The sequence below is a fragment of the Laceyella putida genome, from assembly GCF_042665195.1.
GTDB classification, from domain to species: domain Bacteria; phylum Bacillota; class Bacilli; order Thermoactinomycetales; family Thermoactinomycetaceae; genus Laceyella; species Laceyella putida.
Genome location: NZ_JBHTBW010000009.1, coordinates 617 through 58,287 on the forward strand (window position 1 = coordinate 617; position 57,671 = coordinate 58,287).

52 protein-coding genes, 4 tRNA genes and 2 pseudogenes (1 of these 58 cut by a window edge) are annotated in these 57,671 nt (G+C 48.9%); 16 read left to right on the forward strand and 42 right to left on the reverse strand.

Features of this window, described 5'->3' with window-relative positions:
* Window positions 1–20: 20 nt before the first annotated feature.
* From tnpA to ACFQNG_RS04035, 3 genes and pseudogenes are all read right to left on the reverse strand, one after another.
* Window positions 21–308 (reverse strand): annotated as a pseudogene (gene tnpA, locus ACFQNG_RS04025) (IS200/IS605 family transposase); the annotation flags it as partial.
* Window positions 309–506: 198 nt separating this feature from the next.
* A complete protein-coding gene (locus tag ACFQNG_RS04030) occupies window positions 507–704 on the reverse strand; it encodes a hypothetical protein (RefSeq protein WP_379863573.1) in 198 nt (65 codons plus the stop codon).
* A 398-nt stretch (window positions 705–1,102) separates the two neighbouring features.
* Window positions 1,103–2,056: a carbon-nitrogen hydrolase family protein gene (locus tag ACFQNG_RS04035; RefSeq protein ID WP_379863575.1), complete on the reverse strand. Its 954-nt coding sequence runs from the start codon at window positions 2,054–2,056 to the stop codon at window positions 1,103–1,105.
* 156 nt (window positions 2,057–2,212) lie between these two features.
* Between ACFQNG_RS04035 and pdxR the strand changes: the two genes are divergently transcribed.
* Window positions 2,213–3,646, forward strand: a complete 1,434-nt coding sequence (gene pdxR / locus ACFQNG_RS04040; protein ID WP_379863577.1) for a MocR-like pyridoxine biosynthesis transcription factor PdxR — start codon at window positions 2,213–2,215, stop codon at window positions 3,644–3,646.
* Window positions 3,647–4,490: 844 nt separating this feature from the next.
* Entirely contained in the window at window positions 4,491–5,468 is a 978-nt protein-coding gene (locus tag ACFQNG_RS04045; protein WP_379863579.1) for a bile acid:sodium symporter family protein, read from the forward strand.
* 268 nt (window positions 5,469–5,736) lie between these two features.
* Here the strand turns inward: ACFQNG_RS04045 and ACFQNG_RS04050 are convergent, their stop codons facing one another.
* The 5 genes and pseudogenes from ACFQNG_RS04050 to ACFQNG_RS04070 all read right to left on the reverse strand — a co-directional run.
* Window positions 5,737–6,744 carry a FecCD family ABC transporter permease gene (locus ACFQNG_RS04050; RefSeq protein ID WP_379863631.1) on the reverse strand — a complete coding sequence of 336 codons (1,008 nt, stop codon included), beginning with the start codon at window positions 6,742–6,744 and terminating at the stop codon, window positions 5,737–5,739.
* 2 nt (window positions 6,745–6,746) lie between these two features.
* Window positions 6,747–7,778, reverse strand: a complete 1,032-nt coding sequence (locus tag ACFQNG_RS04055; protein WP_379863632.1) for a FecCD family ABC transporter permease — start codon at window positions 7,776–7,778, stop codon at window positions 6,747–6,749.
* Between the two features lie 35 nt (window positions 7,779–7,813).
* Entirely contained in the window at window positions 7,814–8,761 is a 948-nt protein-coding gene (locus ACFQNG_RS04060) for an iron-hydroxamate ABC transporter substrate-binding protein (RefSeq protein WP_379863580.1), read from the reverse strand.
* 85 nt (window positions 8,762–8,846) lie between these two features.
* Window positions 8,847–9,662 carry an ABC transporter ATP-binding protein gene (locus ACFQNG_RS04065; protein ID WP_379863581.1) on the reverse strand — a complete coding sequence of 272 codons (816 nt, stop codon included), beginning with the start codon at window positions 9,660–9,662 and terminating at the stop codon, window positions 8,847–8,849.
* A 285-nt stretch (window positions 9,663–9,947) separates the two neighbouring features.
* A pseudogene (locus ACFQNG_RS04070) lies at window positions 9,948–10,406 on the reverse strand (RNA-guided endonuclease TnpB family protein); the annotation flags it as partial.
* Between the two features lie 318 nt (window positions 10,407–10,724).
* Here ACFQNG_RS04070 and ACFQNG_RS04075 point away from each other — a divergent pair.
* Window positions 10,725–11,144 (forward strand): ferritin family protein, encoded by a 420-nt coding sequence (locus ACFQNG_RS04075; RefSeq protein WP_379863634.1) that lies wholly within the window; start codon window positions 10,725–10,727, stop codon window positions 11,142–11,144.
* Between the two features lie 739 nt (window positions 11,145–11,883).
* On the opposite strand, the gene ACFQNG_RS04080 is transcribed toward ACFQNG_RS04075, so the two are convergent.
* Complete coding sequence (locus ACFQNG_RS04080) at window positions 11,884–12,825, reverse strand: sporulation protein (RefSeq protein WP_379863583.1); 942 nt, start codon at window positions 12,823–12,825, stop codon at window positions 11,884–11,886.
* Window positions 12,825–13,529: a thermonuclease family protein gene (locus tag ACFQNG_RS04085; RefSeq protein WP_379863584.1), complete on the reverse strand. Its 705-nt coding sequence runs from the start codon at window positions 13,527–13,529 to the stop codon at window positions 12,825–12,827. Before ACFQNG_RS04085 ends, ACFQNG_RS04080 begins: the two co-directional genes overlap by 1 nt.
* Before the next feature lie 349 nt (window positions 13,530–13,878).
* Between ACFQNG_RS04085 and ACFQNG_RS04090 the strand changes: the two genes are divergently transcribed.
* Window positions 13,879–14,559: a serine/threonine protein kinase gene (locus tag ACFQNG_RS04090; protein ID WP_379863585.1), complete on the forward strand. Its 681-nt coding sequence runs from the start codon at window positions 13,879–13,881 to the stop codon at window positions 14,557–14,559.
* A 98-nt stretch (window positions 14,560–14,657) separates the two neighbouring features.
* On the opposite strand, the gene ACFQNG_RS04095 is transcribed toward ACFQNG_RS04090, so the two are convergent.
* Entirely contained in the window at window positions 14,658–15,647 is a 990-nt protein-coding gene (locus ACFQNG_RS04095) for a tyrosine-type recombinase/integrase (protein ID WP_379863586.1), read from the reverse strand.
* 2 nt (window positions 15,648–15,649) lie between these two features.
* Window positions 15,650–16,966 (reverse strand): hemolysin family protein, encoded by a 1,317-nt coding sequence (locus ACFQNG_RS04100; RefSeq protein ID WP_379863587.1) that lies wholly within the window; start codon window positions 16,964–16,966, stop codon window positions 15,650–15,652.
* A 715-nt stretch (window positions 16,967–17,681) separates the two neighbouring features.
* Between ACFQNG_RS04100 and ACFQNG_RS04105 the strand changes: the two genes are divergently transcribed.
* Window positions 17,682–18,593, forward strand: a complete 912-nt coding sequence (locus ACFQNG_RS04105) for a sporulation protein (protein WP_379863588.1) — start codon at window positions 17,682–17,684, stop codon at window positions 18,591–18,593.
* Window positions 18,594–18,838: 245 nt separating this feature from the next.
* Here ACFQNG_RS04105 and yhbH read toward each other — a convergent pair whose 3' ends face one another.
* The 6 genes from yhbH to ACFQNG_RS04135 form a co-directional block, all read right to left on the reverse strand.
* A complete protein-coding gene (gene yhbH, locus ACFQNG_RS04110) occupies window positions 18,839–19,984 on the reverse strand; it encodes a sporulation protein YhbH (RefSeq protein WP_379863590.1) in 1,146 nt (381 codons plus the stop codon).
* Between the two features lie 40 nt (window positions 19,985–20,024).
* Entirely contained in the window at window positions 20,025–21,923 is a 1,899-nt protein-coding gene (locus ACFQNG_RS04115) for a PrkA family serine protein kinase (protein WP_379863591.1), read from the reverse strand.
* Between the two features lie 251 nt (window positions 21,924–22,174).
* Window positions 22,175–22,915, reverse strand: coding sequence for an HAD family hydrolase (locus ACFQNG_RS04120; RefSeq protein WP_379863592.1), 741 nt, complete (start codon window positions 22,913–22,915; stop codon window positions 22,175–22,177).
* A 234-nt stretch (window positions 22,916–23,149) separates the two neighbouring features.
* Window positions 23,150–23,614, reverse strand: a complete 465-nt coding sequence (gene trmL, locus ACFQNG_RS04125) for a tRNA (uridine(34)/cytosine(34)/5-carboxymethylaminomethyluridine(34)-2'-O)-methyltransferase TrmL (protein WP_379863593.1) — start codon at window positions 23,612–23,614, stop codon at window positions 23,150–23,152.
* A gap of 55 nt (window positions 23,615–23,669) precedes the next feature.
* Window positions 23,670–24,146: an amidase domain-containing protein gene (locus tag ACFQNG_RS04130; protein WP_379863594.1), complete on the reverse strand. Its 477-nt coding sequence runs from the start codon at window positions 24,144–24,146 to the stop codon at window positions 23,670–23,672.
* Between the two features lie 88 nt (window positions 24,147–24,234).
* Window positions 24,235–24,777, reverse strand: a complete 543-nt coding sequence (locus ACFQNG_RS04135) for a methylated-DNA--[protein]-cysteine S-methyltransferase (protein WP_379863595.1) — start codon at window positions 24,775–24,777, stop codon at window positions 24,235–24,237.
* A gap of 571 nt (window positions 24,778–25,348) precedes the next feature.
* On the opposite strand from ACFQNG_RS04135, the gene coaA reads away from it, so the two are divergent.
* Window positions 25,349–26,260 carry a type I pantothenate kinase gene (gene coaA / locus ACFQNG_RS04140; protein WP_379863596.1) on the forward strand — a complete coding sequence of 304 codons (912 nt, stop codon included), beginning with the start codon at window positions 25,349–25,351 and terminating at the stop codon, window positions 26,258–26,260.
* A gap of 88 nt (window positions 26,261–26,348) precedes the next feature.
* Here coaA and queG read toward each other — a convergent pair whose 3' ends face one another.
* The 4 genes from queG to ACFQNG_RS04160 all read right to left on the reverse strand — a co-directional run bounded on the left by queG (window position 26,349) and on the right by ACFQNG_RS04160 (window position 30,665).
* Window positions 26,349–27,485, reverse strand: a complete 1,137-nt coding sequence (gene queG / locus ACFQNG_RS04145; protein ID WP_379863597.1) for a tRNA epoxyqueuosine(34) reductase QueG — start codon at window positions 27,483–27,485, stop codon at window positions 26,349–26,351.
* Between the two features lie 286 nt (window positions 27,486–27,771).
* A complete protein-coding gene (gene rnhA, locus ACFQNG_RS04150) occupies window positions 27,772–28,203 on the reverse strand; it encodes a ribonuclease HI (RefSeq protein WP_379863598.1) in 432 nt (143 codons plus the stop codon).
* Window positions 28,200–29,918 carry an ABC-ATPase domain-containing protein gene (locus tag ACFQNG_RS04155; RefSeq protein WP_379863599.1) on the reverse strand — a complete coding sequence of 573 codons (1,719 nt, stop codon included), beginning with the start codon at window positions 29,916–29,918 and terminating at the stop codon, window positions 28,200–28,202. The genes rnhA and ACFQNG_RS04155 overlap by 4 nt, the downstream gene beginning before the upstream one ends.
* 21 nt (window positions 29,919–29,939) lie before the next feature.
* Window positions 29,940–30,665 carry a uracil-DNA glycosylase gene (locus ACFQNG_RS04160; RefSeq protein ID WP_379863600.1) on the reverse strand — a complete coding sequence of 242 codons (726 nt, stop codon included), beginning with the start codon at window positions 30,663–30,665 and terminating at the stop codon, window positions 29,940–29,942.
* Between the two features lie 99 nt (window positions 30,666–30,764).
* Between ACFQNG_RS04160 and ACFQNG_RS04165 the strand changes: the two genes are divergently transcribed.
* Window positions 30,765–31,616 (forward strand): HAD family hydrolase, encoded by an 852-nt coding sequence (locus ACFQNG_RS04165; protein ID WP_379863601.1) that lies wholly within the window; start codon window positions 30,765–30,767, stop codon window positions 31,614–31,616.
* Between the two features lie 34 nt (window positions 31,617–31,650).
* Here ACFQNG_RS04165 and ACFQNG_RS04170 read toward each other — a convergent pair.
* The 17 genes from ACFQNG_RS04170 to ACFQNG_RS04250 all read right to left on the reverse strand — a co-directional run bounded on the left by ACFQNG_RS04170 (window position 31,651) and on the right by ACFQNG_RS04250 (window position 42,800).
* Window positions 31,651–31,727: transfer RNA gene (locus ACFQNG_RS04170), tRNA-Pro, on the reverse strand.
* Between the two features lie 39 nt (window positions 31,728–31,766).
* A tRNA-Pro gene (locus ACFQNG_RS04175) sits at window positions 31,767–31,843 on the reverse strand.
* Between the two features lie 41 nt (window positions 31,844–31,884).
* Window positions 31,885–31,961, reverse strand: a tRNA-Pro gene (locus ACFQNG_RS04180).
* Window positions 31,962–32,467: 506 nt separating this feature from the next.
* Entirely contained in the window at window positions 32,468–32,677 is a 210-nt protein-coding gene (locus ACFQNG_RS04185; protein WP_379863603.1) for a phage holin, read from the reverse strand.
* Window positions 32,678–32,837: 160 nt separating this feature from the next.
* Window positions 32,838–32,923: transfer RNA gene (locus ACFQNG_RS04190), tRNA-Leu, on the reverse strand.
* A 166-nt stretch (window positions 32,924–33,089) separates the two neighbouring features.
* Window positions 33,090–33,482 (reverse strand): thioesterase family protein, encoded by a 393-nt coding sequence (locus tag ACFQNG_RS04195; RefSeq protein WP_379863604.1) that lies wholly within the window; start codon window positions 33,480–33,482, stop codon window positions 33,090–33,092.
* Between the two features lie 10 nt (window positions 33,483–33,492).
* Window positions 33,493–34,992, reverse strand: coding sequence for an aldehyde dehydrogenase family protein (locus tag ACFQNG_RS04200; RefSeq protein WP_379863605.1), 1,500 nt, complete (start codon window positions 34,990–34,992; stop codon window positions 33,493–33,495).
* 40 nt (window positions 34,993–35,032) lie between these two features.
* Window positions 35,033–36,241 (reverse strand): thiolase family protein, encoded by a 1,209-nt coding sequence (locus ACFQNG_RS04205; protein WP_379863606.1) that lies wholly within the window; start codon window positions 36,239–36,241, stop codon window positions 35,033–35,035.
* Window positions 36,238–36,987 carry a 3-hydroxyacyl-CoA dehydrogenase family protein gene (locus tag ACFQNG_RS04210; RefSeq protein WP_379863607.1) on the reverse strand — a complete coding sequence of 250 codons (750 nt, stop codon included), beginning with the start codon at window positions 36,985–36,987 and terminating at the stop codon, window positions 36,238–36,240. The genes ACFQNG_RS04205 and ACFQNG_RS04210 overlap by 4 nt, the downstream gene beginning before the upstream one ends.
* Entirely contained in the window at window positions 36,977–37,840 is an 864-nt protein-coding gene (locus tag ACFQNG_RS04215) for a 3-hydroxyacyl-CoA dehydrogenase family protein (protein WP_379863608.1), read from the reverse strand. The genes ACFQNG_RS04210 and ACFQNG_RS04215 overlap by 11 nt, the downstream gene beginning before the upstream one ends.
* Entirely contained in the window at window positions 37,837–38,142 is a 306-nt protein-coding gene (locus ACFQNG_RS04220) for an EthD family reductase (RefSeq protein ID WP_379863609.1), read from the reverse strand. The genes ACFQNG_RS04215 and ACFQNG_RS04220 overlap by 4 nt, the downstream gene beginning before the upstream one ends.
* 196 nt (window positions 38,143–38,338) lie before the next feature.
* Window positions 38,339–39,625 (reverse strand): phenylacetate--CoA ligase family protein, encoded by a 1,287-nt coding sequence (locus ACFQNG_RS04225; RefSeq protein ID WP_379863635.1) that lies wholly within the window; start codon window positions 39,623–39,625, stop codon window positions 38,339–38,341.
* Between the two features lie 17 nt (window positions 39,626–39,642).
* Window positions 39,643–40,104: a 1,2-phenylacetyl-CoA epoxidase subunit PaaD gene (gene paaD / locus ACFQNG_RS04230; protein ID WP_379863610.1), complete on the reverse strand. Its 462-nt coding sequence runs from the start codon at window positions 40,102–40,104 to the stop codon at window positions 39,643–39,645.
* Between the two features lie 5 nt (window positions 40,105–40,109).
* Window positions 40,110–40,904 (reverse strand): 1,2-phenylacetyl-CoA epoxidase subunit PaaC, encoded by a 795-nt coding sequence (gene paaC / locus ACFQNG_RS04235; RefSeq protein ID WP_379863611.1) that lies wholly within the window; start codon window positions 40,902–40,904, stop codon window positions 40,110–40,112.
* Complete coding sequence (locus ACFQNG_RS04240; protein WP_379863612.1) at window positions 40,873–41,259, reverse strand: phenylacetic acid degradation protein; 387 nt, start codon at window positions 41,257–41,259, stop codon at window positions 40,873–40,875. The genes paaC and ACFQNG_RS04240 overlap by 32 nt, the downstream gene beginning before the upstream one ends.
* 11 nt (window positions 41,260–41,270) lie before the next feature.
* A complete protein-coding gene (gene paaA / locus ACFQNG_RS04245; protein ID WP_379863636.1) occupies window positions 41,271–42,182 on the reverse strand; it encodes a 1,2-phenylacetyl-CoA epoxidase subunit PaaA in 912 nt (303 codons plus the stop codon).
* A 45-nt stretch (window positions 42,183–42,227) separates the two neighbouring features.
* Window positions 42,228–42,800, reverse strand: a complete 573-nt coding sequence (locus tag ACFQNG_RS04250; protein WP_379863613.1) for a TetR/AcrR family transcriptional regulator — start codon at window positions 42,798–42,800, stop codon at window positions 42,228–42,230.
* Between the two features lie 694 nt (window positions 42,801–43,494).
* On the opposite strand from ACFQNG_RS04250, the gene ACFQNG_RS04255 reads away from it, so the two are divergent.
* Complete coding sequence (locus tag ACFQNG_RS04255) at window positions 43,495–44,205, forward strand: hypothetical protein (RefSeq protein ID WP_379863614.1); 711 nt, start codon at window positions 43,495–43,497, stop codon at window positions 44,203–44,205.
* A gap of 280 nt (window positions 44,206–44,485) precedes the next feature.
* On the opposite strand, the gene ACFQNG_RS04260 is transcribed toward ACFQNG_RS04255, so the two are convergent.
* Entirely contained in the window at window positions 44,486–45,478 is a 993-nt protein-coding gene (locus ACFQNG_RS04260; RefSeq protein WP_379863616.1) for a lipoate--protein ligase, read from the reverse strand.
* A gap of 192 nt (window positions 45,479–45,670) precedes the next feature.
* Here ACFQNG_RS04260 and recQ point away from each other — a divergent pair, with 192 nt between their 5' ends.
* Complete coding sequence (gene recQ, locus ACFQNG_RS04265; RefSeq protein WP_379863617.1) at window positions 45,671–47,821, forward strand: DNA helicase RecQ; 2,151 nt, start codon at window positions 45,671–45,673, stop codon at window positions 47,819–47,821.
* Window positions 47,822–47,951: 130 nt separating this feature from the next.
* On the opposite strand, the gene ACFQNG_RS04270 is transcribed toward recQ, so the two are convergent.
* Window positions 47,952–48,893 carry an MBL fold metallo-hydrolase gene (locus tag ACFQNG_RS04270; RefSeq protein WP_379863618.1) on the reverse strand — a complete coding sequence of 314 codons (942 nt, stop codon included), beginning with the start codon at window positions 48,891–48,893 and terminating at the stop codon, window positions 47,952–47,954.
* 183 nt (window positions 48,894–49,076) lie between these two features.
* Between ACFQNG_RS04270 and ACFQNG_RS04275 the strand changes: the two genes are divergently transcribed.
* The 3 genes from ACFQNG_RS04275 (at window position 49,077) to ACFQNG_RS04285 (ending at window position 52,950) form a co-directional block, all read left to right on the forward strand.
* Complete coding sequence (locus ACFQNG_RS04275) at window positions 49,077–49,880, forward strand: Cof-type HAD-IIB family hydrolase (RefSeq protein ID WP_379863619.1); 804 nt, start codon at window positions 49,077–49,079, stop codon at window positions 49,878–49,880.
* A 39-nt stretch (window positions 49,881–49,919) separates the two neighbouring features.
* A complete protein-coding gene (rnz, locus tag ACFQNG_RS04280) occupies window positions 49,920–50,834 on the forward strand; it encodes a ribonuclease Z (RefSeq protein WP_379863620.1) in 915 nt (304 codons plus the stop codon).
* 418 nt (window positions 50,835–51,252) lie between these two features.
* Window positions 51,253–52,950, forward strand: coding sequence for a serine hydrolase domain-containing protein (locus ACFQNG_RS04285; protein ID WP_379863621.1), 1,698 nt, complete (start codon window positions 51,253–51,255; stop codon window positions 52,948–52,950).
* A gap of 44 nt (window positions 52,951–52,994) precedes the next feature.
* Here ACFQNG_RS04285 and ACFQNG_RS04290 read toward each other — a convergent pair whose 3' ends face one another.
* Complete coding sequence (locus ACFQNG_RS04290) at window positions 52,995–54,194, reverse strand: MFS transporter (protein ID WP_379863622.1); 1,200 nt, start codon at window positions 54,192–54,194, stop codon at window positions 52,995–52,997.
* 102 nt (window positions 54,195–54,296) lie between these two features.
* Between ACFQNG_RS04290 and ACFQNG_RS04295 the strand changes: the two genes are divergently transcribed.
* From ACFQNG_RS04295 to ACFQNG_RS04310, 4 genes are all read left to right on the forward strand, one after another.
* Window positions 54,297–55,097: a mechanosensitive ion channel family protein gene (locus ACFQNG_RS04295; RefSeq protein ID WP_379863624.1), complete on the forward strand. Its 801-nt coding sequence runs from the start codon at window positions 54,297–54,299 to the stop codon at window positions 55,095–55,097.
* Window positions 55,098–55,254: 157 nt separating this feature from the next.
* The gene (locus ACFQNG_RS04300; RefSeq protein WP_379863637.1) at window positions 55,255–55,656 is read left to right on the forward strand and encodes a DUF2690 domain-containing protein; all 402 of its coding nucleotides are present in this window, start codon (window positions 55,255–55,257) and stop codon (window positions 55,654–55,656) included.
* Between the two features lie 304 nt (window positions 55,657–55,960).
* On the forward strand, window positions 55,961–56,176 hold the full coding sequence (locus ACFQNG_RS04305) for a YhzD family protein (protein ID WP_379863625.1): 216 nt from the start codon (window positions 55,961–55,963) through the stop codon (window positions 56,174–56,176).
* 711 nt (window positions 56,177–56,887) lie between these two features.
* Window positions 56,888–57,671, forward strand: the 5' portion of a protein-coding gene (locus ACFQNG_RS04310; protein WP_379863626.1) for a trypsin-like serine peptidase. It continues 161 nt past the right edge of the window; the window shows 784 of its 945 coding nt (coding positions 1–784); it begins with the start codon at window positions 56,888–56,890; its stop codon lies beyond the right edge, outside the window.

Sequence of the window (57,671 nt, forward strand, 5' to 3'; positions counted from 1 at the left end):
ACATAGCGTTTAATGATTTAGTGTTTAAATTCTTGTCTCAGTCTTCTTGAAGTCACTCCTTTCACTTTTGCCATGATATCCGATGGTGAATGAGCGGGAAGACCGTTCAATAACAAATGACAATGATCAGGCATGACTTCCATAGCGACAATCACCCGTTCATTCTCTTCACCAATTTCGGTCACCCGTTCCTTGAATCGCTCTTCTACTTGATTCACCCGTACTTTTCTTCGATAGCGCGGACAGAAAACAAAATGATAGTTGATTAAAGAGACCGTTGTTCTTGTTCTTCTGTCGTCTTGTTCCATATCCAGATCCTAACCGTTCGATCCGTAAACTGCAACATCAAAAGATAAAAAATAGTTGCTCTAAGCATCCCCTTTATGGGGATACCGAGCAACGCCGTCTTTCATCCCACGATTGAAACCGTGGGCTTTCAGCCGGCAAAAATCTCGTAAAACAAACATGTTTTTGTAATACACAAAAACATAATCCTAAGTGTTGCCCTATACTAGATAAACGTATAAGAGACCGATGACGGAGGCGATGATATAAATAATCGACAGCAGAATGATCGTTTTCTTTCTGCTCCGGTTGTAATGTTCATTCGTCGTCTGTGATTGGGTTGCTCCCAAGCGAAAAGTGGTGAAAAAGGCGAAAATGATCAAAAAAACACAAAGTAAGATAATACCCGTGATCAACATCGCAACAAACTCCTTGAAATAGATTTTGTGATATTCCTTTTAAACTCCATCAACTCTTGTGGGGTTCTGCAATAATGACAACTCTCGCAACTCCGCTTCATCTTTCACTCTTTCTTGTCTGATCCATTTTAAGAAAACCAGACCAATCGCTGTAATGTAGACAATCTCCTGCATAAATCTTCATGATTACGCCACCTAATTGCTGGTCGTGAATGGGACTCATGATTGGAAACATTGGCGACATGTCCATATAAGCTTTGAACAGGACTGAATAAAAAGACTTGAAAGAAATCCCGGCTAGACATGGAAAAAACCAACCTTCATCTCATCTGTTTTCAACGTCGATATTCCATCCATTTCCAATGGAGGCGAAAATGAACGTGCGGTTCCGACCACATTCATTTCCACTTCACATTCTCTTTTTTCTCTTCATTGACAAACAACTGAAATATATCTGGTCTTGAATAATGCCCAACCACATCAAAATCAAATCGGCTATAAGCTAACCTGCGCAAATCAAGATCAGCGATGAGAATTTCCTCGCAACCATAAACAGGTTCTTTCACATATTCACCCAAAGGCCCGATTATCGCACTCCCTCCACTGCACATCTCGTCGGGAAATGACTCCAGTTCATCATAGCAGGCCAAATCAGTGGGGTACATATCCTTTGTGACATATTGATTGCAAGATAAAACAAAGCATCTTCCTTCTACAGCAATATGGCGGATGGTGGATTGCCACACATCTCGCGCATCTGCCGTGGGGGCTATATAGATTTGTATCCCTTTCGCATACATAGCCGTTCTTGCCAAAGGCATATAGTTTTCCCAACAAATCAACGCGCCCATTTTTCCGAATCGCGTATCCAGGACTGGCAAAGTGCTTCCGTCTCCCTCCCCCCAGACAAGCCTCTCAGAAGCGGTTGGTTTTAATTTCCGATGCTTGCCAAGCAGGGTTCCATCCGGTCCAAAAAACAGCACCGTACAGTAGAGCGTTCCCCCGCTATACTCGTTGTCTCTTTCTATCACACCGATGACGAGATAAACACCCGCCTTTCGCGCAGTTTCTCCTAGCATATCGGTTGTTTCACTTGGCACGGCAACGGCATTTTCCCAATAGCGAAGCCAGTCTTTTCTTCCTTCGGGAGAACGGCTTCCGATCCGCGTTCCAAAGGTGAGACCCCGTGGGTAAGCCGGAATGAACGCTTCAGGAAAAACAACAATGTTCGCCCCTTTTTCCGCTGCTTGCCATGTTAACGAAATCGCCTTTTCCGTACTTGCCGCCCGATCCATGATAACGGAAGCAGCTTGGACAACAGCCACTCTTACGGTATGATGTTGATTGACCATTTTCCCCCTCCTTATTTAGGGATAATGAATGAATGCAGGTGTGTAATGATCATGATAAGGCAAAGAACACAACCTGTAATCATCCAATTGGATGATTCTTCAATCATCCATTTATCATCATACCAACAAACGAAATAGTCTGAGGTGAATGTTGGAATGGAATGGAAAGTGAATCGTAGTGGCGACAAGCCTCTTTATCAACAAATAGCCGAATTCATTGAACAAAAGATTGCGTACGGTGAGTTTCCTCCAGGAAGCTTGCTTCCTTCGGAACGTAAATTGGCTGAACTATTAAACGTCAATCGCATGACGATTGTTCATGTTTACGAGGAACTCCAAGCATCGGGTTTAATAGAAAGAAAACAAGGAAGCGGAACGTACGTCAGCACACACAAATGGGGAATCAGGCCAAGCGTTTACACAAACTGGAAAAAGTATGTTGAAGGAGGCTCATTTTTACCGACGTATCCCTTGATCAGACGTATTCGAGAAGAGGCCAAGCGGATGGAAAACGGTTTCGATTTGGCTAGCGGCGAATTGTCAACCGACTTATTTCCCGTTCAAGCTCTACAATCGGCTTTTACTCAACAAACCATTCCTTGTGATTTGGGATATGAGCATCCGCAAGGACATTTGGCTTTACGAGAGACAGTAGCCAACCATGTGATGACCTATCACAAAATCAATACAACCAGTTCTTCTGTTCTTATTACCTCAGGGGCTCAGCAAGCTCTATATCTCATTACCCAGTGTCTGCTCAGTCCGGGCGATGCCGTCGCGATTGAATCCCCTTCTTACTACTACTCGCTTCCACTGTTTCAATCGGCTGGTTTGCGCATATTTGGTTTACAGGTGGATGCCGACGGGATCAACCCCGACGATATCTTGGCTTTACATCGCAAACATCGAATCCGCATGATTTTTGTAAATCCGACATACCAAAATCCGACAGGCACTGTGCTTGCAGATATTCGAAGGCAAAAAATGTTGGAGATTTCAGCGGAATTGGGCATTCCAATCGTTGAGGACGAACCGTTCAGCTTGCTTTCTTTCGAAGATCAGAAACACGATCCAATAAAATCTTTTGATCAGAGCGGCAACGTCCTGTATATCGGGTCCCTTTCCAAGGTGATAGCCTCCGGTTTGCGAATAGGTTGGCTCATTGGCCCCCAATCGGTCATTAACCGCTTAGCCGATGCCCGGCAGCAAATGGATTTTGGGCTAAGCGTTTTTCCCCAGCTATTGGCGAATCAGTTTTTACAATCAGCCGATTATCCGGATCATCTTCAGTACCTCCGCAAACAGTTGATGGACAGACGCAATCTCATCATGTCTGCTTTGCGTGAGATATTGCATGGAAAAATTGAATTTACGACACCAAAAGGCGGACTTCACCTATGGTGTAAAATAAACCAAGAGGTTGATGACCAAAAACTCGTTGAGGAGGGAATAAAAAACAAAATCCTGTTTATGCCCGGAAGCGTGTTTGGTGCCCCAAATGGGTACGTTCGTTTCACTTATGCTCGATTAAGGCAAAAATCCATCATGGAGGCGATTTCGCGGTTTGCCGAAGCTTTGTCTCGCGTGTAATGTTTTTAGTCCCGCCAGTTCATAAAGCTTCCAAAAAGATTACATACGACAAAAGAACCTTCTGGTGCGCGGCCTGTTCCTTCACTGCCCATTTGTTCCGTACTCATAGAACCCCGCACTCCCAAACGAATCATGGCGAACGCGCAAAGAAAAACCAAAAAACAAGAAAACCCTTCAGCTTCTACCCAATAGGCCCATCCGCTGAAGGGGAAAATTCGACATCTTCTTTTTTGGCTACCACTTACTTGATCTTTAAATACAATGGTGGTTCAAACGTTGGAACAGCCTTTTGCGCATCATGCATGTTGATCACATCCGGGATTTCGTTGTTCAACGATGTCTTACATCAGTCCTCTAAAATCGTCTAACGTATCGTACGTATAACCACATGAGGAACTTTCCCTATAGCATGGCGTATGACAATGGTGCCTCATCATTTTTTTGATGTACTTACATGCCTTTTTACAATGATAATAAGCTTTGTGCATGTAATAATCCTTCTTGTGCGGTTCATGTGGCATCATTGGCGGATGCATCATTGGCGGATGCATCATCGGCGGGTAATGCATGGGATATTTGCGTTCCAATTTTAACAACCCCTTTATGATCTTGATCTATATGCAATATACGGAAGGATATCCATATTTGCTCTAAGTCGATTGCCTATGTTTGCGAATTTGATCATTAATGGGAAAAGGCGATTGGAAAACCCACCCGGGAATTTTCCTTGGATGGATGGTTGCAACGAAAAAAGTCTGGTCATAACATATATATATCTGGCAGTCTATATAGAAGGAGAACTTTCTTTTGTAGCAAAGGGTTCACCTACCTAGAGGAGGTTATTATGATAATTATCGAAAAAATCAGTTCGTTAGCAGGAAAAACATTTATGTTATGGGTCATGCTTTTTTCCATTATTGCGTATGCTTCCCCTGCCAATTTCATATGGATAGGAGAATATGTTGTTCCCTTATTAGGAATCACGATGTTCGGGATGGGACTTACATTGTCCGCAGCAGATTTTAAAGAAGTATTTCGTCGTCCTAAAGATGTGGCGATGGGTGTGGTGTGTCATTACATTATCATGCCCGGATTAGCGTTCTTATTAGCATGGGGATTAGATTTGCCGCCGGAAGTGGCTGTCGGTGTGATTCTAGTCGGATGCTGCCCAAGCGGAACGGCATCCAATGTTATGGTGTTTCTGGCAAGAGGAGATGTCGCTCTTGCCGTGTCCATTGCGTCCGTTTCAACAATTCTTGCACCAATTGTGACACCGTCGCTTATTTTGCTGCTTGCAAGTAAGTGGGTAAATATCAATATGTGGTCATTATTTGTTTCTATTATTCAAGTGGTTATTATTCCGTTAGCCCTCGGATTTATAATTAAGAGGTTTTTTGGCAAACAAGCAGAGGCGAGCGCAAAAGCATTACCGCTCGTATCAACCATCGCGATTGTCATGATCGTAGCCGGTGTAGTAGCGGGCAGTCAGGCTAAGTTGGCTACCACGGGTCCGTTAATTTTTGCTGTCGTAATCTTGCATAACGTGCTTGGTTTTTTGCTTGGTTTTTTCCTTGCTCGCCTGTTTGGAATGGATTTGGCAAAACAGAAGGCGGTGGCAATGGAGGTAGGGATGCAGAATTCCGGATTAGGCGTAGCGATTGCGACGGCTAATTTCTCACCTCTGGCCGCTGTTCCGAGTGCGATTTTCAGTGTGTGGCACAATATATCGGGTTCTATTCTTGCATCTATTTTCAGCCGGATGAAAGAACGCGTTTCACGATCACAAACTGAGCAAGAGGAAATATTCAAAGTAAATTCCTAAAAAGAGGTTCGTCTGAAAACTCTTAATTATCCTTTGATGCAAGTGCTTATTTGAAGGAGCTTCAATCGTGGAGAGGTTAATTAACGGCGATTTAATATGAAAAACACCATTCTTTCTATTGATTTATAGAGAGAATGGCGTTTTTTTCATTTTAGGGGGATTGATTTGCTTTGGCTGTTGAATACATAGCCATAGGTCGGGAATCCGGATTCATCACCGTAGCATCATACAGCCCCTCGTTTTCCATCTGAAGCTCTTCCTTTTGAAACTATTTTTTTGCCATCAAGTACAAAAAATATGGAGCACCGATGATTGTAACGACAATTCCAGCAGGAATACCGCTAGGGTCTAATATGACCCTTCCGATGGTATCCGCAGCAAGGAGCAAAATAGCTCCGAGCATAGCTGCTATGGGAAGGAACGCCTGATGACGAGGTCCCACCAAGGCCCTTGCGATATGCGGAGCCATAAGGCCAACAAAGGCGATACCTCCGCTGACTGATACAGAAGCTGAAGAAAGAGCCACCGCGATGAAAATAAGGATTCGCCTTTCCCTCTCCACATGGACTCCTAAACCTACAGATACATTTTCATGCAAATTCAATGCGTTTAGTACATTTGACTTGGCTAAAACAATAGGGAGGAGCAAAAGAATCCACGGAAGTAAAGCCAAAACAAACGTCCAATCATTTCCCCAAATTCTTCCCGCCATCCAATTGGCAAAAAAATCATACTCCTCACGTTCCAAACGGGAAGTCAGGGTTAAAATGGCGCCGTTCATGGCCGCTGCTATCCCCACACCAATTAAAACGAGCCTAGTCGGGTCAACACCCTCCCCTTTTTTATAGGCCATGATATAAATGAAAGCGGCAGTTAATATTCCTCCCATTAATGCAAAAAGGGGAAGGACGTATAAAAAATTTGTCGACTCTGCGGTAAATAACATAACATAAAAAACCACCATCAGCCCTGCACCCGCATTAATTCCCAAAACACCCGGATCTGAAAGCGGGTTTTTGGTAATGCTTTGCAAGATGGAACCGGAAACGGCCAGTCCCATGCCAGCAAGAATCGTAATGATAATTCTTGGGAGCCGGAAACCATATAAAATCAAATTTTCCTTGCCGGTGCCCTGTCCTAAAATGGTACGCCCCAATTGGGCAGGAGATAAAGAGACATATCCAGTCGCCACACTGATCACAAACATCGCCAGAAGCAAAACCAAAGCTGATATCATGGTTAATCGAACTTTCTTGAGCTGATCTGCATTTATCATGTTCATTTTCTTCCTCCCTTTCGGGCGAGATAAAGGAAGAAAGGAACGCCAACCATCGATACGATTGCGCCCATTGGGGTCTCAAATGGAGCATTTACCATTCTCGCAGTTGTGTCGGCAAGAACCATGAATACACTTCCAAATATGGCTGAACACGGGATGATCCAGCGATAATCCGTCCCAACCAGAAAACGGACGATGTGAGGTACCATCAATCCAACAAAAGCAATAGACCCAACTAGGGAAACGGCAGCTCCGGCCAGGATCAGCACAACCGTCATAAGGATTGCTTTAGTCAATAAAGTCCGCTGTCCCAACCCTTTTGCCATTTCTTCACCAAAGCTGAGAATGGTTAACCCTTTGGAAAGCATGAGCGCCATAATCATTCCCACAACAACCACTGGAAAAATAAGTTTCAATTGGAGCCAGTTTGTTCCTGAGACACCTCCAGCCGTCCAAAAAGCAAGATCCTGGGATAGTTTATAATATAGGGCCAACCCTTCCCCTAAAGCGGATAGCAATGCCGAGACGGCCGCACCCGCCAGAGTAATGCGAATGGGAGCCATTCCTCCCCGTCTCAAAGATCCCAGACCAAATACCATTCCAGCTCCTATTCCGGCACCAATAAAAGAAGCGAACATGACTGATAAATAACTGGCGCTTGAGTGGAAAGCAAATACGCACGCAAGAGCCAGACTAGCGCCAGCGTTTAGACCAAGTAAACCGGGATCTGCGAGGGGATTCCTCGTCATTCCCTGCATGATGGCTCCGCTAACCGCAAAGGCCGCCCCCACGATTGCCGCTCCCAGCTCCCTTGGCAGCCTGATGCTGACAATAATTTGATCAGCTTCCCTGGTGGAATCATAATTAAAAATCGATCTCCACACAGTTAGAAAATCAATATTGGCAGCGCCTACTGAAATAGCCAACACAATACTGCCTACAAGGAGTATGAATCCTAAGACCAATATGGATGTACCGATTGCCGGTCGGGAATAAACTTTATTTTCTGTTGTCTGTGTGTTTTTGGTCATCATCATAAGTTTTATTCCTTTATTAGGCTTGGAAATCATTTCCCTTTGGTCAGTGCATTAACAATGAACTCCATTTCTTTTTCAAGGGAGATCGGATCATTAAAATAGAAGGACTTTGAATCAAAGGGTATGACGTTATTCTTTTGTACTGCTGGTATTCCTTTCCACACATCCGTTTCCATGAATGAGTTATCCGTTGTTTCAGCTCCTTCACCAACAAAAATGTAATCGCCCGCGTATTGTGGAATCACCTCTGCTGAAATCGCTTTGTACCCAGGACCAAATACATCTTGTTCCACCTTTTTGGGAGCTTTAAGGCCAAGAGCCTGATAGATCACCTCTGTTCCACGCCCCCAATTCTTCCCATATACATACAGGTCTTTCCCAAATGTTTCAAAGACCGTGGCGCTAGCGTCTTCACCAATCACTTCTTGGACTTTTTTCTTCGCTGCTTTCGCTTTCATTTGCCACTCTTCCACCCATGCTCTCGCTTCCTTTTCTTTACCGACTAATTTCCCTATTTCAATATGCTGTTCTAGATAGTTATATTTGTCGTAGGTAAAAGAAACTGTTGGAGCAATCTCGGAGTATTTCTTAATATTTTTATCGTTTGAATATGTGATGATCAAATCGGGCTCCAATGCCAAGAGCTTCTCTAAGGAATCAGTGGTTATCACTTCTACATCATCCAACTTGCCTTCATAGAATTTGTTCCCCTTTGGCCATTCGTTGACAGCGATGGGTGTAATACCCAGTTTCAATAGATTTCCTGCATAGGTTGCCGCCAGCACGGCAATTCTTTTCGGTTTGGCAGGCACTTCAATATCACCATTTTCAGAATGATAAATTCTCGTTTTTGGTGAAGAATTACTTTCGGTGCCGGAATTCGTTTTGTGGCCCGTTTGACCTCCACAACCCGCCAACAAACCGACTAAAAGAACTGCAATCAAGCGTAGAAAAAATGATTGTTTGTGTATCTTCATTGCTCTCATCTCCAATTAAATATCAATAATAAATATCATTATCAATTAAATGTCAAAAAAATAAGATATTATCCACATAAAATATTTATATAGCCATTTCTTCCATTGCATGAGACCTGTTGATTAAATCATAAGTGAGGCATATCGGTTTTTTTGTTCTCGGGTCTGTGCCAATCTCAGCATCAATGTGGAAGACACTTCTAAGAACCTGGGAAGTCATTACCTCTTCCGCAGTTCCTTCCTTGATGATTTCACCTTCTTTCATGGCCACAATATGATCAGCGAAACGGGCTGCATGATTTAAGTCATGAATCACCATAACAATGGTACGTTTTTCTTTTTCGTTTAAGTATTTCAGTAGCTCCAAGATCTCCAACTGATGTGATAAATCAAGATAGGTTGTCGGCTCATCAAGAAGAATGATATCCGTTTCCTGGGCTAACGCCATGGCAATCCAAACTCTCTGCCTTTGGCCTCCTGAAAGGGCATCGACCGCCCTGTCCCTGAAGGTGGAAATACCCGTTACCTGAATTGCCCAATTGATTGCTTCTCGGTCTTTATCCTTCAACTTTCCCATCCCCTTTTGATATGGAAACCTTCCATATGAAACTAACTCCGCAACGGTTAGTCCCTCTGGGGCATCAGGCGACTGGGGCAAAATGGCCATTTTTTGCGCAATCTTTCTAGTAGACTCTTTTATGATTTCTTTTCCATCCAGAAACACGGCACCAGATTTTGCGGCAAGTATTCGAGCCACTGTCTTCAAAACGGTGGATTTACCGCAACCATTTGGTCCAATAATAGCAGTAATCTTCTCATCAGGAATGGTTAAGTTTAAATTTTTAACAATATCATGGTCTCCATAGGCTATTCTTAAATTCTCGGTAAAAAGCCTGGACATGTTTTTTCCTCCTACATATCTTTTCTAACAAACTAAATAGAGGCAAGGCATTTATATGTTCTAGAATGAATGTCTCATCTTTTCCTTAATCATTAATCCCTAAACTTTCCCAACAAAACAATCGATAATGATTATCAATTTCGATGTTATTTTATTTAAATAATAGCGTTATGTCAATAGGTGTAAAAGGCTATAAACAATTACAGACGCCATGATTCCACTCCCCATGCCTAAAGGCAGGGGATTCTTGGGTAATCCCTTCCACCGAAGAGAACTTAACCAAGCTTAGACCGCCAGTCCAGCGGCAATGAGTCTTAAACCTTCTTGTAAAATGTTTATCGATGCGTTGATATCTCTGTCATGGTTTGTGTGACACTCTGGGCATGTCCACTGTCTGAGGTTGAGATTTTTTACGTCCTTGTTTCTGTAGCCACAGTTGGAACATCGTTGGCCAGATGGAAAGGTTTTTCCGACTTTGACCATGATTCTTCCATACCATTTAGCCTTATACTCCAGCATGGATACAAATTCAGACCATGACGCAACAGTGATTGATTTAGCTGCGTTGTGGTTTTTAATCATGTTTCTTACCTGTAAGTCTTCCAGACAGATGACTTGGTTTTCGTGAATCAGTTTGGTAGACAGTTTATGTGGAAAACAATGTCTTGCATTAACGATCTTTTCGTGGATTCTAGAAATCTTGATCCGTGCGTTGTTCCAATTGGAACCGCCTTTTTGACGGCGTTCAAAACCGTCTTTTGGATGGAGACATGGGTTTGGCGGCCGCTCCCAAAATGTTTTCCCATTCGCTTCACTTTATCCATCAGCGCACATGAGAATAAGGTTTTCCACTCATTAATGACTTGAAACAACTTGTAAATAATCTTCACAGGGACAACACCTTTCCTCATTCATGCAGATAGATGTTTCGCATAAAGATATGCACCCTATAGACCCTTGCGTCATACGATGTATCATCTGTGAGTAAAGGAGCGGAAAAATGGAATGAACTATCTTTACCCATCCAATGCAATGCGACCGATGATCCATGCGAATGGGAATATGTATCAAACAAACCCGGCCTATGCCATCCCATTGTTAAAAGAAGCGGTCAAAGATGAAAGAACGGATGAGTTATTTTACGATTATTTGATTCAACATGCTCCATCCCAAGAGGACAGAGAGATCATTACATCCATTCGGAATGATGAAAGAAAACATCGGAGGATGTTCAGGAAGATGTACTACTCTTTGACAGGACAAACCATTGAAGGCGATGAATCCGAACCCTTTACTCCTCCTGCTTCTTATTTAGAAGGATTACGGCGCGCCATCTTCGGGGAGTCGGGGGCTGTTGAACTCTATAGAAAGATTTATTTTACGATTCCTGGAAAAGCCTTTAAAAACATGGTGTTTGAGATTATGACCGATGAGCTTAAACATGGAATTCGATACAATTACCTTTATGCGAAAAATAAATAACCTTAGCACAGATATGAAGCAAAGAGGCATGTCCCATCTCCGGAAGCCTCTTTAATTCCTTTCATCCTGTTTATCTCTTTGCTTTTCTCAGGGCCAATAGGCCTTTACTTCCTGTAAAAAACAAAACTTGTAGACTACCAGCAGATCCTAGAAAAACTTTAAATGGGATACATGTTCCTTTGAATTGCTTTCATCACGTCATCACCCTCTTCCTTTTCATTTTTCACAAAGGACTGTGGAGTTAAAATCCATTGTTCCAATCGAAAGAGTGATTCTGGTGAGTATCCACATCTAAAGTGACTAAACTTAACCATAAAATTTTCAAGCGCATCAGATGCAAAGAATAGCTATTCTTGAAATTTGTCTTCTGAAGAAAAAAAACTATGTGGGTTAACCATTATATATTTACTTGAATAATCAATGTACTTTGCTTAATTCAAAAAACAATACTTCTCTTAGGGCTGTCAGTCTTTCAGCATTATTAACCTTTTTTATAAAATCTTGGTCTAAAATTTCGATAGGTGTTTTTTCTTTTGATAAATGGTTCACCTGATTTTCAGTTCATATAAGCTTTTAGTCACGAGTTAACGCCTCAAAGAAGCCGACCTTCCAATTCCAATCCTCCCATTACAATCTGTCCTATACCTATTAATTATGTCCAAAAAGAACAGTTCAAAAAACGAACGATCATAAAACAAAGCGATGAGTAACCCTATAGGGTTATTCATCGCGCATTAAATCAATCTTCATCTTCAAAAAAACCTTCCAATCCTCCATCGTCATCATCACCGTCGTCATTATCTAACATTTCGTTAACCACCATTGCCCCTACGACTCCAGCCGCAAATCCCCCAACAGCCCCAGCCATACCCGAAGAGTGGTGTCCATGACCATGATGGGAGTGACCATGATATGAGTGGCCATAATGAGAGTCATGATGATAATCGGTATGCGCATATTCAGCCATTTCCTCTAAAATCCTTTTTAGTTCACTGACCAACCCATCTTCGGATTCCAATAGGTGATTGGGGATAAATACCTCCCGTTTCAGTTCTTTTTCATGCCCAAACGAGATGAGATCCAATTCAAGCAACAACCGAACACCATCGGGTTGCACCGCTACAACAAATTCCAATTCTTCTGCCTTTCCTTGTAAGAAGTCAGTGGGAAAAAATGCAAACTCCTGCACGTGTCCATTAAACTTGCGGGAATCATGTTTCTCCCTGAATCCCAAATGGTTTAATGCATTCAATACTTGCTGTAAAGATTGGGGACAAAGGATTTCTATGTAGTCCCGATCCTTTTGGTCAATACCGCCCGCAATATCCAATTCCGTGTTGAAAAAGTAGGTCACATAGTGCCCTGAAATCATGAGATCATAAGGCAATTGACATTGAAATGGGAATTCTTTGTATTCCCCTGGATGAATAGTAAAGGATTCGTAAAATGGGATGGACGTAACCGCATGAACGTATTCCGTTTCATCATAGCGGATGACGACCATCAATCGAACATCAATCTTGTTTATTTTTTGTTCGGCCGCTCCGCCTTGGATCACCAATTTTCCTTCAGCAACATCCCCAAGCTGAAATTGATTCCTGTTAAGTATCAAATCCACCTTTGCTGCCCCTTTACCAAATCGGGCCATCAAATCTTTGAACAATTGGTTCACCTTCCCCATTATTTATAAGAATTCCAACACTCTTTCACTTCACTGCGATGCCGATTTGTTTTCATGGCATCTTGCTCGGAATAGAAGTAAATGAGGTTTTCCGGCTTAATGTCTTTGACAACATGACAGCCGATGGGATGGTAGACATCGCCATTTTTACTCGCAACAAAGATATTTCCCTCTTTTTCTAGCGACTCCACCTTAAAGCCATCTTTTTTTGTGTAGTCATCCCATTGCCAAATCCCTACTTTTTTGCGCTGTGCCTCTTGTTCCGCTTTTTTCAGCTCATCCAGATATTTGGCGTCAGGTTGGTCCACATAAGCGATGCGAGCAAATCCTTCCTTCACCAGTTCTTCCTGCAATAGCTTTCCATCCACAAGCACATAGGCAAGGAATCGACCATACTTGTCCCTCTTGGTCTCTTCTTTTTCCAACTCGATTTTTTTCGCTTCATTGATCAATTTCTTAGCAAATGCTTTTGCTTCATCTCCAAGTGGCTGTTTTCCGATTTCAGGATGATTGGTTTCTGGTGTATCGACCAGCAACAACCGGACTGTCTCCTCTTTTTTCTTCATTTTGACTTTAATCGTGTCCCCATCCACTACTGTTACCGATTGTTTTGATACTTCTGTTCTATCTGCATCTCCACAGCCCGCGACAATCAACAGCGCCAACAACAGGCCCCACACAGCAAATTTTCTCTTAGCGGCCACTACCCATTCTCCCCTTTTCATGATGTCAAGGCACATTTGTTTCCAGTTTTATTTCTTTTCCAACTTACCATACTCAAGCACAAAAATCAAATTCGGTAAAGAAAACAAAATTCGGTAAAGTTATTTGGAAGTCAACATATACAAAGTAAAGGTTTTATTCACCTTACTAAACACACTCATTTCACACAAATTTCAAATTCAACATACATCACTAAAATCTAAGGCTCAAGTTACTGTTGCTATTCATACGTCTTAAAATCACCTTTTTTCTTTACCGAATACAACTTGTTTTTTTTACCGAATTCTATAGAATGAGATTATACGAAAACTAAAATCAGGGGAACAGGTAATGACAGAGGAAGACAACTTTACGAATATCATTCTTAATGACCTTAAGGACATTCAGATACAGACCCATGACTCCAACATCCTGGCCAATATATCTTATCTGCCACCAAGTTTCACTTTAATCGGCACCGGTACTGACGCCATTGTTGTGCGTCACCGACTTGAGCCAAAAAAGGTGTACAAAATTTTTTCCAGTGACACCCTCCACTTACTGGAAAAAGAACATCATGCCTATAAAAAGCTGACACCCTCCCCCTATTTCGCCACTTGTTATGGACGAGATTCTAATTTTCTCATCCTTTCGTACGAACCGGGATACACCTTATACGAATGTTTGGAGCTCGGAATTCCTATACCCGAATCAGTAATAGATGAAGTGAATCAGGCAATTCAACATGCAACAAATTGCGGTCTTTATCCAAAAGATATTCATTTAAAAAACATCATTTTGCAAGAAAAACACATCAAGTTGATTGATCTTGCCAACTTTTTGGAACCAGGGCAGGATCAACGATGGGACCATTTAGTGGATGGGTACAGACGTTTTTATCCATTTCTCCAAGGAAAGAAAATCCCCGGATACATCATCGAAAAAGTAAAGCATCTTTACTTGAACGGCGAATCTGAATCTTGTGTCTTTGATTATGTTCAAAAACTACTTCAGTATCTAAAGATCAAGTGAATACAAGGAATCACAATAATTGAATGGCATACAACTAAAATCCCCCATAAAATAGCCAGTGTTTTGGCTATTTTATGGGGGATTCAAAGAGTGTTCGTCTATGCGTTCAAATACCTCTTTGTTGTTTCAATGCTGGCATGACCCGCCAACTTGGATACCTCTTTTAGATCCAAGTTGGCTTCTATGAGTCTGCGGCAAAATGTATGCCGTAAGGTATGTGCTGAATATTGATCCAACCCGATATCTTGAAAAAACTTTTTGATTAAATAATGAATGCCTTGTCTCGTCATCCTTTCATTGAGTTGGGAAAGAATGACCGGCCCTTCTTGCTTCTTTACATAGGGAATCCATTCTGTCAGTGATTGGGTGAGCAACTCGTTCATCGGCACCGTTCGCGTCAACTGATGCTCATTTTTTATCTGGATTAAGCCATCTTCCCAAAAAATTTGATCCCAATCCAACTGAACTATTTCTGAAACTGTAAAGCCAGCCTCGATCATTAAGTGCACGATACAAAGATTACGATGCCGTTTCCAACTGTTTTTTTCGGATTTTACCCGTTCAAGCAGCTTTTTTTCTTCTTCCGTTGTTAACCAAGAATGTGAAGGATGATGGGACTGTACTTTGGGTACCTCAACCCCCAACAAAGGATTATGATCTACAATATTATTTTCAACCAAAAAATTCCAATAAGATTTTAATGAGGCCATTCGTTTGTACACGGTGGAAGGAGACAGCTTCTCCAACTGCAGCATTTCATTTTGCCATTCGATGATATGCTTGGACATCACTTGATCAGGACGAAAGTTCATTTTATATTTACAGCTGAACCAAGTGTAGAAGATCAAAACAGCCGCTAGATACTCATCAATTGTCCGCTGTTTTCTACCCGTCTCTGCCAACCATTTGCAAAATTCATCAATAAAGTCTCCAAATACGCTGAAATCCATGGTTATCACCTCACTTGTATCCTTTATTATACGAGTTGAGAAAATGAAGCACAACTCATTCATCATTTGACATGCAAGGTATATCTCAATAGAAGGATGAAATAAAAACAGGAGCCATTGGCGCTCCTGTTTTATCACTGTTAATCATTATTTTCTTTTGTTGGCACAAGCGTGTCATTCTTCTTAACCAAGATACGCGAAATTCTTAATTCATCCATCTCAACCACTGTAAAAACCCATTCACCAAGGGAAACTTGGTCTCCGATTTTCGGCACTTTTTCCAATTGAGAAAAAAGCCATCCACCAATCGTATCGTTGTCTTCATCATCAATTTCAAGATCAAAGTGATCATTAACGTCTTCAATCAATAATCCCGAGTCAATCGATGTTCCCTCCGGGCTTTCTTGAATCGCTGGTTTCTCATCGTCAAACTCATCTTGGATTTCACCGAAAATCTCTTCAATGATATCTTCGGTTGTCACCAAGCCTGAAGTTCCACCGAATTCGTCCACCACAATCGCCATTTCCATTTTCCCTTTTTGCAGGTTTTTCAAGATATCTTTTACTTCCATTGATTCAGGCACCACAATTGCTGGGCGAACCATCTTCGTTAAATCGGGCGTACCCCCTTCGGATATCACTTGGTAAACATCCCGGATATGGATAATCCCTTTGATATCATCCTTATCGCGGCCACATAATGGAAAACGGGTGTGGTTGGTATTCTTTATGATCTCGAAATTTTCTTCAAATGGTCGGTCTTCATATAAGCAGGACATTTTTACCCGTGGCACCATCACTTCACGCGCAACCCGCTCGGTAAAATCAAACACATTATCAAATAAGGCCAATTCAACTTGGTCTATCATACCACTCTTATAGCTTTGGGCAATAAGCATGCGTATTTCTTCTTCTGTATGAGCTTGGTGTGATTCGTTAAATTCAACACCAAAGAGTTTAAGGGCTAAATTAGCTGCGCCATTTAGCACATAGATAAACGGTTTAAATAGGACATAAAACCAGTTGAGTGGTGCTGCCGTCCATAAAGTGGTTGTCTCTGCTTTGCGAATGGCCAACGATTTGGGAGCCATCTCCCCCAATACAATGTGCAAAAAAGTAATAATTGAGAAAGCAATGGCAAACGCAATCGTATGAATCGCCCACTCCGGCAGACCAAAATAAGCAAGTGCCGGCTCTATCATCTTAGCAATCGCCGGTTCCCCAACCCACCCAAGTCCAAGTGATGCCAACGTAATCCCCAATTGCGTCGCCGACAAATAGGCATCCAGTTCTGCCAAAACCTTTCGGGCCACTTTCCCTCTGCGACCTTCAATCTGAGCAATTCGCGTCGCTCTTACTTTCACAATCGCAAATTCTGCGGCAACAAAAAAGCCGTTTAACAATACTAAAAAGATTACAAGCAAAATATTAAAGGCATGACCTATGACGCCTTCCAAATTGAGTTCCTCCTGTTAGCTCAAAAATATTTTTTTCATCATTATATCGAAAGATGAGAAATAAATACCTTGGTAAAAAATCAACCCTTTATAAATTGACTAAAAGTTATTTCAAAAGTCGTTGATGAGCGGAAAAACTTTTTTCCGACGAGCGCCGATGGACAAGTGAAGCGAATGGGAAAACGGTTTTGGAGCGATCGCAATAGCCATTTCTCCAGCCAAAAGATGGTTTTGAAATAGCTTCTAACAAAAGCTTATTGATTTCTTCTCAAACTTTAGTAAACAGTTACTATCTCACAAGCAGCACTGCACCAACCCAAGATGAACTTAATTTACCTTATCAAATATACCGTCATAACACAAAGCCCAAAATCAATATATAATCATCAAAAACAGAAAGAGAACCTTGCATTTACTTCTACTAGAACTTAATATCACTCATTTTTATTTACCGAATAATTATTCGACTTATTTATTTTACCCAATTTATACTGAACTCCTGAGACCCCAGACAAAAGCCAAGTTATCATGTGGGGACTGAAAGGGATGTTTTTTATGTGTGCTAAGTGAACTTTCCCCTTCCCCACAATATCCCACTTGCCTTCACAAAAAACTTATTCCATCTATACAATTTGGACACATTTCTCAGCAACCATCTAAGGTTACAATATGATTAGTTGATACTTTATTTTTATAGGAGGCTCTCCCAACCAAAATGGTATTTAAAAAGTTTATGGCTAAGTTAGGCAAAGGTTCCGCCCAAGTCGATCTTGTTCTCGATAAACAAGAATACAAACTGGGCGAACAAATCAACGGAGAATTATTCATTCAAGGTGGTACCATTGAACAGGACATCAACAAAATCGACATTGATTTTTTGATGAGCGTCCGTATAGGAGAACACGAGCAAACGATTTTGATCAATCGCTTTCCTTTTCATGAACCCTTTAAAATCAAACCATCCGAAAGAAAGTCGTACTCTTTCTCTTATGAATTGCCGCAAAATCTGCTTCTGTCCGGCTATTCCGTTTCTTACTACTTCATCACACATTTAGATATAGCCGCTGGTGTGGATTCAACGGACCGCGATCCGATTGATGTCCTTCCTCCCGATCGCTTCCAAAACATCTTAAAAGCTTTCGACAAGCTTGGCTTCTGTGAGAAATATGGCTCTCGTTCGTTTGACGGACATATGCAGGAATTTGAGCTGACCCCCACTTCTTTACTCAAGGACGATGTAAAAGAAGTGGAGTTTGTTGCGGCTATGGAAAAAGCAGGCATTCATTTGTTGTTGGAAGTGGATTTGCGTACATTCTCCGGGGAAAAAGAAGTGAAACGGGAAGTATGGCTTGACAATGAACTTCTCAACAATGAATCGGAGCTAGTTAATCATCTACAGCATATCCTCTTTGAAATGGTAAACGAGCCAGGGTTTTATCACTATGATAAAGCAAAATTCCACCACAAAGTTTCTCGCTTGCCGGGCGCGATTGGAGCCTTTGCCATCGGACTCATTGCCATGGAGTTGTTGGACGAAGCGGTGGAAGAAGTGGCTGAAGGGATCTTTGGTGAAGAAGAGCAAGAAGGCCTCTTTGATTTCTTTGGCGGTGAAGAAGAGGAAGATTGATCATAAAAAAGGCTTGGGAATCGACCCCAAGCCTTTTCATTTATGCCCATGGCTACGTCTCCAATCTCGTCTTCCATCAACAACCGATCGCGTATCCACAAAAGGAAAGCCACTCTACTCAATAGAGTGTAAAAGGAAAATCGCCTCCTCAAGTCTGCGCTTGAGAAAGCGACCTTTCTTCATAAACCTGAATGGAAAGAAATCGACAAGTTTAAAATTGAATTGTTTCCTCTTATTTAGCCCCTTTACGCTTCCTTCTTTCCAAAGAAATGCTTCAACGCCTCATACACTTGCGCTTTCTCCTTGATCACGAAGTAAGAGAACCGATCCTCTTTCAAATGCCGATACGCCGACATCAACGTACTGTTCCGATTATATTGGTTCACTTCTCCATAGCCGAAGATGTTGGCGCGTTTGAGGATTTCCTTGACCAGGCCGACACAGCGTTCGTTGTCGGAGCTGAGGTTATCCCCGTCGGAGAAGTGGAACGGGTAGATATTGTATTGGTCTGGCGGGTAGTGGGCGTCGATCACTTCGAGGGCTTTGCGGTAGGCGGAGGAACAGATGGTTCCCCCGCTCTCCCCTTTGGTGAAGAAGGCTTCTTCGCTGACCACTTTGGCTTCGGTATGATGCGCGATGAAGACGATCTCGACGTTTTCGTACTTGGTCCGCAGGAAGCGAACCATCCAGAAGAAGAAACTGCGGGCAATATATTTCTCAAAGATGCCCATGGAACCCGATGTGTCCATCATGGCGATGACGACGGCATTGGAGTGGGGGACGACGACATCCTCCCATGTCTTGAAACGCAAGTCATCATCGGAGATGCGAATCTTCTTGTGGCCTTTCAGGGCGTTGCGCTTGATGGCGGAGAGCAACGTGCGGCGCTTGTCGATATTGCCCATCAGGCCTTTCTTGCGAATATCGTTGAAGCGGATATCTTCGGTGGTGATTTCCAGCTGTTCTTTGCGCTCGAGGTGGGGCAGCTCCATTTCGGCGAAGAGCATGCCTTCCAACTCGGCGATGGAAATTTCCGCTTCGTAATAATCCATTCCAGCTTGATCGCCGGCCCCCTGTCCTTTCCCCGGTCCGGCTTGGCCAGATTCCTGCTCTTTGCCCAGGACATCGCCGACTTTGCTGTCGCCGTTGCCCTGGCCGACGTGCTTGCCTTTGTTGAAGTTATAGCGGAAGCGGTACTCTTCCATGGAGCGGATCGGAATCTTGATGATCTGTTGCCCGTCGGACATGATGATGCTTTCTTCGCTGACCAAGTCAGGCAGGTTTTTGCGGATGGCTTCTTTTACTTTCTCTTGGTGTCGCCGTTGGTCTTCATATCCTTTGCGGTGAAGCGACCAGTCTTCCTCAGACACGCTGAAGTGGGGGTGTGACATGACTTTCACCTCCCATATATGTCTCGATGACAACCCAACCTTACCGGTTCAAGAGACTCCCGACATAACGGAGCAACTCATTGGCACTCGCCGGCGTGTACCCGTAATCTTCGACCAGGCGATTGATCACTTCGTTGATTTTCTTCAATTGGTTTTCGTCTGGAGTTTTGGTGGAGGTCGTGATTTTCACCACGTCTTTCAAGTCGGCGAACAGCTTTTTCTGAATCGCTTCTCGAAGGCGTGGATGCGTGTTGTAGTCAAAGCGTTTGCCTTTGCGGGCATAGGCGGAAATGCGGATGAGGATCTCTTCGCGGAATGCTTTTTTGGCGTTTTCGGAAATGCCGATTTGCTCTTCGATCGAGCGCATCAGTTTTTCATCTGGCTCCAGCTCTTCACCGGTGATCGGGTCACGAATCTTTTGCCAGTTGCAGTAGGCTTCAACATTGTCAAGATAGTTGTCCATCAAGGTTTTGGCAGATTCTTCATACGAGTAGACAAAGGCTTTCTGCACTTCTTTCTTGGCGATTTCATCATATTCTTTGCGGGCGATGGAAATGAAGTTGAGGTATTTCTCGCGCTGTTCCGGGGTAATGGATGGATGTTGGTCAAATCCTTCCTTGAGGGAGCGCAAGATGTCCAATGCACCGACAAAGTTGGCATCCGTTTTGATTAATGCGCTGGAGATGCGGTTGATCACATAACGGGGGTCGATGCCGTTCATCCCTTCATCCAGATGTTCGTTGCGCAGTTCTTCCATATCGATGTCAGCCATGCCTTCGACTGCTTCCCCATCATAGAGGCGCATCTTCTTGAGCAGGTCGACACCTTGTTTCTTGGATTCTTTCAGGCGGGTCAGGACGGAGAATATCGCGGCGGCTCTGAGTGAATGCGGAGCGATGTGGATGTGGGCCAAATCACTTTGTTGGATCAATTTCCTGTAGATGTTCTCTTCCTGGGTCACACTCAAGTTGTACGGCACGGGCATCACAATGATCCGCGATTGGAGCGCTTCATTCTTCTTGTTGGCAATGAAGGCTTTGTATTCCGTCTCGTTGGTGTGCGCCACAATTACTTCATCGGCGGAGATCAAAGCGAAGCGTCCTGCCTTAAAGTTCCCCTCTTGCGTGAGCGAAAGCAAGTTCCACAAGAACTTCTCATCACACTTCAGCATCTCTTGAAACTCCATCAAGCCACGGTTGGCTTTGTTTAGCTCCCCATCAAACCGATAGGCCCGCGGATCAGATTCGGAACCATATTCCGTGATGGTGGAAAAATCGATGCTCCCCGTCAAGTCGGCGATATCCTGCGATTTGGGGTCAGACGGACTGAACGTCCCAATCCCGACACGCTCATCTTCGGACAGAAGCACCCGTTCGATAATCACATCTTCAATGCGTCCGTCATATTCCTCTTGCAACCGGAAGCGGCAGGAGGGGCAAAGATTGCCTTCAATGCGCAAGCCAAACTCTTTCTCAAACTCAGGGCGGAGTTCACGCGGAATCAAGTTGAGCGGCTCTTCTTGCATCGGGCATCCCCTAATGGCATAGAGAGCGCCATCCTCCGTACGCGAATACTCTTCCAATCCCTTTTTCAACATGGTGACAATGGTGGATTTACCTCCACTGACAGGCCCCATCAGGAGAAGGATCCGTTTACGCACATCTAGACGACGTGCCGCCGAATGGAAGTATTCTTCGACCAGACGCTCAATCGCGCGCTCCAGTCCGAATAGCTCCTTGCTGAAGAAAAGATATTTTTTATTCCCTTGAGAGTCGGTTTCAACACCGGCTTTTGCGATCATGTCATAGACTCGAGAATGCGCGGTTTGAGCCACTCGGGGATTTTTCTTAACGATATCCAGGTATTCGGCGAAGGTTCCTTCCCATTGAAGTTCTTTCTCTCGGTTTCGATACTCGGCAATGCGTTTGAGAATGTCCATGGAAAGCCTCCTCTCCTGCGGTCAAGCGACCAAACAAGGAGTTTGATTTTTCTGATAAAACTGCCTAAGCGGTCCCCTGGTGACGACAGATATCTGTTTCGAGAGAGTAAAAGGCGATATTTATAGCATATATATGCTACAGATAGAAAGTTGTTACTTCTATTTTATCAAATAATAAAGGAAAAAGATAGAAAAACCTTGGAAAAAATCCAAGGTTTTTTGAAATGAATTTCGTCATTCATGTAGATGATTCAATTCGCCAACTTGACATCTTGGGCGAAGACGCCTTTGCCTTCACGAATCGCCGCCAACAGCTCTTCCGCGGTTCCTTCCATATCGAAGGGGTAGACCGGCCGGCCACGGTCAATGCGATGTTGATGAAGATAATATGTTTTCATGCCGACGGTGGATGCGACCATGTCTTCTTGCATGTCGTTGCCGATCATGACGCATTCGTCGGGCTGAACGCCCAGCCGCTTCGCCACTTCCAGATAGTACTTGGGTTGCGGCTTGCAAAAGTGCATCTCTTCATAGACGGTGACAACTTCAAATGGCAAGTCGTCGACGCCCGCCCAGCGCATCCGCTCATGGATCGCTTCTTTGGGGAAGACCGGGTTGGTCGCCACGGCCACTTTGTAGCCTTTGTCCACCGCCGCTTGCACCACTTCACGCATGAGTGGATTATGGCCGACATGGCCTTTCAACTTAGGAAATTCATCACGGTAAAATCGATCAAAAATAGGCCAAATGTCCCCTTTGTTCAGACCGCAAAGTTGCAGGAAGACGCGTTCAAACACTTGTTCATTGGTTACGTTCTCATCCACGTTTTTGATCATTTCCTCAGTGGCGTGCCAGATCATTTTCACCAGCTTGTCCGGAGGAATAAGGTGCGCCACTTGCGGGGCCAAGGCACCTAAATATATTTTCACAAAAGCCTCCGTATCCATGGGAAGCAACGTTCCATCCAAGTCAAATAAGCACGCTTTGATCATGCCTGTTCCCTTCCTTTAACGATTGGTATATTCTGTCCGGTCAGTTCCCGTCTTTCTCCGTGCCCTTGCCGCCATGCTGCAGTGGCGTTGGATAACGGAGGAGATGAATGCCAATCAACCTTTTTTGAACTGACTAGTCAAACTAAATCCGCCAGGCCCATCCCGGGCAGGGTCGGGCGTTTCGGCGTAGCATGCGCCTATTTCCCGGGCCAAGTACTTCCTCTGTTCCTTTTTCTATCTAAGCCCCGGGAAATGGATTTGCCTTAAGCCTTCATACAAGATAATCGCGGCCGAGTTCGAAAGGTTCAGCGAACGTGTTTCCGGCTTCATCGGAATCCGAATCAGCGTTTCCTCATGGGCAGCCAGGATGTCCGGCGCCAATCCTTTCGTCTCTTTGCCGAACACAAAGAAATCCCCCGGTCGGTACTGAAACTCCGTATGGGCTTTCTTCGCTTTGGTCGTTGCACAAAAAAAACGCCCCTCTGGATACTTCTCTCTTAATTGGGCAAAGGAATCATGATATTGGATATTCAACTCATCCCAGTAATCCAACCCGGCCCGTTTTAATTTGGCATCATCGATTTTGAAGCCGAGTGGGTGCACCAGGTGCAACTGCGCACCCGTCACGGAACAGGTCCTGGCGATATTCCCGGTGTTTTGTGGGATTTCTGGTTCCACCAACACGATATGAAACGGCACAGTGACATCCCTTCCATCTTTCTAACTCAGGTTCTTCCTATTATTTTACCTGAATCTATTCAATATGTAAAAATGCATATCGGGTTCTGGGTGTCCAAGCATGGGATTGCCTATAGTCCCACGGAAAATGTTGGCGGCTGATCGTGCGGGCATTGACGAGCGGACTTCCAGCCGCGTCGAAGGCTGTAATGATGGTGTTATGGTTCCACCGACCATCCCCTTCCCAATCATAACAGATGACATCCCCCCATTGCAGTTGACTGACATCACTCACTTCCCGCGTTCTTCCCGTCGGGCCGCCACGCTTCAAAAATTGGTGCAGCGAATGGGCCATCGTCCAAGTGTGGCTCCAGGTCGCCCGTCTGCCCCGTCCCCGTCGATACCACCAACCACGGGTCATCGGCAAACCGCCCGCATGCAAGCATTGCGACACAAAGTTGGTGCAATCATCCGCAAACGCTACATAATATGGATTGGGTCGGTTCCAAAAAGTCTCCGCATATTGTACGGCGCGCGCGCGTTGATAAGTCATGTTTCCCCACTCCTCCCACTTCTTTAATAAACCTTTATGAAGAGGGGGAAAAATCTATTACAAAAAAGAAAAAGCAGCCCACGCTGCTCTATTTATGTTCATTATTTGGTTTAAGCCATCCCTCTAGAGTAAGCAAATATTCCTTGATATGAAGTCCGCCTCCATACCCAACCAACGAACCATTGGAACCGATCACCCGATGGCAGGGGATCACGATGGAGACAGGATTTTTATTGTTGGCCCCTCCTACTGCACGCACCGCTTTGGGAGCGCCGATACCCTGTGCCACTTCTTTATAGCTGCGGACTTCTCCATACGGAATGGTCCGCAAATATCGCCATACCATTTTTTGAAATGGTGTACCATACAAATCGATTGGAAGGTCAAACTCACGCCGCTCTTTATTGAAATATTCCTCCAATTGTGTGATGTATGGCTGCAACTCCTGATCATGTCGCTGTAATCTTGGATTGGGAAACCAATTGTTCAACCACATTTGCAATCCCAATGTCGGAGCGTTTTTGCGGCTAAACATGATATGACACAAACCATGATGACTGGCCACCAAAGTTAACGGCCCAATCGGACTATCCATTTGACTCCAGACAATGCTCTGTGACCCAGGGGTCATCAAAGGAACCCTCCCTACTTGCAATTCTCTTTATTTTACAATGAAAATATTATTTTGACGAGGTTTATTTATACGAACAAAGCAGATTACATTTGTTATTGACGGAAATGATCCCAAATAAGTTTCAACCAATTTCACTCCGGATTTCCCTATTCGGATTAATCAGCTACCGTTTGTCCTTTCCATCTCCCCTTCCATCTATCCCAACTGGCGGATAGTGCGAGACAGGACCAACAACCGGTTCTCCCTTTATCATACCGCTTTTTTAAATCCGTGCGCGCAAAAAAAATACCCACTTTTTAGCAGGATGAAAAAGCCATGTCAGGAGAACGAACCCTGATCAGTCCAATGCCCCCAAGCATCACCTGCCCCATTCCCCATTTTTATTAAATAGAACCGGTTTTGGGAAAATCTTATTCAGCAGGGATTACCTCTCCATTTATATAATTATTAAGTGAGTTCCCAAGCATGAGGAGAGCGAGTTAACAAATCCATTTGTCATTCTTCGCTTATCTTGCTCAGGATCAATGGTAAAAGACTTTTACATCCCAATACAGAGAAGGTGGATATCATGACAAAAAAAGCCTTTTTCACTTTTGATCGGCAAGATCTCGTTCAGTGGTTGCCTGCCTATACCGTACCTCAACAGCTTCAGTCATCTCCCCTCGCTCTGCTCGTCTCCGCCGAAGAAATGGCCGAGGTGTACCTTCCACTTTCTCACCTGTTATACCTGCATATCTCACAAACACGCTCGTCTCAACATATGTGGGAAAACTTTTTTCAGCAGGCATGGCCCCATTCCCCTTACATCATTGGGATTACGGGAAGTTCCGCTTCCGGTAAAAGCACGTTTGCCCAAGTGCTGAAGGAATTGTTTCTCCTGTTTCCGGAACAGCCGCGAGTGGAGATCGTTTCAACCGATGGCTTTTTGCTTCCGAACCGAATCTTGCATGAACGGGGCATTCTGGAGAAAAAAGGATTTCCCAAAAGCTATGACTGGAAACGATTTTTACAATTTATGCTCGAAATGAAAACAGGAGCTCCCGAAGCGCAGATTCCGGTATATTCGCATTTACTCTATGACCTCGTGCCCGATCAGGTGCAAACGATTTCCCAACCGGATATTCTGCTGATCGAAGGAGTCAACTTGCTTCATCCGCAAACCACGGTCACGGCGACGCCCATTCAAAGCTTGTTCGATCTGCTCATCTATCTCGATGCGGAAGAAGAGCACCTGTTCTCTTGGTTCATGAAGCGGTTTCACGAATTCCTCAGTTTGGCCCGCAATGCGCCGCAATCGTATTATTGCGACCTGGCCAACCTGCCCGACGATGAGGCGATCTCCATCGGAGAGCAAGCTTGGTATGAGATTAATTTGCCCAACCTCCGAACCCATATCCATCCCCAACGGCACCGGGCCAAACTCATTGTGAAGAAAGGCGCGGAACATCAGGTGGAAAAGGTCCATTGGCGAACCTGGTAGTCATGCGTGGCGTCGGGGCTGTTGACGTGGAGCCTAACGCAAGGAAAAACCCCTGCGATTTGCGCTTCGCAGGGGTTGTGAACCGTATTTATCCAGCATGAGCCATGTCCAATGCCTTATCGATCTCCCGCAACACTTCTTCCGCTTGCTCCTTGCCTTTCGCTTGCCGCAAAGCCTCTTCGGCGGCTTGACCCCCGATTCTCCCCAAAGCCCAAGCGGCTGTGCCCCGAATGACCGGACGCGGATCATTCATCAACAGCTCGATCAAGTCAGGGATCGCCGTTTGATCCTTAAAGTGGCCCAGCGCGATGATGGCATTGCGCTGGATCGGCTTCTTGCCGCGCCAAGAGCCGGACATTTGTCCATATTTCTCCTTGAACTCGCGGTTGCTCATATGGAGCAATGGCTTTAACAAAGGCTTCACTTTTTCCGGATCGGGTTGAAACGCCGCTTGGTGATCAAAGTGGATTTTGCGATTCTTGGGACATACCGTCTGGCATGTGTCGCACCCATACAAGCGATTGCCCAACTTGGTGCGGTATGCTTCGGCGAGAAAGCCCTTGGTTTGCGTCAAGTAGGCGATGCAGGCTTGCGCGTTCAGTTGCCCCGCCTGCACAATCGCGCCGGTTGGGCACGCGTCGATGCAGATCGTGCAATCGCCGCACCCATCCGTGGCGGGAGTATCGGGCGGGAGATAAACGTCGGTGATCATTTCCCCCAGATACACCCATGAACCAAACTCTTCCGTAATGATGGAGGTATTCTTCCCGCTCCAACCGATGCCCGCCCGCTCAGCGACGGCCCGATCGGACAAGGCTCCCGTATCCACCATCACTTGCGTCCGCGCTTTCGGCACCAGCTCCTGCAAGTAAGCGGCCAACAAAGTTAACTTCTCCCGCAGGACATGGTGATAATCTTCCCCCCAAGACGCACGGCAAAAGATCCCCCGGTAAGCACCCGGTTCCGAACGGGGGGGATTTTTTAATTTGGAGGGGTAAGCCAGTGCGATGGCAATGATCGATTTGGCTTCAGGCAAGGAGTGTTCCGGTCTGACCCGTTTTTCGATATCCGGTTCTTCAAAACCGGAGGCGTAGCCTTTGTCCTGACTCTCTTTCAACCGTTCCCTCAGCTCAATAAACGGGTCCGCGGTGGTGAATCCGATTTTATCGATGCCGATTTCCTTTGCTTTGGCCATCAGTTTTTGTTTCAGTTCCGCTCCGTTCACATGACTCCCCTCCCTTCTTGTTTTGTGAGCTAAAAGAACTAACCTTCGTAGCTAGCCGACAATATAGCCCCGGAATCGATTTTTGAGTTTTCGTTCCTTGGTCGCTTGATCGGGAAGTAGCTCCCAGTAACGAATTTCACCCCCAGGGTACAGGCAAAAATCTCTCTCCCATTGGGTTTGTCTTTATCCTGATACTCCACTGCGGAGCTTCTACTCCCCTTCCGGCCCTCTCTTCTGAAAAGAAATTATACCACGCCGGCCCGCTCGGCTCTTGCCAGTTTCTGCCCTACTTCGGCACGGCCGCCCGAGCCAATTCGTCACACCGGTTGTTCAGTTCCACATCGCTGTGCCCTTTCACTTTGATGAATTCCACCTCATGTTCTTCGCACAAAGACAATAACTCTTGCCATAAGTCTTTGTTTTCGACCGGCTTTTTGCTGGAAGTCACCCAGCCGTTTTTGATCCATTTCACATACCATTTTTGTTGGAAACAATTGACGATGTAGGCGCTGTCCGAGTGCAATTTGACCCGGCAAGGCTCTTTCAACAGCTTTAAAGCTTCGATGACCGCCAACAGCTCCATCCGGTTATTGGTCGTATCCTTTTCTCCGCCCGAAATCTCCCGGCGATGTTGTCCATACAGCAGAACCGCCGCCCATCCTCCCGGACCCGGATTGTGCGAACAGGCGCCATCGGTATAAATAATCACTTCTTTCATCCGCTGTTCTCTCCTTTTACTTGCAGGGAACGCAAGCGATTCACCGCCTGAGCAATTTCATATTTGCGTGGCAGGGCCAAATCGCCCGGATGTTTGCCCCTATAAGGTGAGAGGATATCCAACCCTTGGGCTTCCACCTCCGCCAATCCGGCCTCAAGCCACTCCCGCAAGCTGGTGCGTCCATCCGCCCGTTCACTGATCCAACGCAACATCAGCGCAATCGCTCGGGTTTGGCTGGAATCGATCAATTGCTCACTTGCGGACAAATCAATCGTCTGGGTGCCATAAAGAATCGTGTGCCGTCCTTTGGCCTCGATTTTCTCCCGCCCTCTTCGATCGGCCTCAAACCCTTTATTCAAGGGCGCACGCGAAGTGATCTCGCCAAAGGAGGCGCCGCCCTCCCGTTTGCGTTCGCTTTGAAAGCTCCGGGCGATCTCTTTGGCCTGAGCGGTCACATCATGGGGAAGATACTGATCCATCATGATGACATGATCCGCCACATCAAAATAGTCCCCCGAACCGCCGATTACCAAGATGCTGGACACCCCCTTCTCTTCATAGAGTTGCCGCACCTTGTCGATAAAGGGGGTGATTGGCTCCTTCCCTTTGGCCACCAACGCCTGCATGCGGGCATCGCGGATCATGAAATTGGTCGCGCTCGTATCCTCGTCAATCAGCAAACAACGGCAGCCCAGCTCCAGGCTTTCCATGATATTGGCCGCCTGCGAAGTGCTTCCGCTGGCATCCTCCGTGGAAAACCTTACCGTATCGCGGGCAAACGGCAAATGATTGATAAAGGGGGAGATATTCACCTTCTCCACCCGACGCCCATCTTCCGCCCGCACCTTGACCGCATCGGGGTCCGTTAACACATACTCCCGTCCGTCCCCTTCAACATGGTTGTACACTCCCCGTTCAATCGCTTTGAGGAGCGTGCTTTTTCCGTGGTAACCTCCGCCCACGATCAAAGTGACCCCCTCAGGAATCGCCATTCCGCTGATCGCTCCCCCATGCGGGACCGACACCGTTTGACGCAAGGAAGTCGGTGCCGTAAACGGAATCACCTGCCCTCCGCGCAAAGGCCGGTCGCTGATGCCGCTTTCCCGCGGCAAAATCGCCCCATCCGCCACGAAAGCGATCCAGCCACGCTCCCGCATCACCCGGCGAATCGCTTGTTGGTTATCCACCAATTGCATCCGTTTCTCTATTGCCCGCTGGTCCGCTTCATCCAGCGTGGACACCTGTTTGGCACACTGTGGCAAAGCCGTCAGCAACATGTCGGCGGCGGCCTTGCCCAGCACGGTCCGTCCCCGCGCCGGCAACCCGATAGAGAGACGGGCTTCCATCCAGTGTGGTGTGACGACCACCGCTGTCCGCTTCAACACAGCCTGTCCCGGACGGTCGATGGTGATGAGGCCGCTTTTGCCCGTGCCCGACACGCGGAGCGTCAACCGCTCAAGCTGCCGCACCCACTTGCGGACAAACCAATCTTCCAGCGCGGTAAGGCGTGATTCATCGGACATCCACTCGGGTTTCCAAGCAATCTGCGCGCTGGGAACCCGCACGCGGATGCGCGACGGCGAGGCAAAGGGGTCTCCTTGCACATAGTCGATAAATAATTGAAAGTGCGGAAAACGATACTCCCCCGCAAGGTCTTTGTAAGCCTTGTATCCTTTTCCATCGATGCGGGTCAAAATGCTTCGCAATCGTTCCATTGTCTCGATCACCTACTTAGCTCAATCTATATGTCCTGCCGTATGGTCGGCTTGGGCCAGCACATGTTTGTAAGCATCGCGAATCTGTTGGAAATCGGCCCAAGCCTCCCGTTTCGCCTCCGGATTGCGCAACAGATAGGCGGGGTGAAACGTCGGCATGAACCGCACGCCTTTTTTCTCCACCCACTGTCCGCGAACCCGGGTGATTTTCGCCTGTGGATCAATCAAGGCCCGTGTGGGGGCGGAACCCAACGTCACAATGATTTTGGGGCGGATCACGAGAAATTGCCGGCGCAAGATGGAGATGCATGTGTTCATTTCCTCTTCGGTCGGCGTCCGATTGCCCGGTGGGCGACATTTGACAATATTGGTTATGTAGATTTGCTCCCGTGGAATCTCAGCCGCCGCCAACATTTTATTCAATAATTGTCCCGCTTTTCCCACAAAGGGACGACCCATGCGATCCTCGTCCGCTCCCGGCCCTTCACCCACAATCATCAGCGGAGAATGGGGATTTCCTTCGCCAAGGACCACTTGCGTGCGCCGCAGATGCAACGGGCACATGGCGCAATCCTTCACACGATGATATAATTCATCCAATCCCATCCGCATCCTCTCCGTCTCCTCTCCTCTATATTGCTCCAAACCCTCACCCTTCTGTCCAAGTGCGGCAACAGAAGCGTTCCCCATGACCTTTTCATTGTACGATGCGATTCCGCTGATGGAAAGGGCGGTTGGTCTTCTCATATGTTATACTCTGTAAAAGATTCATCAAAAAATTAACCATTCCTCAATCCCCGCTTGAACCCACCCAGGTATGCTGAAATTGACAAAGGAGTGGATCTTATGATGAACACATTGCCTTATCCTTTATTGGTATCCGATATTGACGGCACCTTGCTTGATGGCCACAAGCGGATTTCTTCCGAGAACAAGCGCAGCATTGCCCGGTTCCGAAAACAAGGCGGCGTTTTCACCTTGGCCACCGGGCGCACTTATATGGAAGCCAAACACTTTATTGATGAATTGGAACTCGATTTTCCAGTCATCCTATGTAATGGAACGCTTCTGTTTGAACCAGCCACCAAACGGTTGCTCCCGGTTACGACTTTACCCGTCACCTTGATCAAGCGGCTGTTGGCCGATGCGATGGAGCGCGTGGCTTGTCCCATGGAACTGATCGCCTATGGCATCGATACCATCTACATCACCCAGCTTAGCCCTGCGACGCGAGCGGAGTTGACCGCTGAAGGAAATTTGGAGTTGAATGTTGTCACCCTTGACTCATTCGACACACTTCCGGAAGTTCCTTATCTCAAAGTGGTGATCATTGCCGATCCGCAAGAGATGCCCCAAGTTGTCGCATGGTCAAAGACGCTTCATTCTTTCCCGCTTGACTCCATCCTCTCAGCCGACAATTATTTTGAGATCTTGCCGCGTGGCAGTTCCAAAGGGGCGGCCATCGCCAAACTCCTGCATCAGTTGCAACTGGAGCCCCGTCAATTGGCGGCGATCGGAGACCATTGCAACGATTTGGCGATGTTGCAACTGGCGGGATTGGGAGCCGCCGTCGCCAACGCGCACCCACAGGTCCTGCAACAAGCGGATGTTATCGTGCCGCGCCATGATGAACACGCCGTCTCTCATCTCATCGAACATTTTCTGTTGCCGACCTTATCGGAACAAACGATAAAATAAAAAGGAGACCCATGAACGGCCTCCTTTTTTTGTATGGTCGGGATGACAGGATTCGAACCTGCGACCCCCTGGTCCCAAACCAGGTGCTCTACCAAGCTGAGCCACATCCCGGTATATATGTTCATCGCACTTCGGCGTTAAGCAAGGAAATGGTCGGGATGACAGGATTCGAACCTGCGACCCCCTGGTCCCAAACCAGGTGCTCTACCAAGCTGAGCCACATCCCGATTATCTATGTTCATCGCACTTCATGCGTTAAGCAACAAAATGGTCGGGATGACAGGATTCGAACCTGCGACCCCCTGGTCCCAAACCAGGTGCTCTACCAAGCTGAGCCACATCCCGACTTGCTTATTTCAGATCGCGGTTTAAGCGACAAGATATAATTTAACACGCATCATAAATAATGTCAACAACCCTTAATTAAATTTTTCAACCGGCCATTTTACAGAAGTTGCCGACTGAAAGCCCAACTCTTTCAAGGATGAGATGAAAGTCGGCGTTGCTCGGTAATCCCTTTATGTGATTGTTAAGAGTAACAATTTTCAGTACAATCTAACACATGAGCGGTGCTCATCCCACTGGTAGTGGGTTTTGTTCCTCTGTACGTCATGATATGGGGTTCCAGTGGCGAACCAATCTCTCCCACTGGGTAAAATCATGAGAGTGAGTAAAACGGAACTAGAACGCTGGTAATAGGCGTTCCGCCCATGTGGGTACATGCAACATGAGTTGTAGAACTGCATGGGACGGGCTGATGAGACAGCCCTGAACTTGGGAGTTGCATGAAGCAGAAATGGATTGAGTGCGCTAACTATCCAAGAATCTCACGGCTTCAGCCGTGTGGAGTCTCAAGTACTGGGATCATCAAGATACCCTTTGTTATTGGTAGTGGGGTCATTGATCAGTCCCAAGGCGACCAGAATGGACAACACCACGTCCACAGTGGTCTGAACATCTTCCCCCACAAACTCCACTCCAAACAATCGGGCAACCAGCGCGGCAAAAGCAACAGACGAAGCGATAAAGCCCCAGTTTCCCAAACGTTTCATCAAATTCATCTTTTCTTCACCTTTTCCCGTTGGATTGAGGGATGAACCCGTTTTGTTCATCCCAACAACATCGTATGCGGGAAGAAAAAAAGAAGATGATGTGTCCGCCTGATGAAACGAAAAAATGCATTTGTCTATGAAAGAAAAAACCAGAGCATACACTCTGGTTTGGTGCCGAAGGTGGGACTCGAACCCACACTCCTTTTGGGAACACGATTTTGAGTCGTGCGCGTCTGCCAATTCCGCCACTTCGGCTCGTTTATGAAATTTTAATATGTCGTAGCGACATTTATAAATTTACCACGGGTTTATCATTATGTCAACACATTATTTTATTTTTTTATTAACACGAAGAGCGGTTTTTGCTCATCAAAAGAAAAAAACCGGCAACCCCGGGAAACTCTTTGGGGTTGCCGGTTTTTTATTTCATCCGTTCGATGTTGGCCTGGATTTTCTCTATGGGCAGGATCACCTGCACAAATTCCCCTTCTCCAACCACGGCCCGGTCGTGTTCCGCTTTCACTTGGCACACGACTTTATATTCGGTCTGTTCCGTTACGGTCGCGGTAAAGGTGACGCGCTTGCCGATGGGGGCGGGAGCGGTGTGGCGAATCTGGATGGCGGCCCCGACGCCTTCCTCTCCCTCTTCCAGAAACGGCAAGATCACTTGGCGGCCCACCCACTCCATATAGTACACCAGGTGCACCGTGGATAAGACCGGATGCACCATTTGTCCGGCAAAAGCGGCCGCCATCTCTTCCGAGACCACGATGGAGATCGTTTCTTGATACCCTGGCTCAAGTCCCGGTTTCATGCGTTCCCTCCTACAGACCAAATGGATTGAGCGGCTTCGGCCCTACATAGGAGAGTACGCTTTTTGTCTCCATATACAGGTCCAGCGATTCCAACGCCAATTCCCGGCCAAAACCGGACTGCTTATATCCGCCAAATGGCAGACCGGGGAATGTGGAAAATGGATTGTTCACCATGATGACACCGGCTTTCAATTGGGCCGTCACCCGATGGGCGCGGGCATGGTCACGCGTCCAGACCGCCGCCGCCAAGCCATAAACCGTATCGTTGGCCAACTGGATCGCTTCCTGCTCATCCTTGAATTTGATCGCGACGACCACGGGGCCAAAAATCTCCTCTTGGGCGACCCGCATATCATTGGTCACGTCACCGATCAGAGTCGGCATATACCAGTGCCCCCGTTTGAACGTTTCCCCCTCCGGCCGCTTGCCGCCGTAGAGAATCCGTGCGCCTTCCGCTTCCGCCGCTTGGACGTAGGAGTGGATGGTATCCCATTGGGCTTGTGAGATGACGGCACCCACATGAGTATCTTCACTGAAAGGATCACCCAGTTTCAACTTTCGCGTTTTCTCAATAAACCGTTCGATAAACTCATCATAAATCTCTTCTTGAATCAACAAGCGGGAACGCGCCTCACAGGATTGGCCGGTGTTGTAATAAATGCCGAAGACGGCTCCATTCACCGCCGCATCCAGATCGGCATCGGCAAAGATGAGATTGGGCGATTTCCCGCCCAGTTCCAGGGTGACCCGCTTCAACGTTTCCGATGCCTTGGCCATGATGTCTTTGCCGGTGGTCGTCTCGCCGGTAAACGCCACTTTATCCACGCCGGGATGTTCAACCAGGTAGGAGCCCACATCGGCGCCGCTGCCTGTAATGACATTGATCACCCCGCCCGGCACTCCCGCCTCGTGGCAAATCTCCGCCAACGCCAGCGCCGTCAAGGGAGTCAGGCTCGCCGGCTTCAAGATGATGGTGCAACCCGCCGCCAAAGCCGGGGCTACTTTCCACGCCGCCATCATGAGCGGATAGTTCCATGGCACGATTTGCGCGCATACGCCTACCGGCTCTTTGACGGAATAATGGAAAAAACCGTTGGGCACCGGTTTGGTTTGTCCCTGAATGGTGGTCACCGCTCCCGCATAGAGCTCAAAATCCTCAATCGCTTGCATCACTTGGCCTTTCGCCGCCGAGAGCGCTTTCCCCGTATTCAGCACTTCCAACTCCACCAAGTCTTGAAAACGTTGCCGCATGATCGAGGCGATCTTGGTTAAGATCTGTCCACGGCGGGAAGCGGGCCACCGCGCCCATTTGCCTTGCGTCAAGGCGGCGCGGGCCGCTTCCACCGCGCGATCCACATCCGCGCGGGTCGCTTTGGCCACTTGCGCAATCGGCTCGCCTGTGGCGGGATTGTAGACGGTAAATGTTTCCCCGGCACCGCTGGGCACCGCCTCCCCATTGATCAGCAAGTCATATTTTTCTTTTAAGAGAGCCATTTTTTCCGTATGCATTTGACAACACCGCTCCTTTGGTTGATGAAGATGATATGCTTCAGATGCGTTCAATCACCGTGGCAATGCCTTGTCCTACACCAATGCACATGGTCGCCAACCCATAGCGACCCTCCCGGCGCTTCAATTCATGCACCAACGTGGTCATGATCCTCGCGCCACTAGCCCCCAGCGGATGCCCGAGCGCAATCGCCCCACCATTGACATTCACTTTGGCCGGATCCAACTCCAACTCTTGCATGCAAGCGAGCGCTTGAGCCGCGAACGCTTCATTCAGTTCAATCAAGTCCAGTTCTCCCACCGTAAGCCCCGCCCGGGCCAACGCTTTTCTTGTTGCCGCCACGGGTCCCATTCCCATGTAGAGCGGATTGGTCCCCGCCACGGCGAAGGTGACAAGCCGCGCCATGGGACGGCAACCCAACCGAACCGCTGTCTTTTGTTCCATCAATAGGAGTGCCGCCGCTCCATCGTTGATTCCTGCCGAGTTGCCGGCCGTCACTGTCCCGCCCGGCCGAAACACCGGCGGCAGTTGTCCCAACTTGTCAAGGGTCGTGTGCGGACGGGGATGCTCATCTTCAGCAAACGGGACGGTCTCCCCTTTCCCTGTCGTCACCGGCACAGGCACCAACTCCGCCAGAAAGGCTCCTCGCTGTCGGGCCTGTTTGACGCGTTGCTGACTTTCGTACGCGAAGCGATCTTGGGCCTCACGTGAGATGCCGAACTTCTCCGCCACATTTTCCGCCGTCTCCCCCATGCTGATCGGCTCATAACGGGCGGCCAAGCGCGGATTGGTAAAGCGCCAACCCAAGGTGGTGTCCACCAAGGCCTGGTCACCGCGAGCCCAACCTTGTTCCGGTTTCAACATGACGAGCGGCGCTCTGGTCATGCTTTCCACGCCGCCGGCAATCATCACATCGCCACAACCCATCTGGATCGCGGCGGCCGCTTGGTTGATCGCCTCCAGCCCCGAACCGCACAAACGGTTCACCGTGGTTCCGCCAATCCGTTCCGACAACCCCGCCAGCAACAACGCCATCCGCGCCACATTGCGGTTATCTTCTCCTGCTTGGTTGGCGCATCCCAACACGACATCTTCTATCTCTTCCGAACGCAGTTCCGGATTTCTCTCCACTAATGCCCGAATGACATGGGCGGCCAAGTCATCGGGACGCACCCAACTCAAAGCGCCTTGAAACCGACCGATCGGCGTCCTTACGGCATCGACAACCACGACTTCGCGCCGTTTCATCCCTCTTCTCCCTTCTGTGCCAACTTGTCCTCATAACGGTAGAATCCCCGCCCACTCGCCCGGCCCACATATCCGGCATAGATCATTTTGCGCAGGAGTGGAGCCGGACGGTAGCGTTCCTCCCCCAGCTCCCGGTGTAGTCCCGTCAAGATGGCGACAATCTGGTCAATCCCGACGTGATCGGCCCATTCCAACGGACCAAACGGCCAGTTTGTCCCTTTGCGCATCGCCAGATCGATGTCTTCTTTGGCGGCGATTCCCTCCGCCAAGGCAAAGGCCGCTTCATTTACCAGCAAGGCCAAGGTACGCGGGAATACAAGTCCCGGCTCATCCCCCACTTCCTCCACCGCTTTCCCCCAGCGCGTCAATACTTGCAGATGAGCCGGCCATCCAGCGTCCCCTTCCGCCTGCATGGGACGACTCACCTCCAACACCGGCATGTCCGCAAACTGCAAAGGGGAAAAACCGACCACCCGTGCGGGATGGGCCAACCATGAGGCAATCTCCGTGGCTGTCCGATGCAGAACCGAGGTGAAAATGGGCACTTGGGAAGGGATGACCTGTTCAACCCGGGTAAGCCAAACGCGTTTGCGATCATCACAGCCCGTTTCCAGATCGAAGACGGCCAGCACTTCATAAAGCGCCATCTGCTCCAACGGAATCGTCGCCACCCGCCGGGACGCAAGGAAAGACACCAGCTGTTCCCTGGCGGTTCCAGTCCCCAGAATCACCACCTTATCCTTCATACCGGTAATGCCCCTTTCCCGTCTTTCGTCCTAACGCTTTCCGTTCGACCATTTGTCGCTGCTGATAGTGCGGACGAAACCGCGCTTCATGAAAGGTTCCTTCATACACGGAAACGGAAGCCGCAAAATTGACATCAATGCCTATCAAATCTTGTAACGCAAACGGCCCCATCTTAAAGCCGGCTCCCTCTAAAATGCGATCCACCTGCTCTTTGCGCGCCAGCTTGTGGGCGACCATCCGAACCGCCTCGGTATGAAACGAACGCGCCACCCGGTTCACCAGAAAGCCGGGACCATCCGCCACCTGCACCGGCTCTTTGCCCATGCCGGCCAACCACGCGCAAACGCGCTCAACCAAGGGCTGTGCCGTTTCCGCTCCCCGCACCACCTCAACCAAAGGCATGAGGGGCGCCGGATTGAAGAAGTGAATCCCCAACACCCGTTCAGGCCGCTTGGTGCTACCCGCGAGAGAAGTGATGGACAGCGAAGAGGTGTTGGAAGCGAGGATGGCCGTGGGGGCAACCAGTTCATCCAGCTGGGCAAACAGGGATTGTTTGGCTTCCAGTTGCTCCACGATGGCTTCAATCACCAATTCGCACTCGGCCAACTCCTCAAATCTCTGCACCGGTTGAATGCGTTTGGTTATGGCACGCGCTTCTTCATTGGACAAGCGCCCTTTCGCTACCCTCGCCACCAAGCGTTTTTCCAATTGCGCACGAGCCCGTTCCAACACGGGGGGTGACTTTTCCCATACGGATACCGGGTAGCCCGCCGTTGCCAACACCTCCGCAATCCCCATCCCCATCGTTCCGGCGCCGATCACCGCCGGCCTCGTCACCCACTCCCCGCTCACTCTACCTCTTCCCCGATGATCATCGTGACCAGTTTTCCGGCAAAGGACATCACATCTTTGGCCGCCGCTTTGCCTTCAGGGGATTTCATCGCATGTGTGAGCGCATCCTGATTCTCAAAGTACATCTCCGCTTGCAAGTAAAATGGGGATTCGGTTCCCATCGGCGTGGTCCCGTATTTGGTCACAGTCGCTTTGATCAGGCCCGGCATTTTCCGGGCCAAAGGCAGATGAACCTGAAAATAATGCTCGTCAAACGCCTGTTTGTCTTCCGGTTGTTTATATAACGCAACCAATTTCACCATCATGATCATCCTTTCGATTTGGATATAAGGGATTTGAGCTTGCTAACAAAGTGGCCCCGGAGTCGATTTTTGAGTCTGCGTTCTATGGTCGCTCCATCAGGATGGTACAGGCAAAAATCTTCCTCTTCTAGGCTTTGTCATTATCCTGGATTTCCACAGCCGTTCCGCCATTCACCCTTGTTGGGAACACTTCCGGTCAGCGGCGGTCGAGGATGCGGACCGCTTTCCCTTCGCTGCGCGGCAACGCGCCTGGCATCGTCACGCGCACACGGGCCGCAATGCCCAAACTCTCTTTCAATGTATGCTCCAATCGCAGGGTTAACGCTTGGATATCCACCATATTGAATGAGGATTCCGACACCTCCACCTCTACCGTCAGCCGATCCAACGCCCCCTCCTTCTCCACGACCAGTTGATAGTAGGGGCTCAGTTCGGGTTGTGCCATCACAATGGGCTCGATCTCCATCGGAAACACGTTCACTCCGCGGATGATCAACATATCGTCGATGCGTCCCTTGATGCGCGACATCCGGCGGTGCGTGCGCCCACAGCGACACGGCTCACTCGTGACACTCGCCAGATCACCTGTCCGGTAGCGGAGAATCGGAAACGCCTCTTTGGTCAAGGTGGTGAAAACCAATTCACCCACCTCTCCTTCCGGTAGCGATTTTCCGGTTAGCGGATCGATCACCTCCACCAAGAAATGATCCTCCGCAATATGCAAGCCCTCTTTCGCCTGCCAACATTCAATCGCCACCCCCGGCCCCACCACCTCGGACAAACCGTAAATGTCCACCGCATGAATGCCCCACACCGACTCCAGTTCCTTTCTCATCTCATCGGACCATGGCTCCGCGCCGAAGACGCCAACTCTCACCGATGTGCCATGGGGATGTTTGCCCGCTTGGATCATCGCTTCTCCCAAGCTCAAGATAAAAGAAGGCGTGCCCGCAATGACATCTGGGCAAAAATCCTCGATCAGCGTCATCTGCCGCATGCGTCCGCCGCCCGACACCGGTACGGTGACCATGCCCAATCGCTCGGCCCCCGCGTGCATCCCCAGACCACCGGTAAACAACCCATACCCATAAGCATTGTGGAACACATCGCCCGGTTTGCCACCCGCCGCCACCATCGCCCGCGCACAGACCTCACTCCACATGCGCAAATCGCGTTCCGAATAACCCACCACCGTCGGTTTCCCTTTGGTTCCCGATGAGGCGTGCAGCCGGCGAATCTTGGTGAGTGGCACGGCAAACAAACCAAACGGATACTGGTCACGCAAATCTTTTTTGCAGGTAAACGGCAACCGCTCCAGCTCGGCCAACCCGCGAAACGCCTCGGGATCGATGCGGACCTCCTGTAACTTCGCCCGATAAAACGGCACATGCGCATAAACGCGTTGCACGGTTTCCCGTAAGCGCTGCTCCTGTAGCCGAGTCAACTCCTGTCTCTCCATCGCCTCCACTGCGGGCTGATACATCACGCCAACTCCTTTGGTCACACTTTTTTCATCCCTTCAAACGGTTGACGACAGCGCTTACAGTAGTAGATCGCCCGACAGGCCGTCGGTCCGAACAGGTTCTCCACTTCTCCTTGTTCTTCACCGCAGTAAGGACAGGGTGGAAACTCATCCACCTCCCTTCCGGGCGGCGCAATCCCAAACTCCTTTAACTTCCGCGCTCCCTCGGAAGTGATCCGATCACTCGTCCATGGTGGATCAAAGATAAAGGTGACTTCCACATCGTTCACACCCGACTGTCGAGACAACTCCCGAATCACCTGTTCGCGAATCTGTTCAAGTGCCGGACATCCCACAAAAGTCGGCATCATCGCAATCCGTATCCGTCCCGGCATCACCTCCACCTCATGGACCATCCCCATCTCCACGACACTCACGGTGGGAATCTCCGGATCTTTCACTTCCTGTAACCGCTTCCAACAATCTGCCTCTGTCATCATCCCATTCACCACCTCGCTGCGGGATCGAGGCGGTACACTTCGGTCAGCGTCGCCAACAGTTGTTCCAGGGCGGGATCATGCTGGCCTAAGCGGCCATCTCGCTCCACTGGTGGGATCTCACCCGGCCATGGGAGTTCCGCTTGTTGAAAAACCGCTTTTACTTGCTCCTGCCACTGCCTTTTGCATTCGGCGGCGGAGAGGCGAACGATCCCAAACTGCAGGAGCGCTTCTTCCCGCTCGCCAAAGGAAAAAAGGTCACCCAGTTGGAACCACATCCGCCCTGCCGCTTCGTCCAAGTGTTGGCGCGCTTCTCCACCCGCCCTTCCCATCCGGATCAGCCAAGTCTTCATATGCAACAGGTGATACACTTCTTCCCGCTGGATCTTGGCCACGCCATGACGAAGGGGAAGATAGCTGGATTCCCGCATCGCTTCGAGGCGAACCGCATCAAAGACATCGTAGAGAAAATGGCGCAGAATGGAGTAGGCCCAATCGCCATTTTCCTGTTCCACCAGCCGCGCATTGCGCCGTTCACTGCTCTTTCGCGCAAAGGCAAGCAGATCGGGATGGGGTTCACCCAACTCATGCAACCGCTCAAAGTAAAACACCGCGTGCCCCACTTCATCTTGCGCAATGGAACTGAAAGCGACATCCCCTTCGATATCGGGACACAGACCCAGCCACTCCGAATCCCGATGACCCAATGTCAATTCATCATCCGCCAATTGGTACAGCCACTGGGTCAAAACCTGACAATAATCCGGATGGTTACGGGCCTGGGCTGCGTCTCTGATCTCCATTCCCTCGCCCTCCTTTATCACGGCTCTCCACATAGGCCACGATTTCCTCCAATGTTAGCGCTTTCTCTTTGAACATGCGCCACAATCGCCCATTTTCCGTATAACCGGCCACTTCACGGTAACTCCGGTCAAACTCGCGGCCCAACCATTCATCGGCATAAGGAGTGGCTGTGATGTGTTCCCGGGGAACGATCCACAAGTTGACCGCCTTCTCCCGCCGCAAAAAGTTTTCCCGCGCCACCTGCACCGCCACATCGGCGGAAGGGGCCAGCAAACTGCCCACATGGGCATGCTGATCCAGATGCGTCCGTTGCACAAACACTTCATAGATGCCATATTCCATTTTTTCAGTCATTTGATCCCACCTCATACCGCATGCACCAAAGCCCGGGAACGAATCATCGCTTCACGCACCCAGCGCTGACCTTCGTGGGCATGACGGCGCAACTCCATCCGTTCCTGCGACTTGGGGCCCAGACTATCGCGCACGATCCGGCCAAACTTCTCCCAATCCGGCTCCGAATAGCGCCAACATCGGTCCGCCTCATCATAGCGCAACTCCGGATCGGGCACCGTCAGGCCAAGTGACCGGATGCGCGGCACATACTTGTCCAAAAACTTTTGCCGCAACTCCTCATTCGTCTTAGTGCGGATGCCATAGTAAAGCATTCGCTCCGCCGCCGCAGTGACCTCTTTGGGGCCAAAAAAGAACAACAACGACTCCCACCAATAATTGACCGCCTCTTGCAACATCTCGCGTTGCGCTTCCGTTCCCATCGCCAAAGCCAAGATGATATTCTCCCCATGCTGCATATGGAAACTCTCTTCCGCGCAAATGCGCTTCAATACCCGGGCATAAGGGGCGTAGGACGTTTCCAGGAGCGCCGCCTGGTTAATGATCGCGGCTCCATCCACCAGCCATCCAATCACCCCCGCATCGGCCCAGGTACGAGCTTCCATGTGAAAGACATTGTGAAACTTCACCCGTTGCCGATAAATGTCTTCGATGAGCCCCTCACGCGTTTTGCCCCATGGGGCGCACAAATCTTCCACGACGCGCAACAATAGCTGCCCATGTCCCATCTCATCCTGCACCTTGGCCATGATCGCCAGTTTGCGCCGCAAGCTGGGCGCTTTGGGAACCCATTCTTTTTCCGGATAAGCGCCCATGATCTCGCTTACCGCATGCATATGGATCAATTTGATCAACAGTTTTCGGTATTCATCCGGCATCCAATCGGTCGCTTCGATCTTCTCCCCGCGCCGGAGCCGCTCCATAAACGATTCGTAGCGGTACTCTTCCAAGTCTCTCTCCCCCCAGCTCTATCTCGCAAAGCCATGCAACATCAACGACACAAAGCGATCCGCGATCTCTTCCGCCGACAACTCGCCGTCGGGGCGATACCATTGGTAAATCCAGTTTCCCACCGACAAGACCAACAAACGGGCAAACTTCTCATCCTGGAGCTGAAAGATTCCTTCACGAACGCCCTCCGCCAAAATCGTCGCCCACAATCCCTCATATTGGTCGCGTTTCTCTTGAATCTGGGAAAACCGTTCGCCCGTCAAAGCTTTCCATTCATGGAAAAAGACCGTAGCCGCTTCCAGATTCGCTTCCACCACTTGGATATGCGCACGGACAGCCAACTTGAGTTTCTGCCGGGCGGGGACGTCGCTTTCCACAATGGGCGTAAGCGAACGCAAAAATGCGTCTGCCCCACGGTCCGTAATCTCAAACAACAAATCTTCCTTGGTATTGATATGGGCATATAAACTTCCAGCCAAAATGCCACACGCTTCGGAAATATCGCGAATTGTCGTGCCATGATACCCTTTTTGACTGAACAAGCGACAAGCGATGGCTAGAATCTCTTCTCTTCTTCCTCGTCTTGGCATAGGTCGACCCTTTCTGTAAAACAAGCGCTTGTTTGTTTTTATCGTAATAGAATATTCAGAGTTTTGTCAAGGTTTTATGTGAATATGATCATAACTTTTATTAAAAACGGGTATTAATGTATTGAGATAACTTGGGTGTGTGGCTGGATATGAATGATCCGCAAATAGAACACTTTTTTCACTCCACCCTCTCCTTTTCGGATGAGAGGGTAGCTTGCCCATATTAACTATAACCATAGCCCTAAATCGAGATTGATCCCATTTGGTTAAAATGAATGATTTTCCCAACAAAACAACATGACGAAAAAGGCTTCTTTTCAATCAAAACATGCGAACCTCACACGCGAAAAACATGAAAATTCTATTTGTGGAAATGTATAAAAATATTCGCATAAATCCAGTTACTTATGATACTATGAATATACAACCCATTTTTTCTCATCCTGTCTAAGCATAGGACCGGGCCGGTTCCGATCCTAGTCAAATAAAGAAAGGAGTGGCTCCCATGTATAGCCACAGGCCATCCGACACACCACTCCCTTCCAAAAATCGGATTAATGAAATCAAACGAAATCCTCTTAGTTATCAGGTCTTAAATAGTAAGACGTTCATTAATAAAAAGATCAAACTTACCAATTGGACATGTTATCCGTTTTATGATAAACATCTCAGCAAGCATGAGCTCATACACGTCGTGAAGCGGCAACGACGCCACACGCATCACCATCGTGTCCCCGTCGCTTCAACGAAGTTGACCGTACACATCGATACCCATGCGTATGAACGCTGGATCGAGCGAATCAGCCCGTGCCCGCATCTGCAATTGTTGCGCGTCAAATTGCAACAGCTCCTGTGTTTGGGCCGCATCTCCCTTTCACCAAAGGGCTGGGGCTTTATCGACCAAGACATTTTGTTCGGATACAAAATCATCGGGAATAAACTGATTATCCAAACGTTTCTTGGACGTGTTTCCCTTGTTCCCGCTCTTGGCAACTACAAAGCGGTCCGTCGCTTCATCTCAACGCAACATGACCGCCTCGATCTGACCATCTCACCCCACATCCTAAAACAACAACACCTCCCGCTCATCCCCAAGGAGCGCATCCTATTCAGCGGAAACCGGAATCGTTATGTGCTGGAAGAATATGCGTTTACCTTGCCCAATGGGCGCCAAAGCACCCTCTTCTTGTTGGAAACGACCAAAGAATATGATGAAACCAGCATCCAGCTCATCGATCCGACCCAACCCCATCGCCCCAAAATCTACCGAAGCGTACTTTATCTTCTGTTCGAACAGGGCTATCATGAATTCGTGTTGGAACATGTGCTTCACCACAAACAGGACAAGTTCATGGCGGCGCTTAACAAACGCATGGATGAGGGCGAATTGAAACATATTGTATGAGAAAAAGCGATGTCGCGTCAGCGGAACATCGCTTTTTTATGATGAGAAACCCCTTTACGCCAACACCAACCCGACATGGACAGCCAAGCCGATCAAAACGAAGCCAACGAGAAAGAAAAACGCTTTGACCACATACCATGGCATTCACCATATTTTCATTCCACTATTCAATCCATGTCTCAGTCATCTTCTTCATTTCCCTTTCTCATCTATAGGTTAACCACCTTTTTGCCCATGTCAAAAAAACACTCCAGCCCCCAAGCTGAAGTGTGCCAAACCATTAATATACCAAGTCGATGAATTCCTCTTTCGAGATATCGCCGAAGTAATGCGTTACATCCAGATCGGCCAAGGCTTGGGCGATGGACGGTCGGTCATACCTCACTCCGCACAGTCGCTGTTCAATATCCGCCACATCCCCCACGCCAAAGAAGTCTCCATAAATTTTGCACTGCTTGATGACGCCTTTTTCACCAACATCCAAGCGAATGTCGATCGAGCCGATCGGGAACCGCTTGCTGTGCTGAACGTTAAACTCCGGCGACTCCCCAAAGTTCCAATCCCAGTTCCGGTAACGCGCCTTGGAGATTTCCTCAATGCGGGCCCAGTCCTTATCCGTGAGCACATACTGCGGAATCGGCTTGTGGCCGGCAAAAATATGCTCCAACAACACTTGCCGAAATGCTTGGATCGTCATCGGCTCCGCCAAGTAATCGGTGATATTGGCCACCCGGCTGCGTACCGACTTAATCCCTTTGGACTCGATTTTTTCCTTTTTCACTTGCAGAGCTTTCGTCACATCATCGATATTGACGTCAAACATCAGCGTGCCATGGCTAAACATGCGACCCCGTGTGGAGAACTGGGCATTGCCGGAAATTTTCTTCCCGTCAACCAAGATGTCATTGCGTCCGCTCAGTTCCGCTTCAATGCCCAAGCTCCGCAGCGCGTCAATGACCGGCTCAGTGAATTTGCGGAAATTAGCAAAGCTCTTCCCATCGTCTTTGGTGATAAAGCTGAAATTCAGGTTGCCCAAGTCATGGTACACCGCCCCGCCACCGGACAGGCGGCGCACCACGTGAATGCCCTTTTCCCTCACATAATCCACATGGATTTCTTCGACTGTGTTTTGATGTTTCCCAATGATGATGGAAGGTTCATTGATATAAAACAAGAGGTACGTCTCCTCGATATCCAGATGCTTCAGCGCGTATTCTTCGATCGCCAAGTTAATCCGCGGGTCGGTGATATTCTGGTTGTCTATGAATAACATGCTTTTCGCTCCTCCAGTCTTTCCATATTCATATAAAGAATATATTTCTAAGTATCCTTCTCACAAGCATGAGATGGGCGATGGATTCCTTAAAACCGTTTTGCTCCGAGAATTCCTTCATGCGGACACCGGAAAAATCATGTAAAATAGTTGCATAAAACGTCGGGCTATGTTAGTAGGTGGTGAATTCAGGTGTCGATTGAACAAGCGGAACTACTCTTGCAGAAAATCTATGGTTATGACGCCTTCCGGCCGGGACAGCGCAAAATCATCCAAAGCATCCTGGCTGGCCATAACACCATGGGGATCATGCCAACGGGCGGGGGCAAGTCCATCTGCTACCAGATTCCCGCTTTGATGTTTCCCGGAATCACGATCGTCATCTCCCCCTTGATCTCCCTGATGAAGGATCAAGTGGATGGCTTGAAGCAGTTGGGCATCCCCGCCACTTATATCAACAGCACCTTGCATTCCTATGAGATCGAACAGCGGATCGAGGCTTTGCGCGAAGGCAAGGTCAAATTGCTTTATATCGCGCCGGAGCGTTTGGAGTCGGGACGTTTCCAAACCATTTTCGAGACGCTCCCCATCTATCTCGTCACCATCGATGAGGCGCACTGCATCTCGACATGGGGACATGATTTTCGACCAAGCTACCGGTCCATGGCCGAGTTGCTCCTTCAATTGCCGCGCCGCCCATTGATCGCCGCCCTCACCGCCACAGCCACGATCGATGTCCGCGACGATATCGCCAACTTGTTGCAAATCGCACCGAAGCATATTTTCTCGACGAAGTTGGAACGGGACAACCTGTCTTTTTATGTGCACCGCGAGGGACAGAAACGGGAATTCATCGCGCAGTATCTCCGTGAACATCAGGGAAAGACGGGTATCCTGTATTGCTCCACCCGCAAAGAAGTGGATCAACTGCACCAATACCTGGAGGAGGAGGGCTTCCCCGTCGCCAAATATCATGCGGGGATGAGCGATGAAGAGCGGACTCGGGCCCAAGAAGCGTTCTCATATGACCGGATTCAGACCATCGTCGCCACCAACGCCTTCGGAATGGGCATCGACAAATCCAACGTCCGGTTTGTGATTCATTATAATCTGCCCCGCAACCTTGAATGTTACTACCAAGAAGCCGGGCGGGCCGGGCGGGATGGGGATGAGAGCGAGTGCATCCTGCTCTTCTCCCCCACGGACATCCAGACGCAAAAATACCTGATCGACCACTCCGAGATGGCGGCGGACCGCAAGGAATTTGAGCTCGGCAAATTGCGGTTCATGGTCGATTACTGCTTTACCGATGAATGTTATCAACAAGCCTTTATCCGTTATTTTGGCGATCAGCACCCTTACACATGCGGCAAATGCGGCAATTGTCGCAAAAAACTGGGGGACCAAGAAGACCGCACCATCGAGGCGCAAAAGATCTTCTCCTGCATGAAGCGCATGAATGAACGGTTTGGCTTCACCATTCTCGCGAAGGTTTTGCGCGGTTCCAAGAGCAAACGCATCCTCGATTGGGGACTGGACCGCCTCTCCACCTACGGCATCATGAGCGACCGGACCGAAAAAGAGATTGTCCAGCTCTGCCATCAGTTGGTGACCCACAAATACATCACCCTCAACCTATCGCATCCGAGCGTCCCTGTCGCCAAACTGACCCCGCTGGCGATTGAAGTCCTAAAAGGCACCCGCCGCGTGTTGCTACATAAGGAAGAAGGGCGCACACCCGTGCTCGAGCCCAGCCATGGCTCCCTGTTGTTTGAAGAATTACGCGCATTGCGCAAAACGATATCGGAGCAGGAACAATTGCCACCCTACCTCATTTTTCAGGACAGCACGCTCAAAGAGATGTGCCGGCGTTTGCCGATTACCGAACGCGAAATGCTGGCGATCCCCGGCGTGGGTGAATTAAAATACGCCAAATATGGCCAAGCCTTCTTAACCTTGATTCAAGGACACGTGGACAAACACGGGCGCAAACAAACGGCTCCCGCCCAGGAACCGAACGGGAAGGCGGAAAAAGAGCAAAGTCATCTGCTCACCTATCGGTTGTTCACGGAAGGGAAATCGATCGATGAAATCACCCAATTGCGCCAACTGACGCGGGGAACGATTGAGGACCATCTCATCCGCGCGGGCCTGGATGGCCATCCGCTCGACTGGGACTCTTTCATCCCGGCCAAATGGGAAGCGCTCATCATGCGGAAGATCGATGAATTGGGAGCGCACAAACTGCGCCCGCTGAAAGACGCCTTGCCGGATGAAGTGGATTACATGGCCATCAAAGCGGCTATCTTGAAAAAGGAATTGGCCGAACTGCAGACGAACTAGGGCATGTCTGGCAAATCAAGTTGATCGATAGGAGACATATTTATCAGACACGCCCTAGTAACAAAAAATCAACGCATTTAAATAAAAGCCCCCCTCCGGACAAACAACCGTCCATGAGGGGGATTTTCCTTTATACCGCCGTTTTCTTTTTCACCAACGTATAGGTTTCCCCATGCTTCTTAATCACAATCCGATCCCGCTCTTCTCCGCTCACCGCCAACAACCGTTCAAGCGGCTCATGCAGGGGCTCTTGCGACAACCTGATCGTATCCCAATGGATCGGCACCAACACCTTCGCCCCCGTGTCGATAAACATCTGCCAGGCCTGTTCGGGGGTGCAGTGCGCCCACTGGTATTTGTCCGGATAATAAGCGCCGATCGGCATAAAGCTCACATCAATCTGCCCCAGATCGCGCAACCGATAGAAATCGGGAGTATAGGCGGTATCGCCCGGGAAGAAAATTCTCGTTCCCCGCTTTTCAAGCAGGTAGCCGGTATAGCCATAATTTGTATTCCATGGATAACGATTGCCCCAGTGTTTCACTGGGACAGCCCTGACAGTCAACCCCCATTCCGCCAGCTCCACTTTCTCTTCCCCGCCCAGCTCCACGATCCGTTTGAAAGGAAGTCCCCTTAACAGATGCGAAATATTCTTGGGTACGATCACGACCGCATCCGGGTGCGCCAACCGCTTTAACGTGGGAATATCGCAATGATCAAAGTGCGCATGGGACAACAGAATCACATCCACATCGCCCAAATCTTCATAAGTGACCGCGGGTGCGACATGGCGCCGTAGCCCAATTTGCCAGTCTCCCACCCCGAGTTGTTGACCGACGCGGTCGCCCAATACCGGATCCGTAATCACTTTCACTCCATATAAGCTCATTAAGACAGTGGAGTGCCCAACCCATCCAACCGTCACATCCTCCGCGGGCCACTCGGCCGGCTTCAACATATTGGCCGGTTTCACCAGCGGAGGCGTTTGCTTGCCAAAGCGAATGGACAGGCCCACACCCACCAACACAACCAACCCCGCCACAATGGAAAGGTTCAGCATAAACAAGTTCATCTCCCAACCCCCTACTCTTTGTGTCTTTTCTTACACTATATCGCAACCGCTTTGATGCGCAGTGCAGAGAAATTTAAACATTCATGTGAAATAAGTTAAATTCTCCCCAGACTTACTTTTATGAAGCAAAGTGTGTTAACCTAAATAATATCATTATTACAATAGAAAGAGTGTCATGTGACGATGATCCGTTTATTTGTAAGTGACTTAGACAATACCTTATTCAATGATGAGAAAACAGTGAGTCCGGAGAACAAAGAAGCTTTGCGTGCCCTGGTGGATGAAGGGGTTCAGGTTTGCCTCGCCTCCGGGCGCATGGATAAAGAACTGGTCAACGTGATGAATGAACTGAATGGAACGTTTCATCGCATCAGCCAAAATGGTGCTTTCATCTATAACACAAGCAATCAATGCCTGTTGTCCTCCCATTTTGACGGGGATACGGCCCGCGAATTGTTTCAAATGGCGGAACCTTACCAACTCGCCGGCTTCATCAGCCAAGAAGACTCCATGTTTGTCCCGCGCAAGAACGAAATGGTCAAACAGATCGAGGCGCAAATGCGCATGCCGATTGAAGAGCATGCGGAGGTGCTCGACTGCTTGGGCACCTCCATCCACGCCAGCAAGTTATGCTACATCGGCGATATGGACGAAATCAGGAAGTTGGAAAGAGCGGTGAAGGAACGCTTCCCGGGCAAAGTGGACTCTTTCATTTCGGACCGGCATTGCATCGACTTTATGCCACCCGGCATCTCCAAGGGCGCCGGCCTGAAAAAATTAATCGACCATCTGGGCATAAAGGAAGAGGAAGTGGCCTGCATCGGTGATTCCTACAACGATATCTCCATGTTGCGGCTCACCCCGCACAGTTTCGCGATGGCGGTGGCGGATGACGCGGTGAAACAAGAGGCAACCCATGTCGCCTCTTCGGTCGCGGAAGCGGTTCGCTGGGTGCTGGCGTACAACAAACAAGCCGTAACCAAATGACATGACGTCCGGAATCATCATCGAAAGGAGGCTGTGCGGATGGAACTTTTATTCTTGGGCACAGGCGCCGGCATTCCATCCAAACAACGCAACGTCTCGGCCCTCGCCCTCATCATGCCGGAGTATAAAGGGGAAACATGGCTCTTCGATTGCGGTGAGGCGACCCAGCACCAAATCCTGGACCATCCCATCCGATTGGGGAAAGTCAGCCGGATTTTCATCACCCATCTCCACGGGGACCATATCTACGGTCTCCCTGGTGTGTTGGGGAGCCGCAGCTTTCAGGGCGCCGAAACACCCCTTACTTTATACGGCCCCAAAGGATTGCGCACCTTTGTTGAAGTGACGATGGAAACGAGTTGCACTTACTTGCGCTATCCCCTCACCATCAAAGAAGTGGAAGATGGGGATGTGATCGAGGAAGATCACTTTACCGTAACAGTGAAGAAATTGGATCACGGCATCCCTTGTTACGGCTATCGGCTTCAGGAGAAGGATCAACCGGGAGCATTGGATGCGCAGAAGCTGAAAGCCCTGCAAATCCCTCCGGGTCCCTTGTATCAGGAGATCAAACAAGGGAAAACCGTCACCCTTCCCGATGGGCGCGTCATCGACGGCAAAGAATTTATCCATCCTCCCAAACCGGGCCGCATCCTGGCGATCTTGGGAGATACCCGTCCCACGCCAGCCGCCGGAATCTTGGCGCAAGACGCCGACCTATTGGTTCACGAATCAACCTACGGGGCGGGACAAGAAGACCTGGCCAACGCCCATCATCACTCCACTTGTGTCCAAGCGGCAACCCTGGCAAAGGAAGCCAACGCCAAAGCCCTGATTCTCACCCATATCAGCTCTCGCTTTATGCAGGAAGATCATGCGCAGCTATTGGCGGAAGCACAATCCGTCTTTCGCCGCACCCATATCGCGCATGATGGATTCCGCTATCAAGTGTAGGAGTTTGCCCGCTACTAAATATGCCGCCTTCACTAATAACAAACCCCAGAGGAGGAAGATTTTTGCCTGTACCCTGGGGGTGAAAGCTTCGTTACTGGGAGCTTTTTATCAAGCTTCATTAAGAACGGAGAAGGTAAGCGGGCAACTCTAAGAACGGCAGTGACTTTGCCCTCAAACTCACGAGGACAGGCCCTCAAACTTACGAGGACAGGCCCTCAAACTCACGAGAACAAGCCCGCGCCGGAGTTCGGCAACGGAGCTACTTCCCGATAAAGCGACTGTGGAACGAAGACTCAAAAATCGACTCCGGGGCCGCATTGTCAACAAACTCCCTTTACAGGGGGTTTTTTTGTTTTTATGAAGAAATTTTTGATAAAATATAAATAATAACCCCAACAAATAAAAGGAGGGTATCCGCATGCATCTTCGCCCACCCTGGGTACCTCTGTCGAGTCTCCTTTTGACCCTTCTCATGTCCATCCCGTCTGTTCTGCATGCCGCTCCCGACCCATTGACTGAAAAAGAGTACAAACCCCTCCCCCCTGTCATGCCGAAAGTTCTATCGCAACCGGCAAGCTGGGATGTTCCGTTTCCGACGAGCCCTGTCCTGCACGCGGGACCACCGCAAGCCGCGGGCATGCGACCAGAGCCGCTCAACGCATTGGACACCTCCATCCGACAGGCGATCAACCAAGGGCATATGCCGGGTGCGGTCTTGCTGGTCGCCCGGCGCGGTGTCATCGTCAAACAACAGGCGTATGGCTATGCCGCAAAATATCTCGACCAACAACAAACACCCCTCGCCCATCCCGTGCCCATGGACAATCACACCCTCTTTGATCTCGCTTCAATCAGTAAAATCTTCACCACCATCGCCGTGATGAATCTCTATGAAGAAGGCGCGTTTGCGCTGGATGATCCGGTGAGCCGCTACATTCCAGAGTTCGCGCAAAATGGAAAGGCATCCGTCACCATCAAGCAATTGCTCACGCACACCTCCGGTTTCCGTCCCGGCATCCCCTTGTACACCATGGGCCATAACCGGGACGACCGCCTTGCCGAGGTCTTCCGCTACCCGCTCGATCACGCGCCGGGAAGCACCTATGTGTACAGCGATCTCAATATGATTGCCCTGGGAGCCTTGGTCGAACGCCTTTCCGGCGAACGGCTCGACCAATATGTGAAAGAGACCGTCACCGGACCGCTCGGCATGAAACATACGATGTATAATCCACCCGCCTGGCTCAAATACCGCACCGCCGCCACGGAATATCAGTCTTCTCCCGACCGGGGACTGGTCTGGGGCGAAGTGCATGACGAAAACGCCGCTTCCCTGGACGGGGTTGCGGGCCATGCCGGCGTTTTTTCCACTGCGGGCGATCTGGCCAAATTGGCCCATCTCTTTCTGTTGAAAGGGAAATACGGTTCCACCCGCATCCTGGAAGAAAAGACGGTGGAGTTGATGGAACACAACTTCAATGCGGACTTCCCCGGAGATGACCACGGGTTGGGCTGGGAGCTGAATCAAGGTTGGTATATGGACGCCTTGGCCAGTCCATATGCGTTTGGCCATACCGGTTTCACCGGAACTTCACTGGTCATCAATCGCGAACAAAGCACCATCACGATCCTGCTCACCAACCGGGTCCACCCGACCCGCCAAACGCCTTCACTCAATCCAGTCAGACGGCAAACGGCCCGCCTTACCGCCGACGCCATCCCTGTGTCGATGCGACAGCCCGCTTGGTTTGCCGGATACGGTGATCAATTGAACCGCACGCTGACGGCCACGCTCCCTGAGCATACGGGAAAGAGGAAACTCCAATTCTCCACTTGGCACCACATCGAAGCAGGCGTCGATTTCGGCATCGTGGAAGTTTCAACCGACGGGAATGCTTGGCAGCCCCTCTATTCCTTCACTGGACGCAGCCAGGGTTGGGAACACCCCAGCTTGCCCCTCCCCGACACCGCTCGTCATGTGCGGTTCCGCTACCAAACCGATGGCTCGGTCAACGGGCGGGGATGGTACGTGGGCAAGCCCGCTCTCGTTTTCGAAAATGGACATATCCTTCCGCTCCAAGTGACAGGAAGTGAGTGGGAACAAAGAGAATACTAAACGAAAACCCCGTTCCCGCATGATAAGGGAAGGGGGCTTCCTTATTAACCGATCTGTTTTTCTTGCACGGGCAAGGAAGGTTCCGCCACGACCGCACTCCGGTACGTCAGCGCAAGCAAGACAAACGATGCCAAAGCGCCGGCGATCAAATAGAACAACACATGGCCGCCCCACACTTTGATTGACAATCCGCCCAGATAGGGGCCCAACATGCTGCCCAGGCTAAAGTGAACCGACGCGATCACATTCGCAGTGGGGAGATGACGCGCCGGCAGCAAATCGGCCAAAAACGCCAAACCCATGGAAAAGATCGAGCCAATCATCCCACCGATGAGGGAAAACGCGATAAACAGGGCCCAGACATTCGACATCAAAAAAGGGATGAGAAACATCCCCACGGCGCCAATACTGCATACCGCCATCAACAAGCGTTTCCGACCGATTTTGTCACCCAGTATGCCAAGTGGAATCTGGAAGACCAAACTTCCCCACACAAAGGCGGAAATCAGCACCGAAATCCACGATTTGGAGATGCCCTCGCGCAAACCGATCACCGGGAAGTTGCCCGCCAACGCCGCTTCCAAAAAGCCGTATAAGAGCGCCGGGCACAACGCGACCAAACCGACGCGGTACACGGTGGCCACCTGATGTTTCGTCGCTTTGGACTCCCGTTGCTGATCAGTGACCGGGCTTGCCTCTTCTTGCAGCTGAAGGGCCAGACACAAAGTGACGACCAAGAGACCCAGCATGGTCCACAATGGGGCATTTTCGCCGAAAACCAACAGGTTCAGCCCAAGCGGCCCCATCCCAAACCCCAACCCATAGGCGAATCCATACTGGGAAATGCGTTTCCCCCGTTCACTCTCCAAAGCTGTTGTGGTAATCCATAATTGGGTAGCATAATGAAGAAGGCTATCCCCAATGCCCACAATGAACCGGAGGACGCTCCACTCCCAGATGCCGGAGAAGAAAGGCAGGAGCGCCACCGCCAGGGTGGTGATGAACAGTCCGAACAAAACCATCTTCTTGTATCCGTATCGCCCCACCAGGGACGCGCTGAGCGGAGAAGCGATCAGAATCCCTACATACAACGCCGTGGCACTGAGTCCATTGACATCCGGGCTGACGCCTTGTTCTTCTAGCAACGTCGTCAACAAAGGAATGAGCAAGCCTTGCGACGCCCCGGTAATGCACACGACCAGAACCAAGATATAAAACCGTTTCTTTGACCATGATTGACTCACAGGATCAACCACCTTTTCATACATATCCGCAAATGGATTATAGTGGTTGGCGAGAAAATCAGCAATACGAAATAAATGCGACAAAAAACAGGAGGAACAGCTATGTTCAATCTCTTCCAAATCGGCGGCATCTTCGGTTCCGCCATCAAGATCCTCGTTATCCTCGTTCTGGCTTACATCGCCCATGTCATCATCAAAAGAATCATTGTGCGCGCAACCGAATCGAGCAAACGGCTGAATAAAGGCACGCAGCAGCGCATCCACACCATACAGAGTCTTCTGATCAACATCGCCTCCTATGTGATCTTCTTCATCGCCTTGGTGTCCATCTTATCCGAATTCGGAATCAACATTTCGGCTCTTCTCGCCAGCGCCGGCGTCTTGGGATTGGCGATCGGCTTTGGCGCCAAGGACCTGGTCAGCGATATCGTCACCGGCTTCTTTATGTTGCTGGAAGACCAAGTCCATGTGGGGGAAGAGATCACCGTTAACGGCTACAGCGGCACCGTGGAGCACGTGGGTCTGCGTACCTTGCAATTGCGCTCGACCAATGGAGACCTTCATTTCCTTTTGAATCGTGACATCAAATCACTCACCAACCACTCTCGCGGTGTGATGCAAGCCACAGTGGACCTCCCGTTGCCCGCAGACATCGACGTGGAGCAAGTGATCAAATTCCTGGAACAAGAATGCCAAAAGATGAAACAACGCATTCCCGCCATTGTCGAAGGCCCGAAAGTCTTGGGTGTGGAAAACATGAATGCCACCGAAACAATCATTCGCATCAATGCCCGAACCGAAAACGGGGAACAGGCCAACGTCGAACGGGAAATGCGCAAAGACCTGAAAAAAGCATTGGATCAAACGGCATTCGGCAAACTCAAACCATCCCATGCCGAATAAAAGAATCCCTTAATCGACTGAAATGCAAAATGAATAGAAAAAAACTCTTCCTTTATTTATATGAACACAAAGGAAGAGTTTTTTTGGCAGAGGGAGTTACGCACTTCCTGCGCTTCGCTGCCTCCTATTTTTTTACGACTTTTCTATATTGTTCACTGTGTTTGTTATTACCTTTTTTGGATTCAATAGTCACACATATGCATGGTCGGAGAGTTGGACCGGAACCTGGCCAGATCAAACACCTTGCGCCAACGATGCGAGAACGGTTCATTCAGCCAGAATTGACGCCGATTCTGTTATTGAATTGCGCTATAGTCCTTCCTGTGAAACGACTTGGGCAAGAATAACCGCAAATTATCCCCATGAACCGAGTGTGCGCGGATTAGGCAAAGCGCGGATCGTTCGCAACAGCGACGGACGGAGCTATGAATGCGAATTAAGAGGTGGCCAATCCGTTTGTTGGACTCTTCAGGAAAACGACCACAACGTTACGTCCTACGCGTGGGGATTGCATGACGATGGGTCATATTTTAGTGAAGCAAGAACAGCATCATACTAAAAATCAGCTTGATAGTGGCATATTAACATTTTTGAGGAGGTTCAACTTTATGCTTGAGAAATTAGCTCTTGGGTAACATCCCTGGGTTTGGCTTTCTCCGCTTTGTTGGTGCCTGAATCAGTAACCTTTGCTGATGTATATGATAAATACCCAGTCAATGCCAATTTGAACATTCGCACTGGTCCGGGTACGTGCTATGGCATCGTTGAAACGTTCAGTATCTTTTACTCAGGCTCCTCTTTTTTATTCATATTTAATATAATGAGATTATTACCAATTGCTCTGCAAAGGGGGAAACAGGCACATGTATCATATGACCGTTTACGATGGCAATGGCCAAGTGTTGATCGACCAAGCATTGGAAGCCGCGACGGATGACGCCGCCAAACAAATGGCTTTCCATCTGTTGCGTGAAAAGGGATATGAGGCCATGCCGCATCGCGTGTTTCATCGGGCGGGTCGCCTCGTTTCGTTTAAACCGCATCAATTTGACACGAAAACAGGCAAGGCCACATCCTGACGCGCACACAAAGAAGATCCCCCGCCAACGGGGATCTCAGGATAATGACAAAGCCTAGAGAAGGAAGATTTTTGAAAGCGGAGTGACTGGGAGCTGTGAAACAAGCGGAGTGCCGAACGGAGGAGGGCAGCGGGCAACACTAAGAACGACAGTGACTTTGCCCGCGCCGGAGTTCGGCGACGGAGCTACTTCCTGATAAAGCGACCAAGGAACGCAGACTCAAAAATCGACTCCGGGGCCACTTTGTCAGCAGCCTCAAGATCCCCCGCCAACGGGGATCTTTCCCTTTGTCGCGGCTACCCACAATGCACGGTCGAATCATAAAGCGCCTGCTCCCCCATGCCCGACGGCCCCATCACGAAGATCCGCGCCGACCAAAAGAAAACGTCCCCTGCCGCCCACCTCATCTTCAATCCGATTTTTATTGACTATTCAAAATAATATCATTCACCAAGATAAAAAATCCCCTAATAAACAAACAACCTTTTATATAAATAGATATGACACAAAAAAGTTGATTAATAATCAAATATTAAGATTGTAAATATTTTTGTCTCTATTTATAATATTCACAGAGTAGACATTCGGTCCCAAGAAATCCACTTTATGGAACCGTGTGACGCGCGGGGATTGCTTGGTGTAGCTTGAGCCCACCAAGAAGATCTGGCCATCCGTCAGATCCGTGTCAAAACCTACAAAGGAGTTCGATCCATGCTGATCAAAAAACGAATGTTTTCTGCTGCTGTTGCCCTTTCGTTTTTGTGCTCCATCACATTCCCTTTCAGTGGGTACGCCGTCGATGCCACTTCGGCGGCGACAGTGTCTCCCCACACCCCCGTTTCCAACAAAGGGAGAACCGTCCATCCCGTCAAACAAGACAAAGACATGGTCAAACAACGCTTTGGCGCTTACACCAAAGGGCACAGGGGCACCCAAGAGCGGATCTACCTTGATGCGCCCGCGAATGAAGCCAAACCCCAACGTAATGCGCATACCGAATCCGTCATCGGCTCGGATAACCGCACGCGTGTGACCGACACCGCTTCCTATCCTTACAGCGCCATCGTACATATCGTCAGCGATATCGGCGGATGCACCGGCTGGCTCATCGGGCCGGATACCGTGGCCACCGCCGGGCATTGCATTTATGATCCAAACAATAATAAATGGGCTTCCTCCGCCACGGTCTATCCCGGACGCGACGGAGACAGCCTTCCCTATGGTTCCGCCAATGGGGTGGAATTCTTCTCCGTATCCGGGTGGGTGCAAAATGGAGATTCCAACTATGATTACGGCGCCATCAAACTGGACAAGGACATCGGAAACGCCACCGGTTGGTTCGGTTACCGTTACCAATCGGGTTCCTTGAACGGCACAGCGGAAAACATCAGCGGATATCCCGGTGACAAAACATACGGAACCCAATGGCAACATGCCGATCAAATTCGCGAAACCCAAACATACAAACTGCTTTACGCAAACGACACTTATGGTG

What these genes read in the sequence shown, in the direction of transcription:
- ACFQNG_RS04030 (WP_379863573.1), bottom strand. Translation starts at nt 704, where the DNA reads ATGTTGATCACGGGTATTATCTTACTTTGTGTTTTTTTGATCATTTTC.
- ACFQNG_RS04035 (WP_379863575.1), bottom strand. Translation starts at nt 2,056, where the DNA reads ATGGTCAATCAACATCATACCGTAAGAGTGGCTGTTGTCCAAGCTGCT.
- pdxR (WP_379863577.1), top strand. Translation starts at nt 2,213, where the DNA reads ATGGAATGGAAAGTGAATCGTAGTGGCGACAAGCCTCTTTATCAACAA.
- ACFQNG_RS04045 (WP_379863579.1), top strand. Translation starts at nt 4,491, where the DNA reads ATGATAATTATCGAAAAAATCAGTTCGTTAGCAGGAAAAACATTTATG.
- ACFQNG_RS04050 (WP_379863631.1), bottom strand. Translation starts at nt 6,744, where the DNA reads ATGATAAATGCAGATCAGCTCAAGAAAGTTCGATTAACCATGATATCA.
- ACFQNG_RS04055 (WP_379863632.1), bottom strand. Translation starts at nt 7,778, where the DNA reads ATGACCAAAAACACACAGACAACAGAAAATAAAGTTTATTCCCGACCG.
- ACFQNG_RS04060 (WP_379863580.1), bottom strand. Translation starts at nt 8,761, where the DNA reads ATGAAGATACACAAACAATCATTTTTTCTACGCTTGATTGCAGTTCTT.
- ACFQNG_RS04065 (WP_379863581.1), bottom strand. Translation starts at nt 9,662, where the DNA reads ATGTCCAGGCTTTTTACCGAGAATTTAAGAATAGCCTATGGAGACCAT.
- ACFQNG_RS04075 (WP_379863634.1), top strand. Translation starts at nt 10,725, where the DNA reads ATGTATCAAACAAACCCGGCCTATGCCATCCCATTGTTAAAAGAAGCG.
- ACFQNG_RS04080 (WP_379863583.1), bottom strand. Translation starts at nt 12,825, where the DNA reads ATGGGGAAGGTGAACCAATTGTTCAAAGATTTGATGGCCCGATTTGGT.
- ACFQNG_RS04090 (WP_379863585.1), top strand. Translation starts at nt 13,879, where the DNA reads ATGACAGAGGAAGACAACTTTACGAATATCATTCTTAATGACCTTAAG.
- ACFQNG_RS04105 (WP_379863588.1), top strand. Translation starts at nt 17,682, where the DNA reads ATGGTATTTAAAAAGTTTATGGCTAAGTTAGGCAAAGGTTCCGCCCAA.
- yhbH (WP_379863590.1), bottom strand. Translation starts at nt 19,984, where the DNA reads ATGTCACACCCCCACTTCAGCGTGTCTGAGGAAGACTGGTCGCTTCAC.
- ACFQNG_RS04115 (WP_379863591.1), bottom strand. Translation starts at nt 21,923, where the DNA reads ATGGACATTCTCAAACGCATTGCCGAGTATCGAAACCGAGAGAAAGAA.
- ACFQNG_RS04120 (WP_379863592.1), bottom strand. Translation starts at nt 22,915, where the DNA reads ATGATCAAAGCGTGCTTATTTGACTTGGATGGAACGTTGCTTCCCATG.
- ACFQNG_RS04130 (WP_379863594.1), bottom strand. Translation starts at nt 24,146, where the DNA reads ATGACTTATCAACGCGCGCGCGCCGTACAATATGCGGAGACTTTTTGG.
- ACFQNG_RS04135 (WP_379863595.1), bottom strand. Translation starts at nt 24,777, where the DNA reads ATGACCCCTGGGTCACAGAGCATTGTCTGGAGTCAAATGGATAGTCCG.
- coaA (WP_379863596.1), top strand. Translation starts at nt 25,349, where the DNA reads ATGACAAAAAAAGCCTTTTTCACTTTTGATCGGCAAGATCTCGTTCAG.
- rnhA (WP_379863598.1), bottom strand. Translation starts at nt 28,203, where the DNA reads ATGAAAGAAGTGATTATTTATACCGATGGCGCCTGTTCGCACAATCCG.
- ACFQNG_RS04155 (WP_379863599.1), bottom strand. Translation starts at nt 29,918, where the DNA reads ATGGAACGATTGCGAAGCATTTTGACCCGCATCGATGGAAAAGGATAC.
- ACFQNG_RS04160 (WP_379863600.1), bottom strand. Translation starts at nt 30,665, where the DNA reads ATGAGAAGACCAACCGCCCTTTCCATCAGCGGAATCGCATCGTACAAT.
- ACFQNG_RS04165 (WP_379863601.1), top strand. Translation starts at nt 30,765, where the DNA reads ATGATGAACACATTGCCTTATCCTTTATTGGTATCCGATATTGACGGC.
- ACFQNG_RS04185 (WP_379863603.1), bottom strand. Translation starts at nt 32,677, where the DNA reads ATGAATTTGATGAAACGTTTGGGAAACTGGGGCTTTATCGCTTCGTCT.
- ACFQNG_RS04195 (WP_379863604.1), bottom strand. Translation starts at nt 33,482, where the DNA reads ATGAAACCGGGACTTGAGCCAGGGTATCAAGAAACGATCTCCATCGTG.
- ACFQNG_RS04200 (WP_379863605.1), bottom strand. Translation starts at nt 34,992, where the DNA reads ATGCATACGGAAAAAATGGCTCTCTTAAAAGAAAAATATGACTTGCTG.
- ACFQNG_RS04205 (WP_379863606.1), bottom strand. Translation starts at nt 36,241, where the DNA reads ATGAAACGGCGCGAAGTCGTGGTTGTCGATGCCGTAAGGACGCCGATC.
- ACFQNG_RS04210 (WP_379863607.1), bottom strand. Translation starts at nt 36,987, where the DNA reads ATGAAGGATAAGGTGGTGATTCTGGGGACTGGAACCGCCAGGGAACAG.
- ACFQNG_RS04220 (WP_379863609.1), bottom strand. Translation starts at nt 38,142, where the DNA reads ATGGTGAAATTGGTTGCGTTATATAAACAACCGGAAGACAAACAGGCG.
- ACFQNG_RS04225 (WP_379863635.1), bottom strand. Translation starts at nt 39,625, where the DNA reads ATGTATCAGCCCGCAGTGGAGGCGATGGAGAGACAGGAGTTGACTCGG.
- paaD (WP_379863610.1), bottom strand. Translation starts at nt 40,104, where the DNA reads ATGATGACAGAGGCAGATTGTTGGAAGCGGTTACAGGAAGTGAAAGAT.
- paaC (WP_379863611.1), bottom strand. Translation starts at nt 40,904, where the DNA reads ATGGAGATCAGAGACGCAGCCCAGGCCCGTAACCATCCGGATTATTGT.
- ACFQNG_RS04240 (WP_379863612.1), bottom strand. Translation starts at nt 41,259, where the DNA reads ATGACTGAAAAAATGGAATATGGCATCTATGAAGTGTTTGTGCAACGG.
- paaA (WP_379863636.1), bottom strand. Translation starts at nt 42,182, where the DNA reads ATGGAGCGGCTCCGGCGCGGGGAGAAGATCGAAGCGACCGATTGGATG.
- ACFQNG_RS04250 (WP_379863613.1), bottom strand. Translation starts at nt 42,800, where the DNA reads ATGCCAAGACGAGGAAGAAGAGAAGAGATTCTAGCCATCGCTTGTCGC.
- ACFQNG_RS04260 (WP_379863616.1), bottom strand. Translation starts at nt 45,478, where the DNA reads ATGTTATTCATAGACAACCAGAATATCACCGACCCGCGGATTAACTTG.
- ACFQNG_RS04270 (WP_379863618.1), bottom strand. Translation starts at nt 48,893, where the DNA reads ATGAACTTGTTTATGCTGAACCTTTCCATTGTGGCGGGGTTGGTTGTG.
- ACFQNG_RS04275 (WP_379863619.1), top strand. Translation starts at nt 49,077, where the DNA reads ATGATCCGTTTATTTGTAAGTGACTTAGACAATACCTTATTCAATGAT.
- rnz (WP_379863620.1), top strand. Translation starts at nt 49,920, where the DNA reads ATGGAACTTTTATTCTTGGGCACAGGCGCCGGCATTCCATCCAAACAA.
- ACFQNG_RS04285 (WP_379863621.1), top strand. Translation starts at nt 51,253, where the DNA reads ATGCATCTTCGCCCACCCTGGGTACCTCTGTCGAGTCTCCTTTTGACC.
- ACFQNG_RS04295 (WP_379863624.1), top strand. Translation starts at nt 54,297, where the DNA reads ATGTTCAATCTCTTCCAAATCGGCGGCATCTTCGGTTCCGCCATCAAG.
- ACFQNG_RS04305 (WP_379863625.1), top strand. Translation starts at nt 55,961, where the DNA reads ATGTATCATATGACCGTTTACGATGGCAATGGCCAAGTGTTGATCGAC.